We start from the raw sequence: 57,671 nt of genomic DNA, 5'->3' as shown, positions 1-57,671 counted from the left end.
TCTTCTTGCATAACCTGCAGATGGAAAACCGCCGCATGCAGTCGAACCAGGCCGATTCGCCGATGGCGGGCGTGATCAGCCGCGACGCCGGCATGCTCAAGGTCTGCCGCAATATCGAGAAGGTGGCCCCGACCTCGGCCTCGGTGATGGTCCTGGGCGAATCGGGCACCGGCAAGGAAGTGCTGGCGCGCGCGCTGCACGCGCTGTCGCCGCGCGCCAAGGAGCGCTTCGTGGCGATCAACTGCGCCGCGATTCCCGAGAACCTGCTCGAGAGCGAATTGTTCGGCTACGAGAAAGGCGCCTTCACCGGCGCGGCCAAGCAGACCAAGGGCAAGGTAGAACTGGCCAACGGCGGCACCTTCTTCCTGGATGAAGTAGGCGACCTGCCGATGGCGTTGCAGGCCAAGCTGCTGCGCTTTTTGCAGGAGCGCGTGATCGAACGCATCGGCGGCCACGAGGAAATCCCGGTCGACGTGCGCATCGTGTGCGCGACCCACCAGAGGCTCAAGGAGCTGTGCAGTACCGGGCGCTTCCGCGAAGATTTGTATTACCGCTTGTCGGAAATCGTGGTCACGATCCCGCCGCTGCGCGCGCGCCAGGGCGATGCGGCCCTGCTGGCCCACCACTTCAAGAACAAGTTCTGCGCCCAGGAGTCGCGCCCGACCATGCATTTCGCGCCCGACGCGATCGCCGCCATCGAAGCCTACGCGTGGCCGGGCAATGTGCGCGAGATGGAAAACTGCGTCAAGCGCGCCGTGATCATGGCTGACGGCCCGACCATCGTGGCCGACGACCTGGGCCTGCCCGACGACGGCACCCAGGTCGAGCAACCGCTCAATTTGCGCCAGGTGCGCGACGAGGCCGAACATGCGGCCATCGTGCGCGTGCTGGCGCGGGTGGACGGCAATATCGTCAAGGCCTCCGAGATGCTGGGCGTGAGCCGCCCGACCCTGTATGACCTGATGAGCCGGCACGGCATCAAGAGCAGCGCATGAGCCGTGGCGCGCGGCTGGCGCTGGCCGCGCTGGCGGCCTGCGTCGTGCTGGCCGGCTGCGGCATCGTCGCGGCGCTGTTCGCGCTCGAACGCGCGGGCGTGATGCCGCGCGCGCTGGCGCCGTACATCGACAAGCGCAGCAGCGGCCACAACGCGGTCATCACCGGCGCCGGCCGGCTCGCCAGCGACGCCTTGCTGAAGCTGGATCGCGGCGCGCCGGCCACGGTACGTCTCGATGGCCTGCGGCTCGGCGCCCAGCCGCAGGCCGCGGGCGTGCCCGGACCCGAGGTCGGCCTGGTGCGCGACGTCGCCGCGCTGCGCTCCGCCATGGCCAAGGCCGTGCCGGGCGCCACGATCACGCTGGCGCCGGGAACCTACCGCATCGCGAACCGCTCGCTGGAAGCGGGCCGGCCCGGCGCCGCAGGGGCGCCGGTCGTGGTGCGCGCCGCGCAACCGGGGACGGTGAAATTGATCTCCCACGTGACGATCGCGATCCGGGTCGGCGCCCCGCACTGGCGCTTCGAGAACCTGGCGATCGACGGCGCCTGCCGGCGCCACGACGATTGCGAGCACGCGTTCCAGGTCACGGGCGCGGCCAGCCACTTTGCCGCCGTCAACAACGCGGTCCAGGGCTTCAATGCCCATTTCAAGATCAATGGCGCAGGCGGGCGCTTTCCCGACCATGGCCTGATCGAGGCGAATACCCTGTCCAACCCGACGCCGCGCGCGACGCGCCGGCCGGTCACGCCGATCGACCTGGTCGCGGCCAGCGACTGGACCGTGCGCGGCAACCTCATTCGCGACTTCGTCAAGCTGCACGGGAACCGCGTCAGCTACGGGGCCTTCGCCAAGGGCGGCGGCAGCGGCAATGTCTTCGAGCGCAACCTGGTGTGGTGCGAGCAGGCGCTGGCCGGCCAGCCGGGCCAGCGCGTCGGCCTGTCGCTCGGCGGGGGCGGCACGGGCGGGCGCTTCTGCCGCGACGGACGCTGCGTGACCGAGCAGGAACGCGGCGTGCTGCGCGCCAACCTGATCGTCGGCTGTTCCGACGTCGGCATCTACCTCAACAGCGCTTCCGATTCCAGGATCGAGGACAACACCCTGGTCGACACGGCCGGCATCGACGTCCGTTACGCCACCAGCAGCGCGCGGCTGGACGGCAACCTGGTCGACGGCCCGATCCGCAGCCGCGACGGCAGCCTTCTGCACCTGGCGGACAACCGCGATGCCGGGCTATGGCGCTCGTACCTGGGCTGGCATCCGGTGCGCGCGCTGTTCGCAGCCCCGGGCGAAGGCGACTTTCGCTGGAAAGACGGGGCGCCGGGACGCATGCAGCCGCGCCGCGATGGCGTCGACCTGTGCGGCGCCGCACGCGCCACGGTGGGCGTGTACGGGGCCTTCGACGATTTCGGAGCCTGCCGGCGCCGCTAAAGACTTACCAGGAACGCAGCCACTCGCCGGTCCAGCGCGCGACCTGGTCGCGCCAGGCGCGGCGCGAGAAGGTATGGTCGGCGCCGTCGATCCGGCGCCGCGTCACGCGTGGCGGAGCCAGCACGCCGCGCCAGGCACGGTCGGCATCGGCCAGGTCGCAGAATTCGCGCGCGGTCAGGTCGGCGCCGGCGATCACCAGCAGCACGTGGCCCCTGAAATCCTGCAGGCCGGCGCGCATCCGCTCGGGCAGCGAAACCGTGGTGGGAACGCCTGCGGCGGCAGGCGCGGGCTTGCCCCTGGCCTTGCGCAGCAGCGCCAGCAGCGAAGCCAGCGAGCGGCGCCAGTCGAGGCCTCCGCCCAGCAGCTGCCTCCAGAAGGCGGGATCCTTCAGGCGCGCGCGGTAGTAGTGGCGCAGGGTGGTGCGCGCCAGGCCGTCCTCGGTGCGCACCCAGGGATTGAGCAGGACCAGGCCGGCCACGCGCGCATCGCGCGCGGCATACATGCCGATCGCCGAGGCGGCGTCGCACAGGCCCCAGAGCACCACTTCGCGCAGCCCGGGGACGGCCGCCATGAAGGCGTCGATGGCGGCGCGCAGGTCGTCCTCGACGTCGTCGAAGGAACGCACGGCGCCTTCGCTGTCGCCCATGCCGCGGTAGTCGAAGCGCAGCACCGGCACGCCTCCCTGCGCCAGGTCGCGCGCCAGCAGCGTGAACTGGCGGTGACTGCCGGCGCGGTATTGCGGCCCCCCGACCACCACCAGCACCCCGCGGGTGCAGGCTGCCGCCTGGCCGGGCAGGCTCAGGATGCCATACAGGCGTTCGCCGCCGCAGCCGAACGTGAGCGCGCGCTCGTCGAGGCCGTCGTTCATGTCGGTGCCGGCTTCCATATGCCTGGTCTCCACGCCTTCAATGCCCATGCAGTCTGGCCTCCAGCGCGGCCGTGCCGGTCTCCAGCCAGGCCGCGTTTTCCGTGATCTCGGTGGTGGTCCAGAACGGTGCGCTGTGGACCGGGTGCAGGCGCAGGTCGACGCCGGCGCCGCGCCAGGCGGCGGCGGCGCGCGCGGCGCCTGGCGACGGTTCGGCGCCGGCCTGCGTGACCGCCTCGATCCAGTCGACCGGGCAGGTCGGGCGGAAGGCGTCCAGCGGATCGAGCGCGTCGAGCGCGCGCGCCAGGCGGGGATCGAGGTCGTAGCCGGCGATCTCGAGCGGTTCGCCGGCCAGCAGCGCCGCACGCAAGTCCGCCGTGCCGCCGCCGGCCTCGCCGTCGGCCAGCAGGGCCCCGGCCAGGCGCAGGCGCAGGAACTGGGTCAGGTAGGTGGAGCCTTTCAGCACCGGCTGCCACAGCAGCATGCCGGCCACCGGGTGCGTGGCGACGCGCGCGTAGTCCAGCGCCAGCAGCGCGCCCAGGCGCAGGCCCCACAGCCGCAGCGGCGCGCCGGTCCGTTCCTGGAGCCAGGCCGCGGCCAGCGCCAGGTCGTCCCGCCACCGCTCCCAACGCGCATCGCCGAAGTCGCCGCTGCTGTCGCCGCAGCCGGCCAGGTCGATCTGCAGCACGGCGTGGCCCGTCGCGGCGAAGGCGCGCGCCTGCAGCGCCGCCATGCGGCGCGCGCGGTTCATCTCTTCGGCGAAGGGATGCACGTACAGCAGCGCGCTGCGCGCGGGTCCGGCGGGAGGGTGATAGAGGCAGAAACGCCGTCCGCCGTCCGCCTCCAGGAAGAAGGGTTCGGCCGGCGCGGCGGCGGCGCCGTTCATGCGCCGCGCTTGGCTTCCACGAAGGCCGCCAGGCTGCCCAGGGTGGAGAAGGTGCTGGCGCTGATGTCGTCGTCGTCGATCGCGATGTCGAAATGCTCCTCGAGGGCGGCGATCAGGCTGATCACGGCCATCGAATCGAGTTCCGGCAGCGCGCCCAGCAGGGGCGAATCGGCGGTCAGGTCGCGTCCGGCGTCGCCCAGGCTGAGGGTGTCGGTCAGGATGGTCTTGATTTGCTCGAGGTACATGCGGATTCCATTCACGGGGGCGCCGCGCCTGTGCGGGGCGCGCTTAAGGGTTCGGGCGCAGCAGCGCCAGCCGGTTCTTGATCGGCGCCGCCAGCCGGTGCACTTCGCCGGCCAGTTCGTGGCGCGTCAGGCGCAGCAGCAGGTACCAGACCGCGGCCAGCAGCGGCGCCATCACGAGCAAGCGCAGCATCGGCGCCAGCGACGACGGCAGCAGCCACGCCAGCAGCATACCAGCACCGACGCTGCCGGCGGCCACCAGGGCGCTCGGCGCCAGCGCGCGCAGCAGGCTCAGCAGATGCAGGCCGAAATAGCGATTCTGCTGCAGCGCACGCAGAGGCAGGCTCGCCATCGTCGCCAGGCATAGCGCCCAGGCAAAGCCGGCCAGGGAGCCATCGTACATCAGGACGCCAAACAGGATCCGCGCTAGCAGCGTGGCAAGCACCGGCAGCGCGCTCAGGTAGGGACGGCCGATCGCGGCCATCGCGACCGAATTATAGTTGAACGTCATGATCGCCGCCGCCGCCAGCGTCAGCGGCAGGATGGCCGGCACCGACTCGAGCCAGGTCGGACCATACAGGGCCAGCACGACGTCGTGGCCGAGCACCGCGGTCAGGCCCAGCGCGGTCCAGCCGATCCCGGTGAGCAGCAGCGTGGCGCGCGTGATGACCGGCGCCAGCGACTCGCCGCGATGGTGGATCTGGGACATGTAGGAAACAGCGCCATAGTTCACGGTGGAGCCGGCCACGTGGATGAAGATCTGGACTGTGGAATTGGCGCGGCTGAGCAGGCCAACCTGGCTCGCCGAGCCGAGCTTGCCCAGCAGGATGTCGGGGATCGCATTGTTGAGCGTAATCGCCATATTCGACAGCAGCGATCCGGCGCCGAAGTGGGCCACGCCGCGCCAGTGCGAAAAGGACGGTAGCCAGGGCACGTTGCTCTTACGCATCGGCATCAGGGCCAGCATGCAGGCCAGGATGTTAACCAGATTTGCCCAGGCCAGGCTCATGCTGCCGAATCCGAGATTGGCCAGCACCAGGCAGCTGATGCAGAAGCTGATGGTGCCGGCGGCGTTCACCATCGCCTGCTTTTCGGCCGCGAATTCGCGCGACAGCAGGGCATTGGTGACCGCGCCAAACGGGATGAAGACGAAGCCGAGCGCCAGCACCTGCATCACCGGCACGATCTCGGGTTCGGCGAACCAGGCGCCGAGCGCATCGCTGGCGAGATACAGGCACAGTGCGATCAGCCAGGACGAGGTGAAGACCACGCCGCTGGCCGAGCGCAATTTGTCGGGCGTGAGGTTCGGTTCGCGCTGCAGGTATCCCGAGACGCCGAAATCGCGGAACACGCCGGCGAAGTTGACGAATACCGCCGTCATCGAATAGACGCCGATCTCGCTCGGGCTCAGGATACGCGCCAGCAGCACGCTGACCAGGAACTTGAGCATGGTTGCGCCGGACGACGAAAAGAAATTGATGATCAGCGAACGTCGCAGATTTACCATGGCCATTGGAATGTGGGCGGCGGCGCCTCGTTTATGGAGCAGGCGAACGACGCGGTCGCATGTGCGCCGCACTGATTGCTGTAATGCACAATATTATATGCGCCATCGTCACGTAAACATGTGCGCACAATACATTTCTGACAATGTCGCGTGCGTGTTCAGCGCCGCGGGACGATCGCCCATTGCGGCGTCTTGCTGTAGTCCGGCTTCTCGGCGCGCGCGTCGAAGCGTTCCCAGGCTTCGGTGGCGTTCGGGATGCCCGACGTTGCCGCGACGGCGAGCGCCGGCTGCATATTCGCCGGATAGCCCATTGGCGAGCCGCCATAGCCCGCCATGCGGCCGGGCGTCCATTTGCGGCGATGGGCCGCGGTCAACCAGTCGGCCTGGGCCTGGCTGGCGCAGGGCTGGTCGATGAACCGCGTGCCGTCCGGATGGCTGGCGCGCTTGCCGTCGTCCTTGCGGTAGAAGTCGCGGTCATAGTTGGCCCGGTACAGCTCGGCGAAGCTCTCGTACAGCGGCCCGCCCTGCTTGCCGGAGGGGCGGAACTCGAGCGAATAGGCGGCGCCCTCGGTCCAGCAAAATCCCGGCGCGGTCATGCGGCCCACCGGATAGGTCGCTTTCCAGCGCAGGATCGGGGTTGCCTTGGCAAACCCGAGTTCGGCCAAGTGGCCGAAGCTCCAGGTCAGGAAGTCGTCCTGCCACGGTGCCGAGTTCTTGACCCGGAACGCGCCTTCGCCCGAACCGTCGTAGGCGCCCAGCCTGTTCGGCCTGCCGACCACGTAGGTCGCGTGGTAGAAGGTGAGGTTGTTGTCGAGCTGCCTGGTGAAATAGGCTTTCAGCGGATGCGCGTCGGGCGTGATGTAGGCGGCATGGCCAAGCGTGCGCAACGACCAGGCCTGGCCGCGTACCTGCTGCCAGCGTACCAGGCCCTGGCCCTTGCCGGAGTTGTTGGGATCGGTGCCGAGCGGATTGGTGGCAGCCCAGAACTGCAGCTCCTCGAGGTAGTAGTAGTCGCCGGTGAGCAGATAGGGCAGGTAGGCCAGGGAAGGCTGGTGCGAGGTATCGTTGGTGTACGGCGTCTTGCACAGGCCCTTGCCGGCGCAGCGCGGCACCGGCAGCGGTCCCTTGTGCGCCAGGTTCATGTGGGTCGAGATCGCGCGGTTGGCAGGCAGGTCGGTGCGCACCGGATAGCCGGTGCGCTCGTCGCGCAGGTGCACCGACCAGCTGCCGGACCCTTCCGCCGCCGCCATCATCGCGTCGCGCGCGCGCACGTCGGTCGACAGCAGGTAGTGCACCGACCAGGATGGCAGCGGACCGATGTCGCCGCGGCCGCCCGAGGTCGGCATGTAGGCCATGACGGGACCGATGCGCATCGGGCCGGTATTGCCGGGATTCAGCCGTCCGGCCAGGCTGGCCAGCGCGCGCTCGTCCGGCTTGATGGTCTGGTCATAGTTGGGCACGGCCCCGGTAGCGATCAGGTAGGCGCCATCGGGGCGCACATGGATGGCCGGCGCGCGCGCCTCGTTCCACCAGGCCAGCTGGCGCCAGCGCGCATGGCGGTAATGGGTGAGTCCGGCCTGCTGGTAGACCTTGCGCCCGCCGACCTCGACGTCGACGTCGTATTCGACGTTGCGCGCGCCGGCCTGGAAGGTCTTGGTATTCTCGACCACGACTTCGACCCTGGCCTGCTTTTCCAGGCCCGGATACCAGCGCACCGCGAAACTGGCGGCCAGCAGCGGATGGGCGGCGCCGCCCGCCGACTTGAGAGGAACTGCGCCGCGCCATTCCCTGGCCACGGCGCCATCCAGCCAGGCGCCGGCGTTCGTGCGTCCGGATGCGCCCTTGGCCGCGGCCAGCGCATCGGCAAGGGTGGCGCGGTAAGCCACGCCGTCGGTCCTGATGTCGATGCTGGCGCTCAGGCCATCGGCGAGCAGGCGCTCGATGCCGGCGCCGCCGGCGGGCTTCGCCGTAGCGGCCTTGACCAGCTCCAGGCTGGCCGTGCCGCGCGCTTCCAGCTTCGGCAGGATGCCGGAGACGATGGCGTGGCGAACCGAACCGTCCGGGTGGGTGGCCTTGACGTCGACCTGCAGCGGCAGCACCTTGCCGTCTGCCAGGCGCGCGGCCAGTCCATCGTTCTTGCCGAAGGCGCCGGGGGCGAATACCTGGCCGAAGGTGAATGGCACCCCGGCCTGGTCGGCGCCCAGGTTCTGGATGCGCACGCCGGTGATGGCGGCGGCCGCGGCGGCCGGGGCGGCCAGCACGGCCAGGCAGGCCAGCGCGAGGGCCGGGCGGAATGCGAAAGCGGACAGGGTACCTGGCATGGCGAATCCGGGAAGCGGGAGGCCGTTCAGCCGGTCGTGGTCGACTGTGCGAGCATGACGCCGGGAGCGTTGCCGCTGCCGATCATGCGGATCGCTTCACGCGAGGTCGCCTCGTACTGGCCGTTAATGAAGCGCATCGAACCGATGAAGTGGTAAAACGCGGTCTCGGCGGTCGCGCAGTCGGGAGTGCCGTATTTCGGGAATGGCAGCGAGCGCGTTCCCGGGGCATTTGCCACCAGATAGTTCGACGTCACCTGCTCGGTGCCCCAGCGGGTCCAGCCTTCGCCCAGCTTGGAGGTCATGCGGCGCGAGAAATCGGTCATGCTGTCGCGCATGGTTTGCGAGCGCGGGAATCCGGTGAATCCGGAGCAGCCGCGCACGTAACGGGCGTCCTGCGGCAGGCCGACATTGGCCATCTCGCATTCGGCGATGGTCTGGATATGGGCGTCCGGCTTGAGGAAGGCCAGCGCGCGCTCGCGCACCCCGGGCAACTGGCGGATCGGGGTGTCGGGCATCTCCCCCAGCACGAAGCCGGCGCCGCTGCGCACCGCCTCGAGCACTTCGGGAATCGGCTGCGTCGTCACGGTATCGGCATCGAGCTGGATGACGTAATGCTCGCACACCAGGCCGGCGATGGCGTACAGGCGTTCCCAGGTGCCGCCGCGCGGGATGTCGGGATGGGTGAATTCGTCGGCGTGCCGCAGCTCGATATGCGGCACGTGCTGCCGCAGCAGGGCCCGGTCCTGGTCGCTGATCGAGGGGTCGCACACGACCACGATCCGCTCCGGGTTCAGGAAATGGACGAAAGACTTGACCGCCACCAGGTAGGCCTGGACGTCGCGTGTGTGCACCATCGACAGCAGCACGAAGGGCAGGTTGCCGCGTTCGACCGCAGGGGTCGACAGGATCTGCTGGATCACCTTCTGGTGCCGTGCGCGGAAATGGTCGCGCTTGAGGCGAGCGACCACCCTGTTAAATAAAGACATCCGTACTGCTCCTGTATCGGCATTCAAGCGGACTGGCGGGACCAGCCCTGGACGGGTAAAGCGGCCGAGCACGCATGCGGCTCTTGCCTTCCTTGCAATGACGCGCAATTATTATATGCTGCAACACCCCCACGCACGCGTTCCATGCTGCATTTTTGTCATCAGACATCAATTGTTGTCATTTTCGGAAGGAGCGCGAGGTGGCCAAACCAGCATGGAGTACGAGTGAGCAGTCTTCCCCTGACATTTTTCCTACCCGATCCACAGCAAGTGGCGCAGTTCCAGGATGCCGACCCAGACCGCGACTGGGCACTGTTCAATACCGGCGTGCACGTCTGGGTCGGCCAGACTTGTCTGCGCCTCAAGCGGGCAGGGCATCCGGTGCAGCTGGCGGCGACGGCGCCGCGCGCGGGCATCGTCGTCGCCCATGCCGACCATGTGCCGCTCTTGCTGCGCCAGCGCCGCTGGCTGTCTCCGCTGACGATCGTGGCGGCGCGCGCCGACCGGCCGCGGCAGCCATATGCGGATGTCGAGGTGGTGCAGAATGCCGCTTCGGCGACGGCCTCCAACGCCTTCCATGTCCAGCACTGGCCACAGCCGGGGCTGGTTGCGCGCGATCCGGGCCGCGGCGACGCAGTGCGCACAGTGGCCTTCAAGGGGACGGTGGGGGAGATGACGCCCGAATTCGCCACCCCCGAGTGGGCCGACGGGCTGCGCGCGCAGGGCATCGAATGGCAATGCGACGCGGTGGCCTGGGGAGGCAATGGCGCCGCCTACCAGACCAGCTGGAACGATTATGGTGCGATCGACGTGATCGTCGCCATGCGCAGGGACTTGTCGCACTTGCATGAAAAAAAGCCGGCTAGCAAGCTGATCAATGCGTGGCTGGCCGGGGTGCCGGCCATCCTCGGGCCGGAACAGGCCTATCGCGAACTGCGCCGCTCCGAGCTCGACTACATCGAGGTCGCCTCGGCCGGCGAAGCGGCGGCGGCGCTGGCGCGCCTCGCGTCAAACCCGGCGCTGTATCGCGCCATGGCCGAGAATGGGCGCCGGCGCGGCGAAGAGGTGCGGGCCGACGCCTGCACTGCGGCGTGGGCGCACTTGCTGTTCGAGACCATTCCGGCGCGTTACCCGCCTTCCCTGGCACGGCTGGGCTGGCGCAGCCTGCGGTGCCGGGCTAGCGCATGGCGCTCGCAGGCGGCGGCGCGGTAAGGCGCGGCATGCCGAAGGCGGGGCAGCGCAGGTCCGGGTACAGCGCCAAAAAAGGCGCTGTACCCGTTAGCTGTTGATGACTCCGAATGCGATACGCAGCAATTGCTCGACAGAATTGATTCGCCCGCCATCGAGCGCCCATTGCCAGCCCAGGTAATTGGGCAACCAGCGTGACGCCACGCCATGGAAGCGCGCCAGCCATTCCTTGAAACGCCGGTGGTAGGCGTTCACGTTCTGCACATGGATGGCGCCTTTGACGCCTTTGCGGACTCGTTCGCCTGCGCTGAGATTGACAGCCTGGTGCGCAATGCCATGGGCGCGGGCGAAGGCGGGATAGGCGGCGTTGGCGTCGGTGACCAGCAGCGCCTGGGGATTGAGTTTCGGCAGCAGGTGCCTGACCAGCTGGGCCACTTTCAAGGCGCCGCGGCCGGTGACGGCGTCGATGGTCTGGCCGCTGCGGTCGCGCGCCACCAGGATGCAGTCGAGGCGACGTGAAATGCCACGCAGGGCGGCCCTGCCGCCGCGCTTGCGCGGCTGTCGGTCGAGCTTGCGTGACCCCTTTTGCGATTCGAGCAGGAATGTTTCGTCGGCCTCGACGATGCCGACCAGGCGCTCGGCCCGGTCGTCCTTGACCCGGTCGAGAAAGCGATGACGCCAGCGAAACGTGGTGTTGGGGTGCACGCCGACCCGCTTGGCAGCAGACCGGACCGTCTGCGAATCGAGCACCGTGTCCAGGTAATCGAGCCACTTGCCCTTTTGCCTGAGCCGCGCCAGCGGCGTACCCGTCAGGTCGTTGAGGTGCGGCCGCACGCGCAGCAGCGATAGCGTTGCAAGTCGTTGGCCTGGCCGTGCCGGTGACAACGCTCGCAGGCGCAATCCGGGCAGCGCCGCCCCTTTGACCGGATCTCGTCGATGAGGGCGACCACCCGGTCGAGCCCGGCTGCTGGATGCAGGGCGGCGAGCACCTGTTGACGCTGCGGCTGGTTCAGCAGCGCCAGCTGGGCGAACAGCTTCTCAAACTTCGGCGCTTTCATCATGCGCTCCCGATCGATGGCGACGGGAGTTGGACCGCGGGTCAGCTCAGCAGTTCAATGCTCATCCACATCTAACGAGTACAGCGCCCAAAAAAAAACCGGGCGTCGCGAGACGCCCGGTCGTGCTTCAGGTTGGCTGCCGATCAGCGCGGGACGATGCCCCACTGCGGACCGTTGCCGTAGTTCTGCTTGTCGTTGCGGCCGGTGAAGACGGTCCAGGCCTGCGCCGCATTCGCGATACCGGAGTTGGCGGCCACCGCCAGCGCCGGCTGCATATTGGCCGGGTAGCCAAGAGGAGAACCCGAGAAGCCGGTCATGCGGCCAGGATTCCAGTGCTCCTTGGCGGCAGCGCGGATCCAGTCGCTCTGGGCCTGGCTGGCACACGGCTGGTCGATGTATTTCAGCCCTTGCGGGTGCTTCAGCTTCTTGCTTTCGTTCAGGATGCTGTCACCGCCAAAGTTAAACTGGTGCATGGTCGCCAGGTCGCTGAAGATCGGTTCCTTGGCGCTGGGACGGAACTCCATGAAATAGGCCGAGGCCTGGATCCAGCAGAATCCCGGCGTGGTCATGCGGCCCACCGGATACTTTGCCTTCCACTGCATGATCGGCTGGGCCTTGTCGAAGCCCAGTTCGGCCAGGTAGCCGAAGCTCCAGGTGAGGAAGTCGTCCTGCCAGGGCGCCGAGGCATTCACCTTGAACGCGCCGGAGCCGCTGCCGTCGTACACGCCGAGCTGGTTCGGATTGCCCGTCACGTAGGTGGCGTGGTAGAAGTCCAGATTGTTGTCGACCTGCTTGACGAAGTAATCCTTCAGCGTATGGCTGTCCGGCGTGATGTAGGCCGCATGGCCCAGCGTGCGCAGCGACCATGCCTGGCCGCGCACCTGCTGCCAGCGCACCAGGCCCTTGCCGTTGCCCGAATTGCCCGCGTCGGTGCCCAGCGGATTCGAGGCGGCCCAGAACTGAAGTTCTTCCAGGTAGTAGTAATCACCCGTCAGCAGGTAGGGCAGGTAGGCCATCGACGGCTGGTGAGCGGTGTCTGACGTGTAGGGCGTGCCGCACAGGCTGTTGTTGTTCTGGGCGCAGCGCGGCACCGGCAGCGGCCCCTTGTGCGCCAGGTTCATGTGGGTCGACAGGTTCTTGTAGGCGGTGTTGTCGACGCGCAGCGGGAAGCCGGTCTTTTCGTCGCGCATGTGGATCGACCAGGTGCCAGAGCCGTCGGCAGCCGCCATCATGGCGTTGCGGGCGCGCATGTCCTTCGACAGCAGGTAGGATACGGTCCAGACCGGGAGCGGGCCGATGTCGCCGCGGCCGCCGGTGGTGGCCATGTAGGCGACCACCGGGCCGATCGTCATCGGGCCGGTATTGGTGGCGGTGATCTGCTTGCCCATGGAGGCCAGCGAGCCCTCGTTGATCTCAATGCTCTGGTCGTAGTTCGAGATCGCCTTCGACGCGATCAGGTAGGCCGTATTCGGACGCACGTGGATGCTCGGCGTACGGGCACCGTCCCACCAGGCGCTCTGGTGCCAGCGCGAGTGGTGGTAATGCGTCATCTGGCTCTTGGAGAAGATCGAGCGGCCGCCGACATTGACGTTCACGTCGTAGCGCTGGTTGCGCGCCCCGGCCTTGAAGGTCTTGGTGTTCTCGACGATGACGTCGACCCGCGCCTGCTTCGACAGGCCGGCATACCAGCGCACGGCGAAGCTGGCGGTCAGCAGCGGATGCTCGATGCCGGCGGCGTCCTTCAGCGGGGTGCTGACGATCCATTCGTTGACGACCGGGCCCGACAGCCATTGGACCGGCTTCGGTGAAGCCAGCGCGTCCGCCAGCGAGGCGGTGTACTGCACGCCTTCGTAGGTCAGGACGACGTCGCTGGTCAGGCCGCTGGTAGCCAGATCCTGCGGGGTGAGCGTGCTCTTTTCGGACGCGGAGGTCTTCACCAGCTCGATCTTCGCAATCTGGCCGACTGCCAGGTTCGGCAGGATGCCGGACACGACGACGTGGCGCACCGAGCCGTCGGCATGGGTAGCCTTGACATCGGCCTGGAGGCGGATCAGGGTGCCGTCCGGGAGGCGCGCCGCCAGGCCTTCGGTGGCGGCCATCTGGCCTTGCGCGACGATCTGGCCGAAGGTGAACGGCACATTGGCCTGGGCCAGGCCCTGGTTCTCGATCTCGAAGTCGGTCACCGTGGGGCCGGCCACGATCGCGGCCGGGTTGTTCGCGGGCAGCGGGGTGAGCACGGTCGGGGTGGTCGGCCGCGGCACAAAGCCGGTGGTGGTCTTGGCCAGCGAGGTGCCGTCCATGCTGCCGCTCACTGCGGCGGAAGCGACATCGTCCCCACCGCCACCACCGCAGGCGCTCAGGAGGGCGGCGCTCAGTACGGTAGCGAGGATGGACACGCGGTGCTGGACGGGGTGCGGGAAGCTGCCACGTACCGCGCGGCTCGGGGTCATCTGTTCGGTAGTCATGATGTCGGGAAAGGTTCGGGAAGAAAATAATTTCTGTGTGGAACAGAACTTTACCCTGGCCAACATTTTCCGTGGGCCAATTTTCGATGGTTTTTGCCGATTTTCTGTGCAAAAACAACGAAGATGGCGCGGTTGAAATTATTTTCTACAATAAAGTCAAGAACATTTTTTCATCAATCGTGCCCTACAAACAAGTTAGTTGTACGTAAGATACTGATCCCAGCTGGAAAAGGCTGATTCCCCCAAACCATCGGAAAACGCCGCAATGGATTTTTCGTATTTATCGATTTTTCTCATCTGTTCCTGGATGGCATCTGCTGCTGGCTTGCACCACACACAAAGCGAGGTTGTCATCCGATAAATCTTTATATGCTAGGATGACAACATCAGTAGCTGACGACATCGCTCGTGGTGCCGTGCGGCCATTGACCGTTACCAAAGGACATCGTGCCAGCCCTTTTGCTGCGCCTGTGGGCGCGCCAGGCTTCGTGGAAATTGATGCAATGCTAAGCACAACCAATCATGTAACGGCCCGGTTGCCGGCGGGGCGCCCTCCGATCCTGATCGTCATCGTCGATACCGAAGAAGAGTTCGCCTGGGACAAGCCTTTCGACCGCGCCAATACCGGCACCACCTCGGTCGCCGCCCAGCCCCTGATGCACGAACGCGTGTTCGACCGTTTCGGCATCGTGCCGTCCTATATGGTCGACTGGCCAGTCGCCACCGAGGCGGGCGCCGCAGCCACCTTGCGCCGCCTGATGCGCGAGGGCCGTTGCGAGATCGGCACCCAGCTCCATCCCTGGGTCTCGCCGCCGTACGAAGAACAGGTAACCCGCTTCAATTCGTATGCCGGCAACCTGCCGCGCGAACTGGAGCTGGCCAAGCTGCGCATGCTGACCACGGCCATCGGCGACGCCTTCGACCGCGCGCCCACCGCCTTCAAGGCCGGGCGCTATGGCCTGGGTCCGCATAGCGCCGAGGCGGTGGCGGCCCTGGGCTACGAGATCGACGCCAGCGTCGTGCCCTATACTCGCTTCGAGGACGTCGGCGCGCCCGATTTTCGCGCCTTCGACGAACACCCTTACTGGTTCGAGGCGGGAGGCCGGCGCCTGCTCGAGCTGCCGGTGACCACCGGCTACGCCGGCTGGCTGCGCGGCATGGGACCACGGTTGTTCGAACTGGCCCGGTCGCCACTGGGACGCGCGCTGCGCATGGGTGGCGTGCTGGCGCGCAGCGGCGCGCTGGAACGCATCCGTCTCAGCCCCGAGGTTGCCACCGGCGCCGAGATGCGGCGCCTGACCCGCGCCCTGCGCGCCAACGGCTGCGAGGTATTCTCGCTGACCTATCACAGCCCTTCGCTGGTGCCGGGCCATACGCCCTACGTGCGCGACGCGGCCGACCGCGAACGGCTGGTGGCCGCCATCCACGACTACTGCGCCTGGTTCCGCGACGAGATCGGCGGCCAGTTCATGAGCATGTCGGCGCTGCCGGCGGCACTCGGTGCGCCATCGGCGGACGGACAGGCCACGGACGAACTGCAGCTCAGCCAGGGTTGAGGCCCATCCCGGCGCGACCGCGCCGGCGGCGTCAGCGCCCGTGCAGCCGCCCGATCCAGGGCCAGCGGTAGGCGTTCAGGTGGTACATGACCCGGACCTCGTCGGTCCAGCGCAAATGCCATTCCATCACCCGGCCGTAGAACTCGATGCGCGCGAAGCGTCCCGCTTCGATGATCGCGCGCGTGGCTTCCTCGCGCATCAGCAGCGCCGGCGACAGGACCTTGCCGAAGCTCTCGTCGTACGCGGTCTTGAGCACGACGATGCAGTCGCCGCCTTCGATACACAGGTCCATCGCCGCCAGCCGGTCGCCGATGAAGTAGCGGTACACGCAAGCCGCGTCCATGGCGGCGAAGGATTCCAGCAGCGTGCGGTAGAAGCGGCCCTGGGCGTTGTCGCCGGCCACCGCGGTGCCGTCCCTGGCCTTCCAGCCGGCGCCCTCCAGCCGGCCATAGTCCTGCACCGCGGCCGCCATCTCGTGCGCCGCCCGGCTGGCCTGCAGGCGGGTCGCCACGCCATCGTCCTGCAGGCGCTTGCGCTGCTTGCGCAGGTTGGTGCGCAGATTCTTGCCGCGTCCTTCCCAGTAGGCCTCGAAGCTGGCCGGCAAGGTGACGCGGGCGGTGTCGATATAGTCCATGGTGCGCGTGACGCCGCCGTCGGCCGGGCGCTCCATCAGCATCGGGTCGCACTGGGTCAGTCCGAGCATCAGGGCGGGGCCGGGCAGGGCCCGCAACAGGGCCGGCAGGCTCGCGCTGCGCGGTCGCGCGTCGCGCTGCAGCCACAGCCCGACCGGTGCCTGCGAGGGCTGGAAGGTGTTCCAGGCGCCCAGGCGCGACGGCGTCAGGACCGCCATGACGTCGGTCTGGCCGTCCACCTCGCGCCAGGCCAGCTGCTGGTCGCCGTTGCCGAATACCGCCAGCGTGGCGGCCGCGAACTCGGGCGCCAGCAGCGGCGAGCCGGCGCTGGCGCGGTGCAGGCTGCGCCAGCGCTCCTGGAGCTCGGGCTGCGCCAGGAACTCTGCCGCCGGGACCACGCGCCAGTTCATGCCGGCGCCGCCATCGATGCCGCCAGTGCGGCGCGCACGCTGGCCGCCAGCCAGGTGCGCTCGGATGGCGACAGTTCCTGGTGTACGGGCAGGCCGAACAGGCGCCGGCCCAGCGCCACGCTGTTGGCGCAGGTGGCGGCGTCGACCCCCGGCCACAGGCTGGCGCCGAAGCGCACCATCGGGACGCCGGCCGCGCGCAGGCGTTCATGCAGCGCGGCCGGGCGCTCGGCCAGCAGCGGGAAGACCCAGGGGCAGGCGCCTTGCGGCAGCGCCGCGAACAGCGGCTGCCAGCCGGGCGCGCCTTCCAGTGCGCGTTCCAGTTCGAGGTAGTGGCGGCGCCGTCGCTCGACGATGCGGGCGCGGTCGGCGCCGCGCAGGACGCGGCGCGAGAACCACGACGAGCGGCGGTCGACCCAGTGAGAGTCGAAGGAGAAACTGCTGTCGGACGAGGAAGGAGCCAGCGCCGGCGCCGCCGTGGCGACCGTGGCGCCGGCCGCGCGCGCCTTGATCCGGCTCCACAGGACGGTCTTGAGGTGCAGCGGCAGCGCGGCGGCCAGGCGCAGCGCCGGCAGGCGGCCCTGGCCGAAGCTGGCCTCGAGCGCGCCGAGTGCAGCCTTGGCTTCGAAGCCGGCGCCGGCGCCGGCCAGCCGGTCCGGCAGCCGATGCCGGTGCGAGACCAGGCACCCGCCTTCGAAGATCGGGAAGAATTTCATGCTGCTGCCGATCGCATAGTCGCCGCTGGCGCCGACCGCCACGCCTTCGTGCTCGCCGAAGAAGCAGTGCGCGCAATCCTCGACCAGCCCGGCGTGGTGGGCGTCGCACAGCGCGCGTAGGGCGCGCAGGTCCTGGGGAAAGCCGAAGAAGTGGGTGGCCATCACGGCCCTCACGCCGGGCGCCATCTTGCGCCGCACGTCGTCCAGGTCGACCGTGGTGTCGGGGTGGACCCGGTAGAACACGACTTCGGCGCCGCACCAGTGCACCGGCGGGATCATCGACGGGCTGTGGTAGGCCGGCACCAGCACCGTGTCGCCAGGGCCCACGCCGAGCGCGCGCAGCGCCATGCCGATCGCGATCCGGCCGCTCGTCACCAGCTGCACCGCGGGGGCGTCGTCAAGCGCCGGCAGACCGGCCCGGCGGCTGCCGAAGGCGCCCAGCGAAAGCACCGGCACGGAAGGGATGGCGCGGCGTGGCAAGGTGCTGTTGTTTATTCTCGGCATGATTTAAATATAACATGGGGACGCACCGATCCCGTGCACCGCGCGCCCTTGCCGACGATGTCGACATTGCATGCAGGCGGCTTGCGGTCCGGCCCGAACTGGTAAGATGGCGGATGCGCCGCGCCCTTCGCCCGTGTGGCGGCCACCGAGACCCTGAACGCGATGAACCACCTGATCCACGACAGCATTTTCGACAGCGCGGCGCGCACTCCCGACGCCCCGGCGCTGGCCTATGGCGCCGAGCGCTGCACCTATGCCGCGCTGGCGGCCAGCGTGAGGGCCGCCGCGGCCCTGTTCCTGGCGCGCGGCCTGCGGCCCGGCGAACGTGTGGCGGTATACATGGAAAAGCGCATCGAGAACGTGGTCGCCATGTTCGGCGCTGCCGCTGCCGGTTGCGTCTTCGTGCCGGTCAATCCGCTGCTGAAACCGGAACAGGTGGCCTACATCCTGGCCGACTGCAACGTACGCCTGCTGGTGACGACCCCCGAGCGCCAGGCCCAGCTGGCAGGCAGCCTGGCCGGCTGCCCCGGCCTGCGCGCGCTGCTGCTGACCGAAGGCCAGGCGCTGGCGCCGGACGCTCCCGGCGCGCTGCAGGTGCTGCACTGGCGCGACATGGACATCCATGCCGCCGGCGCCCCGGCGCCGCATCGCCGTATCGACACCGACATGGCGGCCATCCTGTACACCTCGGGCAGCACCGGCGCGCCGAAGGGCGTGGTGTTGTCGCACCGGAACATGGTCGCCGGCGCGGCCAGCGTGGCCGGCTATCTCGGCATGCGCGCGGACGACCGGCTGCTGGCGGTGCTGCCGCTGAGCTTCGACTATGGCTTGAGCCAGCTGACCACCGCCTTCCTGCGCGGAGCCAGCGTGGTCCTCATGAATTACCTGTTCCCGAAGGACATCGTGGCCGCCGTGCGCGCCGAACGCATCACCGGCCTGGCCGCGGTGCCGCCGCTGTGGATCGCGCTGTCGCGCCTGGAGTGGCCGGCCGACTGCACGCTGCGCTTCATCACCAATTCCGGCGGCGCCATGCCGGTGGTGACGGTCAGGGCGTTGCAGCAAGCGCTGCCGCGCGCCGAGGTCTTCCTGATGTATGGCCTGACCGAGGCGTTCCGCTCGACCTGGCTGCCGCCGGCCGAACTGGCGCGCCGTCCGGACTCGATCGGGCGCGCGATCCCGAACGCCGAGGTGCTGGTGGTGCGTCCCGACGGCAGCCCGTGCGAGGCCGACGAGCCGGGCGAACTGGTGCATCGCGGCGCCCTGGTGGCGCTGGGCTACTGGAACGATGCGGCGCGCACCGCCCAGCGTTTCCGCCCGGCGCCGGGCCAGGATCCGGCCCTGCCGCTGCCCGAACTGGCCGTATGGTCGGGCGACACCGTGCGCCGCGACGCCGACGGCTATCTGTATTTCATCGGCCGCAGCGACGAGATGATCAAGGTTTCGGGGTACCGCATCAGCCCGACCGAGATCGAGAGCGTCCTGCATGCGAGCGGCCTGGTGAGCGAGGTGGCGGCGTTCGGCATCGCGGATGAGACGCTGGGCCAGGCCATTGTCGCCGTGGCGGTGGCTGACCTTGGCGCGGTCGACCGCGCGGCCCTGCTGGCCGAATGCCGGCGCCGGCTGCCGGCCTACATGATCCCGGCCCACATCGTCCTGCGCGACGAGGCGCTGCCGCGCAACCCGAACGGCAAGATCGACCGCAACCTGCTGCGCACGACCTTCCAGCCCGGCCGCTAAGGGCCGGCTTCATCGCTTTCCAGGCATACCCCATGACCGGCACCAAGCCCCAGCACGCTCCCCAGATTCATTTCCCGGTGGTCGACGACGTCCTGCAAGTCGGCGGCATCCCGCTCACCCGGCTGGCCGAGCGCGTCGGCCGCACGCCGTTCTTCGCGCTCGACCGCGCCGTCTGCAGCGCGCAGGTCGCGGGCCTGCGCGCGATCCTGCCGCCGCAGGTGGCGCTGCACTATTCGATCAAGGCCAATCCGATGCCGGCCCTGGTGCAGCACATGGCCGGCCTGGTCGATGGCCTCGACGTCGCCTCCAGCGGAGAGTTGAAGACCGCGCTCGACACCGGCAAGGACCCGGCCCACATCAGCTTCGCCGGCCCGGCGAAGACGGATGCCGAACTGCGCCAGGCGATCGCCGCCGGCGTGTGCCTGAACATCGAGTCCGAGCACGAACTGGCGCGCGCCGCGCGCATCGGCGACGCACTCGGCATCACGCCGCGCGTGGCGCTGCGCATCAACCCGGCCTTCGAACTGAAATCGTCGGGGATGAAGATGGGCGGCGGCGCCAAGCCGTTCGGCATCGACGAGGAACTGGCGCCTGCCGTGCTGCGCCAGGTGGCCAGCCTGGGCCTGGATTTCCAGGGTTTCCACATCTTCAGCGGCTCGCAGAGCCTGCGCCTGGACGCCATCGTCGAGGCCCAGTCGCGCAGTATCGAACTGGCCATGCGGCTGGCAGGCGACAGCCCGCTGGCGCTGCGCCAGCTGAACATCGGCGGCGGCCTCGGCATCCCTTACTTTCCGGGCGAGGTGCGCCTCGATCCGGCGCCGATGGGAGAACACCTGGCCGCATGGCTGCCGCGCCTGGCCGCGGCGCTGCCGCAGGCGCGGCTGGCGCTGGAACTGGGACGCTACCTGGTCGGTGAAGCCGGCGTGTACGTGGCGCGCGTGATCGACCGCAAGGTCTCGCGCGGCGAGGTATTCCTGGCGCTGGACGGCGGCATGCATCACCACCTGGCGGCTTCCGGCAACCTGGGCCAGGTGATCCGCAAGAATTATCCGGTGGCGGTCGGCAACCGCATGAACGCCGGCGGCGACGCGCCGGACAGCGGCCCGGCGTCGGCCACCGGCCCGCTGTGCACCCCGCTCGACATCCTGGCCGAGCGCATGCCGCTGGCCCACGCCCGCGTCGGCGACCTGGTGGTGGTGTTCCAGTCCGGCGCCTATGGCGCCAGCGCCAGCCCGGCGATGTTCCTGGGGCATCCGCCGGCGCTGGAAGTGCTGGTCTGAGGTTCAGCGCGCAAGGTTACGGCGCAGCGCCGGCCTTGCCCGCCTGCGTCCCATCCTGCGCCGCCGGCGGCGGCCGGCCCAGGAAGCGCTGCGCCAGACGGTCCAGCAGCGGATGGCGCAGCGGAGGGATGTCGTCCTTCTGGGGCGCGCGGATCAGCACCTTGTCGAGCGTGATCAGGATCGCGATCACGTAGTAGATCAGGTCATAGTAGGCCAGGGTCAGGAAGGCGCCGGCAGTCAGGTAGCCGATCATGCTGACGTGGCACATGCGGGCCAGCATCAGGGCCCAGCCCAGGTCTTCCTTGTCGCGGCAGAAGCGGATCACGCGCGCGCCGGTGCGCCAGGCGACCAGGAACATGAGCAGGAAGATGACCAGGCCGATGTAGCCCTGTTCGCCCAGGATCTGGAAGTAGATGCTGTGGGCGTCGTAGTAGCGGTCCGGTTCCGGCGCATACAGCATGAACATATAGGGCGAGAACACATTGGGGCCGCCGCCCAGCAAGAATTCGTCGGCGATGTTGATCGCGAACATCCAGGAATTGATGCGGCCCGTGGCCGATGCGTCTTCCTGGTAGGTCTGGATGGTTTGCATCCGTCCCATCCATTGTTCGGGCATCGCCAGCAGCACAAGCGGCACGATCAGCACGAGCACGAGGCCGAGCTTGGCCTTGTAGGGCGACTTGAGCCACAGGAAGAATCCCATCATGAAGGCGCCCAGCATGGCGCCGCGCGAGTACGAGCCGATGGCGCCCAGCACGGTCAGGGCGGCGATGGCGATCGCGCCCCGCTTGAGCCACTTGGTGTCTGCCCGGGTGATCAGATAGACCAGCAGCGGCGTGGCCGTCACCAGCGCCAGCGCCAGCGTGTTGTTGTCGCTGATGAAGCTCTTGCGCGGACCGAACATCCCCTCGCCGCCGCCGCTGAAGATGACGAACAGGCCGCTCTTGAAGCCCCAGAAACCAAGCGACATCGCCACCACGAATGCCAGGGCCTGAACATCCTTGCGGGTACGCACCGTCATGATGGTGACGATCACCATCAGGATGATCTTGCTGAAGCGGTCCCAGTCGCTCCAGGCCGCCTTGGGCATCTGGGCGAAGACGGTGCAGAGCGTCGTCCATGCAAAAAAGATCAGCAGCATCCAGACCGCGGGCGAGGACGGCAGCTTCCTCTGTTCGCGCGACAACACGAAGGCGACCAGGGTCACGACGCACAAGATCATCGCGAACGGGAAAGTCTGCGCAAAGCCGTAGGTGAGGCGGTGGGGATTCATCAGGCTGACCACGCAATAGGCCAGGGCGCCCACCACCGGACGCTTGAAGATGAACGGGATGATCGCCACCAGGGCGAGCAGCAGGATCAGGTCACGCACGTTTGAGCAGCCTTTCGAATAGCGCCACCGCGCGGCGCGCGTTGGCGCCCCAGGTCAGTTGCTGTTCCTCGATGGCGGCGCGCGCGTTGGCCGCCACCTTGTTACGCAGCGCGACGTCGTCGCACAGGCGCTTGACCGCGCCGGCCAGGCCGCCCGGGACCGTGGGGTCGAACAGCACGGCGTCGTGGTCGGGGGTGAGGATTTCGCGGATGTTCGGCTGGTCCGGGCCGACGATGGCCTTGCCCAGCACCAGGTATTCGAACAGCTTGAGCGGCGAGGCATACTTGACCACGGCCGGCTGCAGCGCGATGTCGAAGGCGGCCACATGGCGCGCCACGTCGTCGCGTCCGACGATGCCGGTGAACTTGACCCGGTGCTCGATGCCGAGCGCGCGCGCCTGCCGTTCGAGGTCGGCGCGCGCCGGGCCGTCGCCCACGACCAGCAGGTGGCGGCGCGATTCCGGCGGGTCCTGGGCGATCAGGTCGATCACCTTGTCCAGGCCATGCCAGTCGCGCACGAAACCGGTGAAGCCGAGCACCAGGTATTCCTCCAGGCCGAGGGCGCGCTTGGCGGCCATCGCGTCGGGGGCGCCGGCGAAGCGCTCCGGGTCGATTCCGTTCGGGATCACCTCGATGCGCTCGGGCGGCACGCCATAGGACTGGACGATGTCACCCAGCACGCGCGTCACCGGCAGCACCATGTCGGCATTGCGCCAGGCATAGGCCTGCGACCAGCGCGCCAGCTTCGTCAGGGCCAGGCCATCGTAACGCGCGCGCTCTTCCAGGATCGGCGCGTTCACTTCGAGCAGCATCGGCAGCCCGAACTTGCGCGCCACCCACACCCCGGACGGCAGGAACAGGTTGTAGCGCTCGTACAGCACGTCCGGACGATGCTGCCGGACCGCCTTCGCCAGGCGCCGGTAGGCGACCAGCGAATAGGCCAGTTCCATCACTTCGTAGAAGGTTTTCGGCAGGTGGCGCTTGAGCCAGGCGACCGGGCCCGCATCCGAGCCGAACGACTCGGTCTCGGCGCTGGGCGGCGCCACGATCACGACCTCGTGTCCCTGCGCGCGCAGGGCGCGGATCATTTCCTCGATGTGGACGTACTGGCCGTCCTTGGAACGGGTGCGGTGGTGGTAAAGGATTTTCACGCGGCTTTTCTCGCCATGATGGATTGGAACAGGTCGATCTGGCCCTGGGTGGTGGGTTGCCAGCCGAAGTTCTCGGCATAGCGGCGGGTGGCGGTGTGCTCGGGATAGTCGGCGCGCAGCTGGCCGAGCGCGCGCACCAGGCCGTCCGGCGTCCGTTCGGGCATCAGCACGCCGGCTTCCGGGGCGGCGACGACTTCCGGCGTGCCCCATACGTTGCTGGCCACCACCGGGGTGCCGCAGGCCATGGCCTCGAGCAGTACGTTGGCCCAGCCTTCGCGGCTGGACGCCAGCACCAGTGCGTCGGCGGCATTATAGTAGTTCTTCAGTTCGGTCTGCGGCACGGCGCCCAGCAGCGTCACGCGGTCCTGGACGCCAAGCTCGCGCGCCAGCTGTTCCAGGTTCTTCCGTTCCGGGCCGATGCCGGCGATCAGGAGGTCGACGTCCGGCAGCCGGGGCAGGGCGCGGATGATCAGGTCGTGCGCCTTGCGCGGGTCGAGCAGGCCGACCGAGAGCAGCGTGAACCGGCCCGGCACCAGGCCCACGGCGGCGCGCGCGGCGGTGCGGTCGATTGGCTGGAAGCGTTCGAGGTCGACGCCATTGCGCAGCGGCGTGATGTTGTCCGGCGCCACCCCCAGCTGCACCATTTCATCCTTCAGCGCCTTGCACACGGTGATGATGCCGTCGGCCTCGCGCGCCGCCTCCAGGATCAGCCGGCGCGGACGTTCGAATCGCGGGATCAGGTTGATGTCGGTGCCGCGTGCCGTGACCACGACCGGCTTGTTGAAATACTTGCCGAGCATGACGGCGGCGACCCCGTCCGGATAGAAATAGTGGGCGTCGATGGCGTCGAAGTCGTAGCCCTCGTCGAGGATGCGGCCGATGTCCTTGCGCGCCGCGCGCGCCAGCGTCCAGGGCGTGTAGTTCATGCCCACCTTCGGGACCACCAGGTAGCGTGGATGGGAGACCTGCAGGCCGTTGCGGGTCTCGCGGCGCGGCACCTTGGCCAGGGTGCCGTAGTGGCCGAAGCGCTCGCCCTTGAGCGGGAACCACGGAACCGGCGCGACCACGCGCGACGTGACCTTGCCGCTGGCGACCAGGTAGCGCAGCCGGGTCTCCACGAAAATGCCGTGGTTGGGCTGTTCGGCGTTCGGGTACAGGGTACTGAAAGTAAGTAGCTTCATGGTGTGCTGGTCACGGGTCGGGCACCGGGGCGGGCCTGGGGCCTGGAATCATTTTCTAAAAATGCAATATCGTGATTATGCGAAATTTTTTTCCAGACGGCAGCACGATTGACGTAAAAGACGTAAACTTTTGACAACCATGATACTATAATTCAAGTGCTAGTCTGCATTTGTTTAACGTGTGGCAAGTTTCTCAATTTCTGTGGAAAAATAGCCCTAGTTCGCCGTGCGGTCCGCCCGGTTCTTCCTTCTCTGTTACCTCCTCTTCCAAGATAAACTATGAAGATTACTATCATCGGCACCGGTTATGTCGGCCTGGTTTCGGGCGCCTGCTTCGCCGACGTCGGCAATACGGTATTGTGCCTGGACGTCAATGACGAAAAAATTTCCATGCTCAAGAATGGCGTCATCCCGATCCATGAGCCGGGCCTGGACACCATGGTCGAGCGCAATGCCGCCGCCGGCCGCCTGCTGTTCTCCACCAGTTACGACGAAGCCATCGCGCACGCGGAATGCGTGTTCCTGGCGGTCGGCACCCCGCCTGACGAAGACGGCAGCGCCGACCTGACCCACATCCTGGCCGCGGCCCGCTCGATCGGCCAGCGGATCGAGCAGCCGGTGGTGGTGGTCGACAAGTCGACCGTCCCGGTCGGCACCGCCGACAAGGTGCGCGCCGCCATCCAGGGCGAGCTCGACAAGCGCGGCAGCAAGGTCGCCTTCTCGGTGGTCAGCAATCCCGAATTCCTGAAGGAAGGCGCGGCGATCGAGGACTTCATGCGTCCGGACCGCATCGTGGTCGGCAGCGATGATGCCAACGCCACCCGCCTGATGCGCCAGCTGTACGCGCCATTCAGCCGCAACCATGAAAAACTGGTCGAGATGGACGTGCGGAGCGCCGAGCTGACCAAGTACGCGGCCAACGCCATGCTGGCCACCCGCATCAGCTTCATGAACGAGCTGGCCAACCTGGCCGAGCTGCTCGGCGCCGATATCGAATCGGTGCGCCACGGCATGGGCCTGGATCCGCGCATCGGCTCCCAGTTCCTGTACGCCGGCATGGGCTATGGCGGTTCCTGCTTCCCGAAGGACGTCAAGGCCCTGGTCAAGACCGGCGCTGCCCACGAGCAGACCCTGCATATCCTGGAAGCGACCGAGCGCGTCAACGACAACCAGAAGAATGTCCTGTTCAAGAAACTGTGCCGTTTCTACGGCGGCGTGGAGCAACTGAAGGACAAGACGATCGCCCTGTGGGGCCTGTCGTTCAAGCCGAACACCGATGACATGCGCGAGGCCCCGAGCCTGATCCTGCTGAAGGAACTGTTCGCCGCCGGCTGCCGCGTGCGCGCCTACGATCCGGTGGCCAGCAGTGAAGCGCTGCGCGTGCTGGAACGCGATCATGGCGCCGTGCACGTCGAAGAGATGCTGACCATCTGCAGCTCGGCCACCGCGGCGGTCGACAATGCCGATGTGCTGGTCCTGGTCACCGAATGGAAGGAATTCCGCGCGCCGGACTTCCGCCACCTGGCCCAGACCCTGCGCGGCAAGGCCATCTTCGACGGCCGCAACATCTATGACCCGGCCGAAGTGGCCGCCGCGGGCCTGAGCTACGAAGGCATCGGCCGCATCAGCCGGAAAGCCGCCTGATGATCACTGGTACCCAGCGCATCCTGGTCACGGGCGCCGCCGGCTTCGTCGGCAGCTTCGTGGCCGCGCGCCTGGCGGCGATGGGCCACCAGGTGGTCGGTTGCGACAACTTCAACGACTACTACGATCCGCGCCTGAAGCACGACCGGGTGGCTGCCCTGCTGGCCCCGGCCGGCGTCGCCTGCCATACGGTCGAACTGTCGGACGCGGCCCAGGTGACGGCGTTGTTCGAGCGCGAGCGGCCGGCCCTGGTAGTGCACCTGGCGGCCCAGGCCGGGGTGCGCTATTCGCTCGAGAACCCGGCCGCCTATGTGCAGTCGAACCTGGTCGCTTTCGGCAACATCCTCGAAGCCTGCCGCCACGGCAGGATCGAACATCTGCTGTACGCCAGCAGCAGCAGCGTGTACGGCGCCAACGCCAAGGTGCCGTTCAGCGAGGGCGACCAGGTCGACGCGCCGGTCTCGCTGTACGCCGCTACCAAGAAGTCGAACGAACTGATGGCGCACTCGTACAGCCACCTGTTCCAGCTGCCCGCCACCGGCCTGCGCTTCTTCACGATCTACGGTCCATGGGGCCGGCCCGACATGGCCTATTTCAGTTTCGCCGAGAAGATGGCGTGCGGCGCCACCATCCCGGTGTTCGCCGAAGGCCTGCTGACGCGCGACTTCACCTACATCGACGACATCGTCGAAGGCGTGGTGCGGCTGCTGTTCAAGCCGACGCCTGCCACCGCCACCGCGGCGGCGCACACCGTGTTCAACATCGGCAATCACAATCCGGTACGGGTGCTGGACTTCATCCAGACCCTGGAAGGCGCGATGGGCATCGAGGCGCGCAAGGAATTCCTGCCGATGCAGCCGGGCGACGTGCCGGCCACCCATGCCTCGATCGACAAGCTCAAGGCCTGGGTCGGCTTCGCGCCGACCACCCCGCTTGCCACCGGCCTGGCCAGGTTCTGGGAGTGGTATCGCGACTGGGCTCTCAAGCGTGGGTAGGACGGACGATGCAATGACCGACATGCCGCAAATCCTGCTGTTCCAGACCACCGACCCGGTAGCGGTCAAGAGGCGTCTGCTACGGTTTCGTGCAGCCTTCTTGAAGCTGGGGCCGCATTGCCGCTTTGCCGCGATCTCGTACATGCCGGGGGCGCAGAGCGGGGTGCGGCGTGTGGTGCTGGACGGCATCGAGATCGAACATCATGTGTACGGCCCGGATGCGATGGAGTCCCTTGGATATCCGCTCAAGGGCGCGGCGCGGCCGTTCAAGCTCATTCCCGGCAATTGTGACCTGCCGCCGCTGCTGTTCCGGCGCCAGCAGCCGCAGTACGAACAGTACTGGGTGGTCGAGGATGACGTCGAGTATTCGGGCGAGATCCATTCCCTGTTCGCGGGCCTGGAACGGCGGACCGGGGATCTACTGGCGGCCCATCTGGCCCGCGGTTACGCGGCCTGGACATATGCTTCCATGCTGCGCGCGTCCGATCCCGCCGTTACCCCGGCCAACAGCTGGCTGGTGTTCCTCACCTTCTACCGTATCAGCGGCGCCGCGCTCGACATGATCGACCGCTATTATCGAGCGGGCTGGTGTGCACACAGCGAGAATGCCTGGGCCACGATCCTCAAGCATGGCGGCATGACGGTGGTCGACTTCGGGGGCGCCGGCGAATTCGTGGCCGAAGCAGACCGCAACAAGCGCTACCACGGCCTGGCCAATGACGGTTTCGAGAAAAGCGGCAGCTTCGGCACCATGAACATCCGACTACGCGCCGGACGCCAGAAGGACATGCTGTGGCATCCGATCAAGCCACCCAAGGCCTGGCTGCGCCAGACGTACAAGCGTTATGTCTCGATCGCCAAATGGTATCTGGCCAAATTTGCACGCGTGATCGGACGCTCGTCCGGGCCAGCGCATTGACCGTGCGAGCCGCCTCTGCCGCCTGCCAGCTGAAGGCGGCGGTAGATGCCTGTCAGTACCCGTAGTGTGTACCTGAACAAGGAAATAAATACAACAACAGGCTGCCATTCTTGCTGATATTATTGTATTTTTAATACAACAATGGCTGCCGCAAATGAAACTTGAACAGGATGTAGCACGTCGAATTTCGATGTTGCGATTTATCTTGATCGCGGTGGTCGTCTTCCTGCACATCGCTGAACCAGGGCCGATCGCAACGCTGGATTTTTCCAGCCACTTCGAGGTCGTCCGTGCATTTACGCAGGGTCAGATCGGGCGCATTTGCGTTCCAGTCCTGACGATGATTTCGGCGTATCTGCTGTTCTCGGCAAACCTCGATCAGGCGCCCGCCAAGCTCTACAAGAAAAAAGCGCGGACGCTGCTCATCCCCTTCCTTATTTTTAATGTCTGCTACGTCGCGATTCTCGCTTGTCTCGAGTACGTGACGGGACTTGTCGCCGTGACGTCGATTCTGAACGCCGAGCCGATGCGGGTCGTAAACATGCTTTTTGCAGTCGACAAGAAGCCGTTGAACGTCCCCTTGCACTTCCTGCGTGAGCTGTTCGTGCTCGTACTCCTGGCGCCGCTCTTCGGGCTGCTGCTGCGCCGCGCGCCGCTGTTCGGCCTGGTACTGGTGAGCGGCTTCTTCCTGCTCAATCTCGATCGCCAGCTGATTCTTCGCAACTCGATGGCAGTAACGTTCTATATCGGCGGGATGGCGGCGATTGGCCGTTGGGATGTCAAACGTTATGACCGATTCGCCGTGCACTGCTGCGTGGCGCTGCTGCTGCTTTGCGCAGCGCTGATCTATTTCAGGGTCGAGAATCGCACGGCAATCTATCTCGCCGCACCGCTGCTTGTGTGGCCAATGGCCTCGCTATTGCAGGACACCGGATTCGGGAACTGGGCAGCATCGAAGAGCAAGTTCAGTTTCTTTATCTTCCTGGGCCATATGCCGCTCATCGAACTCGTTCGCCGCATGTATCTGCAGGTCGACGACGTCGTGCCCAAAGCCGTATTCATCTATGGCGGGCCGGTCCTGATCATCGCGCTGCTCATCCAGATCTACAAGATGCTGGCCTACCTGATGCCGCGAGGTTTTTCTGTCGCCATAGGCGGGCGCGCAAGCGAGCGCCCGGGCCCGCCCGCGCCGAGGGCCGATACGCTGGCGCATCCGACCGCTCCTCCAGGCTGAGCGTCGGCCCGAGCGTGAAGCGCGTCCGGCGTCGCAGGAGGCCTGGCTAGGCGTTGGCGCTGACGCGCAGGAAGGTCTCGAACATCAGCACCGACCACAGCGCGGCGCTGTGGTCGCTGGTTCCTGCGATATGTTGTTCCACCATCTCGCGCAGGCAGTGCTCGTTGAAGATGCCGGTATCGAGCAGCAGCGGCGACAGCGCCGCCGCGCGCAGCTTGTCGCGCAGCGGTCCGCGCAGCCAGGCCGCCAGCGGAATCGAGAAGCCCTTCTTGGAGCGATACAGCACGTCGTGCGACAGGAACGGCTCGAGCGACTTCTTGAAGATGTATTTGCCTTCGCCGCCGCCCAGCTTGATATCGGGCGGCAGGGTCGAGGCCCATTCGACGAAGGTATGGTCCAGCAGCGGCACCCGCACCTCGAGCGAGTGCGCCATGCTGGCGCGGTCGACCTTGGTCAGGATGTCGCCCGGCAGCCAGGTCTTGAAGTCGAGGTACTGGATCAGCGACAGCGGATCGTCGGTCGGCGCGGCGGCCGCATGGCGCCGGAATACCTCGATCGCGCTGTAGCCCTGCAGCTCGCGCTTGAATGAATCCGAGAACAGCTGCGAACGCACCCGGTCCGGCATCTTCGAGACGCCATGGAAGTAACCCTCCACGGTGTCGCGCGCCAGCGCCTCGAAGGTGGTCTTGGCGCGGAACATGCGCGGCGCCCAGTCGGCCTTCGGATACAGCCGGCCCAGCGTGCCGAACACGGGCTTGCGCAGGCCGGCGGGCACCTTGTCGCGCACGCGCTGCTCGGCCATCGCGAAGCGGTAGCGCCGGTAGCCGGCGAAACTCTCGTCGCCGCCGTCGCCCGACAGCGACACCGTGACGTGCTTGCGCGCCAGCTGGCATACGCGGTAGGTCGGGATCGCCGAACTGTCGGCGAAGGGTTCGTCGTACAGCCGGCCCAGGGTGTCGATCAGGCCGTAGTCGTCCTTGTCCACGATCTGGGCGTGGTGGGTGGTGCGGTAGCGCGTGGCGACTTCGTTGGCATACTTCGATTCGTCGTATTCGGGGTCGTCAAAGCCGATCGAGCAGGTGACTACCGAATCGGGATTCTGCTGCGCCATCATCGCCACCACCGCGCTCGAATCGACGCCGCCCGACAGGAAGGCGCCCAGCGGCACGTCGGCCACCATCTGGCTCTGCACGCATTCCTGCAGGCGCGCCGTCAGTTCCTGCTCGATTTCCTGCATCGGGCGCTGCGGCGCGCGCTGGAACGGGATGTCCCAATACTGCTCGGGTTTCACCTCGCTGTCGCCTACGCGCATGTCGCCTGCACGCAGCGTGATGCGGTGGCCCGGCGCCAGCTTGAAGGCGCCGTGGAAGATCGTGTGCGGTTCCGGCACGTAGCCGAAGGCGAAGTAATCCTCGACCGCGCGCGGGTTGAGCTTGCGCGACAGTTCGGGGTGGGTCATGATCGATTTCAGCTCGGAGCCGAACACGAACAGGCCGTTCGGCAGCAGCGCGTAGAACATCGGCTTGACGCCCAGGTGGTCGCGCGCCAGGAACAGCGTCTGTTTTTTCCGGTCCCAGATGGCGAAGGCGAACATGCCGCGCAGGCGCTGCAGGCAGTCCTGGCCCCAGGCCTGGTAGGCGTGCAGCAGCACCTCGGTGTCCGACTTGGTGCGGAAGGCGAAGCCGAGCGCGACCAGCTCGTCGCGCAGCTCGCGGTAGTTATAGATCTCGCCGTTGAACACCATCACCACGTCGCCGGCGGCGTTGCGGATCGGTTGCTGGCCGCTGGTCAGGTCGATCACCGACAGCCGGCGGTGGCCCATGCCGAGCGCCGTTTCCAGATACAGCTCGCCTTCGTCCGGGCCGCGGTGGTGCTGGCTCTCGTTCATGCGGCCCAGCGCCGCGCGGTCGATCTCGCGAGTTCCCTGGGTATCAAAAATGCCGACGATTCCGCACATGCTCGTTCACTTCCTGCGTTGTTTAGGTATTCAAGGGTTGATGCAGCCGGGCCGGCGCCTTGCGCGCGAGCAGGCCGTCGTACAGCGCCATATAGGCGCGCAGCATGGCGTCCATGCTGTATTTTTCTTCGATGCGCGCACGCGCGGCGGCGCCATGGCGTGCCATCAGCGCCGGGTCCTGCACGTAGCGCGCCAACGCCGTGGCCAAGGCGTCTACCTCGACCGGCACCAGCAGGCCGTGCACGCCGTCGGCAACCACTTCCGGAATGCCACCGACGTTCGAGCATACCGACGGCAAGCCGCAAGCCATCGCCTCCAGCAGCGAGACCGGCGTGCCCTCGGCCAGCGAGGGCAGGGCGAACACGTCGAAGCCGTGCAGCAGATCGGCCACGTCGGCGCGCGCGCCGGGCAGCCAGACCGCGTCCTGCAGGCGGGCCTCTGCCACCTGCTCGCGGATCGCGCCCAGTAGCGGGCCGTCGCCGACGATGGTGAGTTTCAGGCGCGCGCGCAGGGCGGGCAGGCGTTCTCGCAGCAGGGCGAAGGCAGCCATGAGGCTGCGGTGGTTCTTGACGTCCTGCACCCGCGCCACGGCGCCGATCACGATATCGTCCGGACCCCAGGGCGCGGCAGTGAGCGCATCCGCACGCGGCTTGAAACGCCCGGTATCGACGCCGTTCTTGATCGGGTGGTTCTTCGTGGCCGGGATCCGGACCACGTCGGCCAGCCAGCGCTGCAGGTCATCGGACACCGGGATATAGCGGTCGATGAAGGGGGCCAGGCGGCGGCGCAGGAAGTTGTGTTTCTTGTTCAGGCCATGCGGGTCGGATGCATCGCGGCCATGCTCGGCATGGATCCGCACCGGCACCCCGGCCAGCGCCGCGGTGAAGCAGAACTCCATCGCCGCCAGATTGTAGGTGTGCAGGATGGCCGGGCGCAGGCGCCGCATCAGCTTCCAGAAGTCGACGTGCACTTGCGCGCCGTTCCCGGGCGGCTTGTTCAGGGCGAACAGCTCGACCCCGGGCTGGGTGATGCGCTGGGCGAACTCCGAATAACGCGTCAGGCAGACCACCGCATGCCGGTATTTTTCTGGCGGCAGGCGGTTGATGCAGTCGACCAGCAGCGTCTCCAGCCCGCCCACGTCGAGCGAGTAGACCAGGTGCACGACCAGGGGGCGCTGGGCATTCAGGACCGACAGCTCGCTATGCATGGTCGTGACCGTCAATGGGTGCGCGCATGGTCCAGCGCGCGCTCGACCGCCTGGCCCTGGCCCGCCAGGAAGGCGCGCAGGGCGGCGCGCGCGGCTTCCGGATTGTCGCGCACCGGCGCCGACAACAGCACCACGGCGCCGTCGTCGCCATGGAAGCGCAGCTTGGCCTGGGCCTGCAGCAGCTTGCCGACGTAGTTGTTGGCCGTCAGGTGGCCGTCGATCGACATCCACTGCCACACCAGGATCTGGCCGGTCGGGCCGTTCAGGCGCGTCTCGCGCAGCGTCAGCGGCTGGCCGCCCAGGGTCTCGCTGCGCATTGCGCCGCCGACGGCATGCCAGGCGTCGTCCGAAGTGGCCAGGGTGTTGACGGAGCTGATCAGGGCCTTGCCGTTGCGCTGGTTGCGGTAGTACATGATGTCGAGCGCGACCGGCGGCATGCTTTCGCTGTTGCGGAAGGTGGCGCGGTAGGTCGCGTCCGGGTTGACCCAGCGCGGGGTCCAGCTGGCGAACGGCGCCACCTGCGGCCAGCCCACCGCCACCGTGGACAGCTGGACCGGTTGCGGATTGAGGTTGGCGGCGTCGTTGTAGCGCGCGAAGCCGGGCCACAGGGCGGCCAGCGCGACCACGGCGGCGCACATCGCCGCCATGCGGGCCGTCGATGCGGGCGCCGGGTTGCCCGGGATGGCGGCCAGCGTGGCCATCGGTGTGGCCGCATCGGCAGGCGCAGGCTCGTCGTCGTCGCGCCAGAAGCTGCCGATCCAGAACATCAGCAGCATCACCAGGCCGAAGAACACCCACCCATAGATCAGGTGGTCGACGCCGGTGGCCAGCTCCATGCCGGACAGGTGGCCGATCATCACGATCATGTAGGCGCGCAGGCCGTTGGCGACGATCGGCACCACGATCGACACCGCCACGAACAGCAGGCGTTTGGTGGTGGAGCGGTAGGTCAGGTAGGCGTACAGGCAACCCAGGGTGAACGAGGAAATCAGGTAGCGCACGCCGCTACAGGCTTCGACCACCGACCAGGAACCGGTGGGCAGCTCGAAGCGGGTGCCGTTGCGCAGCACCGGAATGCCGGTGGCCTGCACCGCCCACACGGTGAAGTCGGCGGTGAGGTTGATCAGCGGACCGACGAAGACTTCGCCGAAGGGCACGGCCAGCAGCAGGAAAAGAAGGGGAAAAGCCAGTGCGCCCGCCAGGCGCGGGCCCAGCATGGCCAGCGCGATCACCGGGAACATCGACACGAAGGCGTACTGCATCACCACCTGCACCTCGCCCATGCGCGCCAGCAGCCAGCCTGCGCCCAGCACCGCCAGCAGCAGCAGGGCCGGGGCCCAGGGCCGTGCCGGCACCGCGTTGAACACCGCGCGCCGGCGCCAGATCAGCCACAGGCTGATCGGCAGGATGGCGTAGCCGTGGGCGAAGGTCTCGGAACTGTTCCAGATCGCCACCAGCGACTGGGAGGTGCCGAGGTAGAGGAAGAACGGCGCCAGCAGCGCGAACGCGGTCAGCATCGCGCTCGAGGGGGCCAGCGGCGTCGTGGCGGCGCCCGGTGCGGCGGCGGCCAGGTCATTGGGTGGGTTCACGAGCATTCCAGTCGCTCCTCGATGCAGGCCAGGTTGCTCGGCCAGCTGTAATGATGTTCGACCCGCGCGCGTGCGGCGCGGCCCATGTCCTGGTTGTCGCGGGCCAGGAGCCCGTTCAGCGTGTCGATCCAGGCCGGGGCGCCGTCGGCCACCGCCAGCTCCTGGTCCGGCACCGCGTCGATGCCTTCCAGCGCCTGCGGCGACACCACGGTCGGCGTGCCCATGGCCATCGCCTCGAGCACCTTGTTCTGGATGCCGCGCGCGATGCGCAGCGGCGCCACCGCCAGCGTGGCGTGGCGGATGTAGGGACGCACGTCGGGCACGGTGCCGGTCACGGTCACGCCGGGCAGCTGGCCCAGGGCCTGGACCTGCGGGTTCGGGCGCGAGCCGACGATGTAGAAGCGCAGCGCCGGGTCTTGCGCGGCGAGGGCCGGGAACACTTCGTCGGCAAACCACTGCACCGCGTCGACATTCGGCCAGTAGTCCATCGCGCCGGTGAACACCAGCGCGCGCTCGCCTGGCGCGAACGGGCTGCCGAAGTCGTGGTCGGGCGAAAAATACTCGGTGTCGACGCCGTTGCTGAAGTGGCCGATGCGCGCCACGCTCTCGGGCGCCAGCTGGCGGAACAGGTCGGCCTCGGGTGCGGACACGAACAGCGAAGCGTCGTACTGGCTGGCCACCTGGCGCTCGTAGCGCAGCAGCTGGCGCGCCTCGTGGCGGTACAGCCAGCTCATGGGCCAGGACTTCTTGTCGGCGTATTGTCGCCACTTGTCCGAGTCGACGTCGCAGAAGTCGATCACGCGGCGCGCATCGCGATGGTGGTCGACGTATTGCGCCATCGGCGAGGAAAACACCATCACGCGCTTGATCTTGTGCGCCGCCACGGTCTGCTCGACCCAGCGCGCCATGTTCGCATCCTGGTAGTAGTCCAGCGACAGCGAGCGGTTCTTCACCAGCGCGCCCAGGCTGCGCACGCGCGCCAGCAGGGGATTCAGGGCCGCGAAATGGCTGCTCGCGCACATCGCCTCGACCTTGGGCACGTGCTGCCAGTCGTCGGCGTCGTCCACGAAGGTGGCCAGGTGCACCCGGTAGTCGCGCGCCAGGTGCTTGAGCAGGTTGTACGAGCGGATCTTGTCGCCCTTGTTGGGCGGGTAGGGGATGCGATGGATCAGCAACAGCAGGTCTTGCACGGCATTACCCCAGGTTGCGCACGATGTAGGGACCGAGGAAGTTCGCCACCGGCAGCGGCAGCTTCTTCCACATCTTGATGAACAGCTGGTATTTCGGATTCAGCGGGTTGTTGTCCGGCAGCTGGGTCGATGCGTACAGCTTGTATTCATAAGGCAGCGGCTCGGCCACGAAGCCCCAGTTCTTCTTGAAGTCGTAGGCGCCGGTACCGAGCTTGCTGCGGCCGAAATCGAAGATGCGGCAGCCGCGCGCGGCGGCGGCCTGCATCAGGTTCCAGTACATGAAGTCGTTGCCGGCCACGCTGCGCGCCAGGTCGGTGCCGCCGCCGTAATAGGGCACGACTTCGTCGCGCCAGTAGAACGATAGCACCGAGCCGACCAGGCGCTCGTCTTCGGTGAGGATGGTGCGCACCTCGCACTCGTCGCCGAAGGTCTGCTGCAGCAGGGCGAAGTATTTTTTCGGGAATACCGGTGTACCCAGGCGCAGCACGCTGGTGGCGTAGGCCTCGAACATGCGGTCGACGTTGTCCTCGACCACGCCTTTCAGGTTGAGCTTGATCCCCTTGCGCACCATGGCGCGCTGCTTGCGCGGGATGGCGTTCAGATTGGTCTCGTCGTCGCCCGTGATCTCCTTGCGGAAGGTGACGTACAGTTCCTTGGTATGCCAGGAGGCGTCGCCCGGATGGGCGCGGTGCATGCCGCGGTATTCCAGGTGGCCCACGCCGAGCTTTTTCGCGAGCTGGTCGGCCGCCTCGTCGAGCAGCAGGCGCGCGCCGTCGTTGACCGCGGCCACGCCGCCGTACACGCAGAACGGCATTGCGCCCAGCGAGTGGCCGAACAGGCGGCTCTTGATCTCGGCCAGCGGCAGCACGCCCTGGATCTGGCCGTCCTGCTCCACGAAGTAGAACCAGGTCTTGATGCCGAACGACTGCTCGATGACCTTCTGCCAGCCCGACAGGTGGAAGAAGGTGGCGTTGGGGCAGGCGCGCACGAAAGCGTCCCAGCGGGCGCAATCCTGCGGCTGCATCAGGCGCAGGGTCTGGGCGTCGACGGCGGCTGGGGGCATGGCGCGCTTGGCCTGCGCCGCTTCGATGATCGAGTTCATGGCTTGTCCAGGAAGATGCGGTCCATGCGGTCCCACTTGAAGTCGCGCGCCAGCTGTTCCAGGCGGCGCTCCATGCGGTCGATATTGACGTAGTGGCGGAAGCGCGCCTTGGCGCCCAGGCCTTCGGGACGCGGCTGGCCGGGATCGACTTCCCACGGGTGGAAGTAGAACAGGGCCGGTTCGCCGTCCTCGCGGTTGACCTTTTCCATCATCCAGCGCGACAGCGCGTAGGGCAGCAGGCGGAAGTAGCCGCCGCCGCCGGCCGGCAGGTTGCGGCCCGCCATCTTGACCGTGGTGATCGGCACTTCGAGCAGCCCGTCCGGGCCGTTCGGGTAGAAGGCGAAGCGCGGCGCGTCCGGCATGCCGTAGTGGTCGTGGGCGATCGGGTAGATGCTCGAGCTGTACTGGTAGCCGGCTTCGTGCAGCGCGTCCAGCGCCCACAGGTTGGCGTGGCCGATCGAGAAGCTCGGGGCGCGGTAACCCACCACCGCCTGGCCCCCGATGTCTTCCAGCAGCGCCTTGGATGAGCGGATATCGTTGTCGAATTCGGCGCGGCTCTGGTCCGAGGCGCGCAGGTGGCCATAGCCGTGGCTGGCCAGTTCGTGGCCGGCATCGACGATGCGGCGCACCATGGCGGGATAGCGCTCGGCGATCCAGCCCAGGGTGAAGAAGGTCGCGCGCACGCCATGGCGCTCGTACAGCGCCAGGATGCGTTCCATATTGGCCTCGACCCGGCATTCGCGGGTCGGCCAGCTGGCGCGGTCGATGTAGGGGGCGAAGGCCGAGACCTGGAAGTAATCCTCGACGTCGCAGGTCATCGCATTGCGGATCTTCTCGCCCGGCGCGGGACGCGGGCGGGCGGCGGGAGCGGTCATTTTCATGCCAAGTCCATTCCTGAAAGGTTATTCCTGGTCCAGCTGGCGCGCCGAGCCGGGTGGGGTGGCGGCGATCTTCTTGAGGATCGACAGCACCGACACGATCGATTTCTCGAGACGCATCATGCGTTCGTCGAGCTGCTCGACGCTGGCGCCGCGCCGTTCGCCATGCTGCAGGTCATGCTGGCCGGGGGCAGCGCGCATGGATGCCGGTTCCGGCTCGCCCAGTCCCTCCGGCGCCTGGAATTCGTCCGAGATGTCGCGCACCACTTCCTCGATGTGGGCGCCGGTGAAGCCGCGCAGCTCTTCCAGGTAGCCCATCAGGAGCACGCGGTCCATCAGCGTATTGGTCTTGCGCGGGATGCCGCCGCTGTAGGCGTAGATCGCGGCGTGGGCGGCGTCGTCGAACGACGGGTCGCCCTTCCAGCCGACCGTGGCCAGGCGGTGCTCGACGTAGGCACGGGTCTCTTGCGCGTCCATCGGCCCCAGGTGGTAGCTGGCGATCACGCGCTGGCGCAGCTGCTGCATGGTGGGGCTGTGCAGGGTGGCGCGGAATTCAGGCTGGCCGAGCAGGAAGGTCTGCAGCAGCGAGCGGTCGTCGGTCTGGAAGTTGGACAGCATGCGCAACTCCTCGACCGTGCGCGCATTCAGGTTCTGGGCCTCGTCGATCACGAGCAGGGCGCGCTTGCCCTGGCGGTCGACCGATCGCAAGAATTGTTCGAGGCGATTAAGCAGCTCGGCCTTGCTGGCGCCCTCGTAGGGCAGGCCGAAGGCGGAGACCACCATGCGCAGCGTGTCTTCGGGGTCGAGGCTGGTGTTGACGATGTGGGCCGCTACGATCTGGTCGAGCGGGATGTGGCCCAGCAGGTTGCGCACCAGCGTGGTCTTGCCGGCGCCGACTTCGCCCGTGATGACGATGAAGCCCTCGCCCTGCGACAGTCCGTAGTCGAGATAGGCCATGGCGCGCTTGTGGCCCTTGGAACCGAAGAAGAAATGCGGGTCCGGGCGGAGCTGGAAGGGCTTGGCCGACAGGCCGTAATAGGATTCGTACATCGTGGTTCCGTCGATTTACATTGCGGTCAAAACGCCATGTGCAGCGTGGCAGTAAGGGCGTTCTCGGTGAATTCGCCGGCACTGATCCTGTTGCCCAGGTCGCCATTGCGGCGGCGCAGGTCGATCGATGCGCGCGCATCCCCGAAGCTGCGGGTCAGGCCGACGCGGAAAATGCGCTGGTAGTTGCGATAGTCGCTGGTGCGCGACTCGCTGTCGTCGACGTCGTAGGCGACGGTCAGGTTGGAACGCGAGTTCAGCCGATAAGTATAGTTCGCCTCGAACCCCGTCTGGCGCACGTTGTCGCTGTAGCGGCCCTGCTGGCTTCCCAGCAGCGGACTGTCGCTCTGCTGGTCGGAGATCGCGTTGCGATCGCTGACGTGGGCCGACAGCATCGCGCTGCTGCGGCCAGAGCGGTACATCATCGAGGCGCGCAGCAGCTTCTGCCGCATGAAGCGGTTGCTCAGGTAGTTGATGCTGTCCGATAGCGACGGCGGCAAGTTGTTCTGCGTCATATAGGCTTCCACGACGCGCGCGCGTTCGACGGGATCGGGATAGGCCGTGGCGAACATGCTGTCGAGCAGGCCGGCGGTGTCGAAGGTCGCGGGCAGCAGGAATTGCTGGCGCGAGGTCGTGATCGCGTCGCTGTAGCTCAGGTTCCAGCTGGTCTTGCGCGTGCGGTGCGTCGCCAGCAGGCTGCCGGTGTTGCCGTAGAAATGGCGGCCGGCGGTCGCCTGCAGCATGGTGCGCGCGGACGGGGTCCAGCGAAAGCCCAGCGACCAGTTGGCGCCCTGCTCCCCACCGCCCAGGCCCTCGTATTCGTAGCGGTCGTAGCCGGCGTTGCCCAGCAGCGACAGGCGCCCACTGATCATGTAGCTCAGGTTGGCCATGAGGTTCTGGCGCGAGGAGTCGCCGTAGCGGCCGCCGTTGAGGTCCTGGTCGGTGTAGTTGAGCCCCCAGCCGATGGTGCGGAAGGCCGGGCCGCTGGCCAGCGTGGCCTGGATGGTGTCGCCGCCGGTGCGCCGGAAGCCGATCTGGTCGCCGCCGCCGACCGAGTCGCGCGTATAGCGTAATTGGCCGGACGCGATGTTGCCGAAGCGGTGGACCAGGAACGGGCTGATGCTCCAGGACTCGATATCGGTGCGGTTGTTGCGCGAGTAGGCGTCGTTGGTCACCCGCGGACCGAAGGCCGAGATGCTCTGCTGGCCACGCGAGGCGGTGGCGTCGATGAAGAACAGGTCTTGCGCCAGCTCGCCTCGCAGGTTGCCGCGGTAGCTGCGCTGGACGCTGTTCACGCCGGGATTGTCGGCGCCGAGTTCGCCATTGCGACCGCGCTTGTCGCTGTCGTGCAGGTAGGCGAAGGCGTGCAGCTGGGCCGAGGCGTTGACCGTCAGGCGCCGGGTTCGGTTGCTGACGCGGAGCCCGGGCGACACCTGGGTGATCAGGTCGCTGTGCGCGAGCGCGTCCTCGGTCAGGTTGACGTTGTCCGTCCAGATCTCGCTGAGCGTCAGCGTCGGCGTCACCCGCCAGTCCGCCTGGGCGGGGTTGGCGGCGAGCAGGAGCAGCGCAGCCGCGGCCAATGGCGCGCGGGCGAACGGCAGATTAGCCGTAATGATAGTCATACGTTTCTTCGATGCCGGGGATGTCCCTGGTCTTGTTATAGATGAGATTGACGTTGCTCATGCCTTCCAGCTGGTGCAGCGATTCCTTGACCGCGTACTGGGTCGTGGTCTGGGCTTCCACCACCACCACGATCTGGCCCATGTGGCTGGCCAGCACGCGCGCTTCGCTGGTGAGCATCAGCGGCGGCGAATCGAAGATGATGATGCGGTCGGGGTAGCGGTTCGCCAGCTCGTTCAGCATGGCCGTCATCGTCGAACTGGCCAGCAGTTCGGTGGCGCGCGGCGTGGCGGTGCCGGCCGGCAGGATGGCCAGCGTATCGACGTTGGTGCGCAGCATGACGTCCGCCAGGTCGAGCTCCGTGTCCACCAGGATGTCCATCAGGCCACGCTGGGTCGGCAGGCCGAGGGTGCGCAGCACCGATGGGCGCGCCACGTCGGCGTCGACGAGCAGCACGGTATGGTCGAGCTCCATGGCGATGCTCATCGCCAGGTTGATCGCGCAGTAGGTCTTGCCTTCGCCCGGCAGCGAGCTGGTCACCATGATCAGGTTGGTCGGATTGTCCTTCGGGCCGCGCTCGGCGAAGGCGCGCTTGAGCAGCGGACGCTTGATGATACGGAATTCTTCCAGCAGGTTGGTGCGGCCGCCAGCGGCGGTGACCATGCCCAGTTCGCGCATCCGGTTCAGGTCGAGTTCGACGCGCCGCGTGCGGGCTGGCGCTGCGTCCGGGGCGGCGCCCGGCAGCGCTTGCGCGGCCTGCGCCGCAGGCACTTCCACCAGGACGGCGGCGGGAGCCGCATCCGCGGCGGTCCCGGCCGGCGAATGGTCCGGGTTGACGGCAGGGGCGGCGTTCTGGCGCTGCTTGTCGATGCGGCTGGCCGCTTTTTCGATAATACTCACATTGACTCCTTGTAGGCCAGCCGGCCTTACATCGTAGGGCGGATCAGGATGGCGGCGACGCCGGCGGCATAGGCGCAGAACAGTACGAGCACCGAGGCGGCAAGCATGATCAGGCGGCGCTTGCGCAGCACGGTCTGTTCGGACGTCCAGTTCATGCTAACCGAACCGAGGATCGGCAGGCCGGTGACTTCGCGCAGCGCGGCCGGACTCAGGAAGGTCGGGCGCAGCTGGCTCAGCAGCAGGGCGCTGGCCAAGCCGGCGGCAAGAGCGCCGAGGAAGACCAACGTGACCAGCTGGAGGCGGTTGGGGCCGGCAGGGATGGCGGGAGCGGTCGGCGGATCGATCACGCGGAACGTCAGCATGTCGGTCACCGACGACACTTCGCCCGACAACTTGGCCGACTCGCGCCGCTCGACCAGCCGCTGGTAGTTGGCGCGGTTGACTTCATAGTCGCGGTTGAGCTGGGCCAGCTGGGCTTCGACTTCCGGCACCTGCTCGCTCTGGCCGCGCAGGCGCGCCACGCGGGCGCTGAATTCGGCTACGCGCGCCTGCAGCGCGGCCACGCGCGCCTCGGCTTCGGACAGTTGCACATTCAGCTGCTGCAGCATCGGACTGTAGTTGGCGCCCGGATCGCTGCTCGGCGCCGGGTTCTTGGCCAGCTCGGCGCGGCGCTCCATCAACTGCTCGAGCAGGCGGCGGTTGGCGACGATGTCGGGATGCTGTTCGGTGTACTGCGTGCGCAATCCGTCCAGGTTCTTGTTCACGCTGGCGATTCGCTCGTCCAGCGCCGGGTCTTGCACGACCGGGACGCTGCGGCTGCCGCCGCCGCTGTTGTCGCCCGATATCTTGCGGCGGATCGCGTTGCGTGCCTGCTCGGCCTCGGCCAGGTCGAGCTGCGCCTGGTTCAGGGCTTCGCTGGACGACATCATGCGCGCGCCATAGTCGGCGCCTTCGCGCGGCAGCATGCCGATGTTCTTGATCTTGAATTCCTTGAGCGAATTCTCGGCCGCGGCCAGGCGCTCTTCGTAGCTGCGGATCTGCTCGTCGATGAACTGGACAGCTTTCTCGGAATCCTGCCTCTTGCCGGCAAAGCTGCCTTCGACAAAGATGGTCAGGAAGGCCTGCACCACATCCTTCGCCTGTTGCGCGCTGGTGCCGGTATAGCTGATCGTGTAGATGTCGTCACGACCGGTGCCGACCATCTTGATCTTGGAGATCAGGTCGTCGACCACCTTGTCGAATTCCTTGCCGCTGCTGGAATTGACATCGAGGTCGAGGTCGCGCACCACCCGTTCCACGTTGGGGCGGCTGAGCAGCGTGCGACGCATGAACTGGACTTGCTGGTTCAGGTTCGGCAGGGTGGTCATGCCCGACATCAGCGGCTTGAGTATGGTCTGCGTGTCGACATAGACGCGCGCCTTTGCCTCGTACTGGTCGGGCAGCTTGTAGACCACTCCCCAGCCAACCAGTGCGACGACCCAGGTGATCGCGACTGCGTGCCAGCGGTACTTGCCGATGGCTTTTAATAAGTGAAGAATCTGGGATGTAATTTCAGCCATCGTGTCGATCTCGTTGGTCAGGGCCTGGCGTGCAGGGTCAGCAAAAAACAATAAGCATGATCGCTTGTACCCTAAGCAATTGCAATTAAGGGTAAGGGAATCCAGCGATTCTCGGTCACCGATGCCATCGGTTTGCAACACTATTTCATTTGGAGAGAACGATGCAAAATGGTGCATCGCAACGCTACTGTTGCATTATCGCAAACATTTGAAGAATGCGCTTGTTGTATTTCGCGTAACGATCTGATGATCCGGGAAGTGCCGCCCAGTTCTTGACTGCGCGCCGAGTAACCTCAAATAGTTGCTGAAATTCAAAGAACCTTATTGTAATGTTTAAAAAAGGAAAGGGGCCGTACGATTGCCTCACACCTGTTACAACTACCTGAAGATTGTGATGTTCTGATGACGCGACGTTTGTTTGGAAGATACATGACCGCTGCTGCGCTGCTGTGCCTGACGGGGGGATTGGCGCGGGCGGCGACCTTGCCGCAGACGGTTGCGGCGGTGAAGCCTTCGATCGTGGGCGTCGGCACCCAGCTGCAAACGCGCAGCCCGGCGATCGTGTTCAGTGGTACGGGCTTCGTGGTCGGCGACGGCCTGAGCGTGATTACCAATGCCCACGTCGTGCCCGACAAGCTCGATGCCGCCCGCATGGAGCAGCTTGGCGTGGTCTTGCCGGATGGCGCCGGCGTGCGTTTCCGTACGGCGCAGCTGGTCGCCCTGGACCGGGAACACGACCTGGCGCACCTGCGCCTGGAAGGCGCGCCGCTCCCGGCCCTGCGCCTGGGGAATGCAGACGCGGCGGCGGAGGGCCAGGCCCTGGCCTTTACCGGCTTCCCGCTCGGGATGGTGCTGGGCCTGCACCCGGCCACCCACCGCGCCCTGCTGGCGGCGATCACTCCGGTGATGCAGCCTTCGCTCAGCGCGCGCCGGCTCGACGCGCGCGCGGCGGCCCGGCTGCAGCGCAGCCCGTTCAGTATCTACCAGCTCGACGGCACCGCCTATCCCGGCAACAGCGGTTCGCCACTGTACGATCCGGAGACCGGCATGGTGCTGGGCGTGATCAATATGGTATTCGTGAAGGGCCTGAAGGAGTCCGCGATCTCGGCCCCGAGCGGGATCACGTATGCCATCCCGGTGCGGCACGTGCAGGAGCTGCTGGATCGCTAGGGCGATCCGATGGCGATGCACCTACTTGCGGCAAGATAAAAGATTTCAATTGTGCACGGCTTGCCGACGCAGCCGTCTGCGCTACAATAGCGCGGGCCATGATGGCGAAATAACAATTTTTGATTCACGCCAAACACTAGTCCATGGGACAGGTAAGGCGCGAGGGGATGAACGCGATGATGACGAAAACCATGAAGAATCTGTTGGCAGCCGGCGCCGCCGCTTGCATGCTGCTGTTGGGCGGCTGTTCCACCCCGGTGCCTCCCAGCACCGCCGCGCTGGCGACGGTCAACCCGGACTACCTGATCGGGCCTGGCGATGCCGTCAACATCATTGTCTGGCGTAATCCGGAAGTGTCGATGTCGGTGCCGGTCCGTCCGGACGGCAAGATCACGACCCCGCTGGTCGAGGACCTCCCTGCCGCCGGCAAGACCTCGACCCAGCTGGCGCGCGACATCGAACAGGCCCTCGCCCAGTTCATCCAGCAGCCCGTGGTCACTGTGGTCGTGACCAATTTTGTCGGCAACTTCAACGAGCAGATCCGCGTGATCGGCCAGGCCGCCCGTCCGCAGGCATTGCCGTATCGCCGCGAAATGTCGCTGATGGATGTGTTGATCGCGGTCGGCGGCGTGACTGAATTCGCCTCGGGTAACAAGGCCAGCATCGTGCGCAACGTCGAAGGCAAGCAGGAAAAGATCAATGTCCGCCTTGACGACCTGATCAACGAAGGCGATATCTCGGCGAACGTCATGATGCGTCCCGGCGATATCCTCGTGATTCCGGAAAGCTTCTTCTAAGCATTACCCTGCAAGACCGGCTTTGCAGCCGGTCTCTTCCGCCGGCAATCGCCGGTGCGGCCAAGAGGCCTGTCCCTTCCTGTTCCCGGTGTCCGGCTGCCACGCGGCCGTGATCCGTCCACGCATTTCTTGTCCGTGCGCGCCGCAGAGCCTGCGTAAACTGCTATCGTCGCGGTATTGTAGCTGCGCTATCAATGTCAAAAGGGCAAATACTTTTCGTTAATACAATTGATAAATTGTAATTTCCGATGCTATGATGATCAGGAATGCCGCCGGTGCATGACGCGCCGGTCTTGCCTGGAGAATGACCATGATCGAGACATTAGGGCCGACCTATCTCGCCGCGCCGAGCGGCGATGACGGGGGCGCCTCCGACGAACCGAGCATCATCGACGTCGCCATCAACGAGCGCGTATTCGGTATCCGCGCGGCCGACGTCGATTCTCAGCGCAATTCCGCCAGTATGCTCATCAGCAAGATGTATTCCTGGCGCGGCTATAGCGGCAACCACCAGGTCCATAGCGACCCCAATCGGATCACGCTGACGGCTTCCGACCGCGGCCAGGTGTTCGGCACGCTGAGCCTGGGCCTGGATTCCGAGATAGGCTTGCTGGCCGACCAGGTGTTCAAGGATTGCATCGACGTGCGCCGCAGCGCCGGGCGGGTGTGCGAGATCACCAAGCTGGCGGTCGACCCGGCGGTCAAGTCCAAGGCGGTGCTGGCCTCGCTATTCCACGTGGCCCTGATCTATGCGCGCGACCTGAACGGCTGCCGCGACATCTTCATCGAAGTCAATCCGCGCCATCGCCGTTTCTACGAAGCCATGCTGGGCTTCCAGACCGTGTGCGAATCGCGCCCCAATCCGCGGGTGCAGGCGCCGGCGGTCCTGCTGCGCGTCGACACCGCCTTCGGCACCGACCAGGTGGAGAAATGGGGCGGCATGCAGGACAAGGCGGTGGGCGAGCGCTCGCTGTTCCCGTGGTTCTTCTCGCCGCGTGAAGAGGCGGGCATCGTCAATCGCCTGCGCCAGCTGGGCTGAGCCGCACGATCCGCGCTTGCCTGCGGTTCATTAACAACCTATATTTTCCGCTTCACTTCAATCAACGAGGACGCTCCATGACGACCGGCAAGACCAGGGATGAAATCGCCGAAGCCTATTCATCCGAACCGTGGTGGTACGACCTGCGCGGCTTTTTCATTCTCACCTTCGCCTACAACAGCACCATCGGCACCCAGATGCGCTTCTTCGGGCCCAACTTCGGACCGGACCACCTGGAAGTGGCGTGCGGCACCGGCACCCTGCTCGAGATGGTCCTGAACTGGCGCCGCCGCCGCAAGCTGCCGCCGGTGAAAGTGACCGGCATCGACTATGCACCGTCGATGCTGGCCGGCGCCCGCCACCGTTTCCGCAACAATCCGCTGGTCGAGTTGCAGCATGCCGATGCGGCCCAGCTGCCGTTCGCCGACAACCGCTTCGATACCGCCAATATCGCCAACTCGATCCACTGCTTCCCGACGGTCGACGGCGCCCTGCGCGACATCCTGCGCGTGCTCAAGCCCGGCGGGACCCTGGCCGCCAACGTGCTGCTGTATCCGTCCGGCTTCGCGCCGCTGCGCTGGGCGGCGCAGAAGATCAACGACTGGGGCATCCGCAAAGGCATCCTGTACAGCCCGTTCCATATCGAAGAGCTGCGCGCCAAGATGTTGGCGGCAGGCTGGGAAATCGCCAGTGAATTTACGTCTGGAAATACCTGGAATGTGGTGGTGCGGAAACCTTTGTAGTAATGTGTTACGAAGGCTTGTAGGAATGTGCCGACAAGGTTACGGGCGAGCTGTCGGCATTCTTTACAGTGTTAGAATTTCTATAACGAAATAGTGGCCTAAGTGATTGATTTATAAGGAGGGTGATTGGCTGGCACGATGGTTGCTTAGATAGAGGTTGTTAGTACGAACCCTACAACCAGGAGATCCAAGATGAAAGCAGTTTCGAAGACCATTATCGCTTGCGCAATCGCTGCAACCTCGATGTTTGGCGCCGCCGCCCACGCTGATAACTTCAACCCGTTCACCGTAGAATACGACGGCCGCTCGTTCACCGCCGACAAGATCACCGGTAACTACAACGAGATCGCCACCTTCAACACCGACGGCACCTTCAACGTGTCGCTGGTGTGGAATGCTGGCCAGTTCGTCACCAACGGCGGCACCACCCCGGTCAACCGCACCGGCCTGAACAACGACTATGGTCTGTATGCCCTGTACACCGCGTCGGGCACCTTCGCCGTCGAAGATGGCAAGAACGTGTTCCGCTTCGACGAAGGCAGCGGCCGCCTGGGAATGTACCTGGACGCCAACCTGGACTCGACCTTCACCATGCCAACCAACGGCGCCAACGCCGTTACCGTTGGTTTGGCGGACGACGACCTGCTGCTGGCCGAAGGCGATCCACTGTCGGGCTTCGGCGTGCTCGACCCAACCCTGCCGACCTGCGGTCCTAGCGGCATCAACTGCGGCAGCTTCGGCGCCAGCTCGAGCTTCGCCCTGGCCGGTTTCGGTACCCAGTTCTTCACCTCGCCAAACCCGTTCTACGACCTGTCGTTCCAGTCGGGCCAGCTGAACAACTTCGACCCTGTCGGCACCCAGGAAATCAACGGTTCGCTGGACGTGGTCTTCAGCAACGTGGCCGAAGTGCCTGAGCCTGCATCGGTCGGCCTGCTGGGCCTGGGCATGCTGGGCCTGTACGCCGCCCGCCGCCGCAACAAGAAAGCCGCCTAATCACGCACGGGCCTGCCTCGCAGGCCCAGCGTTGCAAGGTAAAAAGCCACTGCCGGAGCAATCCGGCAGTGGCTTTTTGACGTCGGGCGTTCATGAGGCCGGCACGGCGCCGGCGTGCTTCAGCGTCCGGCCGCCGCCATGCGCGCGAACTGGCGCCGCCCGATCGCCAGCATCAGCTGCTGGATCGGATGGCGGTTGCCGCCCGGGCGCCAGGTGCGTTTGAGCTTGTTGCGGTAGGCATCGAACTGCATGCCCCAGGGCGCGGCCAGCACGTCGCCGCGTTTTAACAGGATCTTGAGCGCCTCGGTGGCGCAGACGCCGGCGCACAGCTGGCAGGCCATGAAAGTCGACGGGCCGCGCTGCTCGGCCAGGTTGACCGATTCCGGCACCACCAGGTAGGGCCGGTGCAGGCCGGCCGGCGCCAGGCCGACCACGAAGCGGATCGCTTTCTCTTGCTCCGGCAGGTCGCCCCAGCCGAAATACTCCTCGAAGGTCATCTTGCCCGGCAAGAAGTTGAGCAGGGCCGCGCCCATGCCCAGCGGCGCCCCGGTGGTGGCCGGGATGCCAAGCCGGGCGCAGGCAGCGAAGGTCTGCTGGCGCGCGTCGAAGGCGAAGAAGTCGAGGGCGTCGACGTACAGGTCGACCCCGTCCAGGAAGGCGTCCAGGTTGTCCTTGTGGACGCCGTCGGGGAAGATGGCGATCTCGATCTCGGGGTTGATGTCGCGCGCCATGCGCGCCAGCACCTCGGCCTTGGGCTGGCCCACGGTCGACATCATGGCGCCGACTTGGCGGTTGAAGTTGGCGATGTCGAAGCTGTCGAAATCGGCGATGTGGAAGCGTGTGATGCCCAGGCGCGCCAGGGTCAGCAGGTGGACACCGCCGACGCCGCCGCCCCCGGCGATGGCGACGCGCTTGCCTCGCAGCTGTTGTTGTTCGGCCGGCGTCACCCAGCCGATATTGCGCGAGAAGGCCTGTTCGTAGTTGAACGGTGTATTCATTGATGGTTCAGGAAAGAAGTGGGGAACAAGAGCGCCGGCCTCATGCCGGATGCGATTCGTCCATGCGCAGCAGGCGATTGATGATGCCACGCTCTTCGCGTGGCGAAAAGAAATATGGATAGAACGAGCGCTCTTCGGTCTCGCCCTCGGCGGCGTAGCTGCCGCCGAAATGCGCGATCTGTTCGGTGACGAAGACCAGGTTCACGCGCAGCAGGTAGGCCGGCGCATCGACCCGCGGATTGATCTTGAGTTCGCCTTCCTTGCGAAAGCCCAGCATGCGCTCGTAGAAGCGGCGATGGCGTGGATTGACCTCGATCACGATGTCGGTGCAGCCGTGTATGTCGCGCGCGTAGATCACGGCCAGGTGGAATACATTGGCCAGCGCCGTCTTGGAGCGCACCGAGGGATCGAAGGCGAACTTGGTGAACTCGCACAACTTGGCGCCGCGCTGGCGGTGGGCGTCGAGTTCTTCCTTGAAGATTTCGTCGGCCATCAGCCCGACCTCGGAATCGATGCCGATGCTGAGCGTGCCGACCACGTCGCCCTTGTCGGTGGCGGTCAGGGTGATGCGGTTGGGGTCGCTGCTGGGCTGGTGATCTCCGGAGTAGCCGCGCCAGGCATACATCCTGTTGATCAGCATACTGGCCGTGTTACGACCATCCGAAGTATCGGTAAGCCGGATTCCGTACGAATCGTCGTCCACGATAAACGTCCTCATTTAGGAGAACGTTATCTTATCGCGACATTAATAAATCCAGCGTTCGATAGGATGAGGCTGAAAGGCTTTGACGACGTGAGGGCGGTGCGCCGCGGGCCGGGCCAGGCCCCGCGGCGAAGGTCCCCGCTTACAGGGTTTTGAGCAGCGCGCGCGCCTCGTCGGCGTGGGCGAACGGCGTGCTCGACCCCAGCAGCTTGTCGAGCTCGCGGCGTGCGCCGGCCTTGTCGCCGCTCTTGTGCAGGGCCTGGGCCAGGTGGTAGCGGATCTCCATCGAGTTCGGCGCCTGGCTGCTGGCCTTCTGCAGCAGCGGCAGGCCGCGCGCGGTGTCGCCCTGCTCCACCAGCACCCAGCCCAGGGTGTCCATCACGCCCGGGCTATCGCTGGCCAGCTTGTAGGCCTTCTCGGCGGTCGCCAGCGCGCGCGGATCCTTCACCTGCTGGTAGGCCCAGGCCAGGTTGTTCAGCACCAGCGGATGCTCGGGGGCGCGCTTCTGCGCGTTCTCGAGCCTGGTGATGCCCCCCTTGTAATCCTTGGATGCCAGGTTGAGCTCGGCCACCAGCAGCGAGACGCGCACGTCGTCCGGCTGGGCCGCAAGCCAGGCCTGGCCGCGCGCCAGCGCTTCCTTGCTCTTGCCGCCAGCCTGCAGGGCCTGCATCACCTTGACCGTCAGTTCCGACGAGCGCGCCAGAGACAGGCCTTTTTCATAGGCTTGCTCGGCCTGGGCAAATTTTTGCTGCGACATCAGCACGTCGCCTTCGACGACATGGCCGACCGGCGCCTTGGGCGCGGCCTTCTGCAACGCGCGCGCCGCCGCCAGAGCCTCGTCCGGACGCTTGCCGCGCATTGCCAGCTCGACCTGCATCAGGCGCGCCGGCACGAAGTCGGGCTGGAGATCGACCGCACGCTTGAGGTGGTTGGCGGCTGCCGATTCGTTCTTCAGTGCCAATTGCACTTGCGCCAGGCGTAGCTGGGCGCCGGGCGCCTTCGGCAGCACGTTGACCAGCTTGCTGTAGGTGTCGAGCGCGCCGTTCAGGTCCTTGTTCGCGGCCTGCGACTGGCCGAGCAGTTCGAGCACACCGGCATCGGTCGGATGCGTGGTCTGGAGCTTGCGCGCCAGCGCCAGGGCCTTGGGCGCCTGCTCGGTGGCCAGGTAGTGCGCGCCGAGCTTGAGGGAAGGCGCAGTGGCGCCCGGGTTGGCGGCGCTGGCTTTCTCGAACCAGCTCGTGGCTTCGGCCGTGTTCTTCTGCAGCATGGCCAGCTCGCCCAGCGCCGTCATGGCGTCCACGCTGTCCTTGTTCTTGTCCAGGAAGGCGGTCAAGCGCGCCTTGGCGGCGTCCAGCTTCTTCTCCTGCACGTCCAGGCGCGCCAGGTTGGTCACCGCCGGCAGGAAGCTCGGCTGCAGCGATGAGGCCTTCTCGAAGGCGGTGCGCGCTTCCGCGGTCTTGCCCTGGACCATATAGACGGCGCCCTTGAGCTGCTGCACTTGTGCGCTGTCAGGCTGCTGTTTTTCAAGCGCATTGACGGCTGCCAGCGCCTTGTCGTAGCGCTTCATGCCCATCTCGGTTTGCACCAAAGCCATGGTAGCCTGGAACGATTTCGGGTCGAGCGTGGCGGCCATTTCCAGGTCGCTCAGCGCGCGCGCCTGGTCGCCCTGGGCCAGGCGCGACAGGCCCAGCGAGGTGCGCACGGCGGCCGCCTGCGGCGCCAGGGTGGCGGCCTGCTGCAGGTAGTCGCTGGCCTTGTCGAAGTCGCGCACCTGCATATACGATTCGCCGGCCAGGGCCAGCAGCTGCGCATCCTGCGGCGCCGCCTTCAGGGCCGGCGCCAGGGTAGCGGCGGCGTCGGCCGGCTGGGAATTCTTGAGCTGGGCCTGGGCCAGCAGCTTGCGCGCATAGACGTTGTTCGGATTGGCTTCCAGGTATTTGCGCAGGTGTTGCTCGGCCTGCTGGATGCCGCCCAGCTGCAGCTCGGACGCGCCGGCCAGCAGGATGCTCGGATAATGGTCGGGCGCGACCTTGAGGACCTTCGCCAGCGCATCCTTCGCCGCCGAGTGCTTGCCTTGCGAGAATTCATACAGGGCGCGGGTGTACACCACCAGCAGGCTGCCCGGCGAATTCTTTTCCGCCGCCTCGACTTCCTTCTTCGCCGCGTCGAACTTGCCGCGCGCGATCTCGATATAGGCTTTCTCGATGTGAGCGCTGCGGTGATCCGGCTTGAGCGCCAGCGCCTTGTCGTAGGCGCCCAGGGCTTCGTCCTGCTTGTTCATCGAACGCAGCATCGCGCCCTGCATGATGAAGACTTCGGGATTCTTCGGATCCTTGGCCACCGCCTGGTCGACGTAGAGGAGGGCGGCATCGCGCTCACCGCGAACGGCGGACAGGCGCGCCAGGCCCATCAGGGCGTCGCCGGAATTGGCGTTCGCGGCAAGGGCCGCCTCGTAGGCCTGCTTGGCCTCGTCGGGCTTGCCGCTGCCCAGCAGCGCATCGCCGCGCAGCGACAGTAGCGCGGCCGACCTGGCCTTCTCGGGCGTGATCAGCTCCAGCACCTCCTTGAACTTGCCCTGCTGGGCCAGGGTCCGGCCCAGCAGCGGCAGCACCCGCTCGTCGGCGATGCCGAGCGAACGCGCGCGGCCCAGTTCCTTCTCGGCCGAAACATTGTCGCCGGTGGACTGCTGCAGGCTGCCCAGCGCCAGGCGCGCCTCGCCGTCTTCCGGGCTGTTCGCCACGGCGTTCTTGAGCTGGATCAGGGCAGCCTTGATATCACCTTTTTGCTGGTACTCGGACGCCTCCGCCAGCAGGGTTTCGGTCGATTGGGTCCGGTTGCAGCCGGCCAGGCCGACGGTCAGGAGGGCGCCGGTCAGGATGGCGGCGGTGAGTTTGAGCTTGGTGGGATGGCGCGGCATGTGGAATTCCTCAGGCAGTGGAGACGGTCGTTTCGCTGGGTAAGCGAAATTCTCAACAACAAATCATACCTGAAGGAACCGCGCAAGCAGTGTACAAACGGACACAGCTGTTACAAAACTTATCCGATGCGTGCGGCATGAATGTTGAAAAAATTGCTACACGGGAAAACTATCCCTTGCCACCGCCTTCCAGGCCCGGATCGCGGCGCAGCCGGCCCAGCAGGGCTTCCACGTTCTCGCTCACCGGCAGGCCATGGCGCCGCAACAGCTGCACGTGCAGTACCAGGTTTTCCAGCACCAGCTTGGCCGACACGGCCAGCAAGGTCAGCGTGCGGTCTTCCTCGCTGAAGCTCTCCATCGCCGCCGCCATCTCGCACAGGTGGTTGGCGACGATGGCGCGCATCTCGTCCTCGGGGAATGGCAGGTCGGCGAAGTCGATCGGGTCTTCCCGTTCGACTTCGCGCATCAGGGCGGCGAGCTGGTCGGGCTGGATGGTCATGCGAGCTCCTGTGGGGATCTTGCTGGCATTGTAGGTTCGTCCATGCGAACAGGCCTGCCACGGTGTGCTTTGGCAGGTACGCAATCGATCTACCCAGAGGAGAGCGATGCCAGTCGGCCGAAGGCTGGCATGCCAGCCCGGTTCATTCCTCGATCGGCAGGTGCATTGACACGGTCGCTCGCAGCCGATCGGCAAAACTGTAGAGATCGTCGATTTCTTCAAGCGAAAAACGTTCTTCCGCCTTGTCCGGACCGAATATGCCAACCGCCAGCTTCTGGGTGTTATTGAAGCGCAAGCGGCAGACGGGTTTGCGGTTATTGTCGTCGAGCAGAATGGCGCAATAACTCAGGTTGTCGCGCATAACGATGCGGCGCGGGCTGACGACGTCGCGCAGAATCGAGCGAACGATATGCAGGCCCTCGATCTCCTCGGCACTGGTTTCGACTTCGGCGTCATCTGCAGGATGGGGAATGATCGGTGCTGAATGCTCGGATGCCGTTGGCACCTCCGCAGCCATCGCGCCTTTCAGTCGTACGTTGATGCGCTCGCTTAATAGCTGTTCAAAAGCACGTTTTGTGATCTGCGTGAACTGGTCCTTGAGTGTCGGCGTGAAGCGCCGCCCGCCGAGCAGATCGGTAGACAGCAAACGCACGAATTCCTCAGGAGGATTAGCCACCCACTCGTTCAGGCGTTCCTGAATGGCCCGCGTATATTTGAGATCGCTTGCGGTGTTGAGAATGGTGTCGATATCAAAGCTCGATTTCGCGAACTTTTTCAGCTCCTCAACGTCACGCTCTTTGAAATCGAGGATGTCGAATTCAAAGAATGGCGTGTTATCCATCTTGTTCGGTTGCTCGAGATCGGTAAAGAATCGGTACTTCAGGCCGTTCGTCAGAACGCCAAAACGGGACTCGGTGACATGGAAATAACGGAATAACTGGCTTGCATGATTAATATGCAGATCACCACCGCATCGTTTGCACTCGAAAAGCATGATGGGATTTCCGTCGCGCAGAATCGCATAGTCAACCTTCTCGCCTTTTTTTGTCCCGACGTCCGCGATCAGTTCTGGAGTGACTTCGGTTGGATCGAAAACGTTGTAGCCCAGGATCTGAATGAACGGCATTACCATGGCATTCTTGGTAGCCTCTTCTGTCTGAATCAGGTCTTTGGTAACACGAATACGAGTAGCCAGTGCGTTGAGCTGGTCGATCAGATCCACGGTAATGCTCCTTCAAGCTGGGTTGAACAGGTAAAAGATGCAGCAAATCAATGAAAGTAACATTTCCATATTGCACATTTTTTAATGCTGTATCAACCTTTAAATGAAGCGCTGGCGTGGTGGCGTGTTTTCGCCACAGCAGTAATCTGAATTGAGCCGGATCCAGATGGATACCGGTCGGCATGAACAGGGAAATAAGGGGCGGCCGGCGCGCCCCATTACCTTACATATTGCGCCGATACTGCCCGCCGACCTCGAACAGCGCAGTCGTGATCTGGCCCAGCGAGCACACGCGCACCGCGTCCATCAGGCGCGCGAACACGTTCTCGTTGTCGATCGCGGCCTGGCGCAGGGCGGCCAGCGCGGCGGGCGCCGCATCGGAGTTACGGCCGTGGAAGTCGTCCAGGCGCTGCAGCTGCGATTGTTTTTCGTCGTCGGTCGAGCGCGCCAGTTCGATCGTCGCCGGCGCGCCCGCGCCATTCGGGTTGCGGAAGGTATTGACGCCGATGATCGGCAGGCTGCCGTCGTGCTTCTTGTGCTCGTACAGCATCGACTCTTCCTGGATCTTGCCGCGCTGGTAGCCGGTCTCCATCGCGCCCAGCACGCCGCCGCGCTCGGCGATGCGCTCGAACTCCTGCAGCACCTGTTCTTCGACCAGGTCGGTCAGCTCGTCCATGATGAAGGCGCCCTGGTTCGGGTTCTCGTTCTTGGCCAGGCCCCATTCGCGGTTGATGATCAGCTGGATCGCCAGTGCCCTGCGCACCGATTCGTCGGTCGGCGTGGTGATCGCCTCGTCGTAGGCATTCGTGTGCAGCGAATTGCAGTTGTCGTAGATCGCGATCAGCGCCTGCAGCGTGGTGCGGATGTCGTTGAAGTCGATCTCTTGTGCGTGCAGCGAGCGGCCCGAGGTCTGGATATGGTATTTGAGCTTCTGGCTGCGGTCGTTGGCGCCGTACTTGTCGCGCATGGCCACCGCCCACAGGCGGCGCGCCACGCGGCCCAGCACCGTGTATTCCGGGTCCATGCCGTTCGAGAAGAAGAACGACAGGTTCGGCGCGAAGTCGTCGATGTGCATGCCGCGCGCCAGGTAGGCTTCCACAAACGTGAAGCCGTTCGACAAGGTGAACGCCAGCTGCGAGATCGGATTCGCGCCGGCTTCGGCGATGTGGTAGCCCGAGATCGACACCGAGTAGAAGTTGCGCACGCCGTGCGTCACGAAATATTCCTGGATGTCTCCCATCACCTTGAGCGAGAACTCGGTCGAGAAGATGCAGGTGTTCTGGCCCTGGTCTTCTTTCAGGATGTCGGCCTGCACGGTGCCGCGCACGGCGGTGAGCACCCAGGCGCGGATTTCCTCGGTCTCTGCGCCGGTCGGCTGGCGCCCGTTCTTTTCGACGAACTTCTCCATCTGCTGGTCGATGGCGGTGTTCATGAACATCGCCAGGATGGTCGGGGCCGGGCCGTTGATGGTCATCGAGACCGAGGTAGATGGGCTGCACAGGTCGAAGCCGTCGTACAGCACCTTCATGTCGTCCAGGGTCGCGATCGACACGCCCGAGTTGCCGACCTTGCCGTAGATGTCGGGACGCAGGGCCGGGTCGGCGCCGTACAGGGTCACCGAATCGAAGGCGGTCGACAGGCGTTTCGCATCCATGCCGGTCGACACGAGCTTGAAGCGTTTGTTCGTGCGGAAGGCGTCGCCTTCGCCGGCGAACATGCGGGTCGGATCCTCGCCCTCGCGCTTGAAGGGGAATACTCCCGCAGTGTAGGGGAAGGAACCCGGCACGTTTTCCAGCATCAGGAAGCGCAGGATCTCGCCATGGTCCTCGAAGCGCGGCAACGCCACCTTGCGCACCGGATTGCCGGACAAGGTGGTCGAGATCAGGCGCGTGCGGATTTCCTTGTCGCGGATTTTCACCACGTGTTCTTCGCCGGCGTAGGTCGCCTGCAGCTGCGGCCAGGAGGCGACCAGCGCCTTGGCTTCGCCGTCCATGGCGTTGTCGCGTTCCGCGATCACGTCGTCAAAGTCGGCATCCTTGCCCGCCGCAATCAGCATGCGCTGCGCTTCCTGCAGCTGCTGGCGCTCGCGCGCCAGTGTCACCTGCTTGCCGACGCGGCGGTGGTAGCCGCGCACGGTGTCGGCGATCTCGGCCAGGTAGCGGCTGCGCGCGGGCGGCACGATCACGTTCTTGCCGCTCGAGTAGCGCTGGGCCGGCGCCTGCAGCTTGCCGGTTTCGACCTTCAGGCCCAGCGCCGCCAGTTTCGGCAGCAGGCCGTGGTAGAGGGCGGTTACGCCGTCGTCGTTGAAGCGCGAGGCCTGGGTGCCGTAGACCGGCATCTGGTCCGGGCTCATCGACCACAGTTCGCGGTTGCGCTGGTATTGCTTGGCCACGTCGCGCAGGGCGTCGAGCGCGCCCTTGCGGTCGAATTTGTTGATCGCGATGAGATCGGCGAAATCGAGCATGTCGATCTTCTCGAGCTGCGAGGCGGCGCCGAATTCCGGGGTCATCACGTACATCGAGGTGTCGACGTGCGGCACGATGGCGGCGTCGCCCTGGCCGATGCCCGAGGTCTCGACGATCACGAGGTCGAAGCCGGCCACCTTGCAGGCGGCGATCACGTCGGGCAGGGCCTGCGAGATCTCGGAGCCCGCTTCGCGCGTGGCCAGCGAGCGCATGAACACGCGCTGCTGCCCGTTCCACGGATTGATCGCATTCATGCGGATGCGGTCGCCCAGCAGGGCGCCGCCCGATTTGCGGCGCGAGGGGTCGATCGAGATCACGGCGATGTTCAGGCGGTCGCCCTGGTCGAGGCGGATGCGGCGGATCAGTTCATCGGTCAGCGACGATTTGCCGGCGCCGCCGGTGCCGGTGATGCCCAGGGTCGGCACGCGCAGCGTGTCGGCCGTGTCCAGGATCTCCTTGCGCAGCGCGGGGTCGACCCGATCGTTTTCCAGCGCCGTGATCAGCTGGGCCAGCGGGCGGTGGCGCGCCGCGATCTCGCCTTCGCGCAGGGCCGCGAGCGAGGTCGGGGCATACGGCGACAGGTCGACGTCGCAGGCTTCGAGCATCGAGCGGATCATGCCGACCAGGCCCATGCGCTGGCCGTCTTCCGGGCTGAAGATGCGCGTGACGCCATACGCGTGCAGGTCTTCGATCTCGCTCGGGACGATCACCCCGCCGCCGCCGCCGAACACCTTGATGTGCGCTCCGCCGCGCTGGCGCAGCAGGTCGATCATGTACTTGAAGTATTCGACGTGGCCGCCCTGGTAGCTCGAGATGGCGATGCCCTGCGCGTCCTCGGCCAGCGCCGCGGTGACCACCTCGTCGACCGAGCGGTTGTGGCCGAGGTGGATCACCTCGGCGCCGTTCGACTGCAGGATGCGCCGCATGATGTTGATCGAGGCGTCGTGGCCGTCGAACAGCGAGGCGGCGGTGACGAAACGGACCTTGTTGGCCAGGCGCGGCTGTTCGGGCAGGTCGAGCTTCGCTGCGGGAGTGATGTCGTTCATGAGGGGAGGGTCCTTGTGATCGGTGAGGACGGGATGCTGGTAAGTTATATGACGTTAACGTTAACGTCAAGCTCGCGGCGAAGTAATACGGCCACCTTCGATCCATTTCACATTGCGTATCCCTGGGGCAACATTAAGTTCCATTGCGCAATCAGCTTGCTATACTCGGTGCATAAGGGGCGTAAGGGGCACCTCGCGCCGGAATTCATGCACGAGAAGAGACACGACAGATGCTGAAAAAAGTGGATTCTTCACAGCTCAGGGTGGGCATGTTCATCCATGATCTGGATTGCGGCTGGATGGAGCATCCATTCGTACGCAATCAGTTCCTGATCACCAACGAGGCCGAGATCCGCAAGATCGTCGAGGCGCGCATCCGCGGCGTCGTGATCGATTGCCGCCGCGGCCTGGACGTCGATGCGCCGACCGTCGACGAAAGCACGGCCGCCACCGAGGCCGAGGTGACGGCGCTGGCCTCGGCGCCCACCGCGCACGGACGCACGCGGGTGCCGCTGGCCGAAGAGTTGCAGCGCGCCGTCCATGTGCGGCGCCAGGCCGAGGGCCTGGTGCGCGCCGTGATGCAGGACGCGCGCCTGGGCAAGGCCGTCGAGCTGGACCAGGTGAGCCCGGTGGTGCAGAGCATTACCGAATCGATCCTGCGCAACTCGGGCGCCTTGCCCAGCCTCCTGCAGCTCAAGAACAAGGACGACTACACCTTCCTGCACTCGGTCAGCGTGTGTGCGCTGCTGGTCGCCTTCTGCCG

44 protein-coding genes and 1 pseudogene (2 of these 45 only partly in view) are annotated in these 57,671 nt (G+C 66.0%); 16 read left to right on the top strand and 29 right to left on the bottom strand.

The window, feature by feature from the left end:
* Positions 1–995, top strand: partial view of a PEP-CTERM-box response regulator transcription factor gene (gene prsR, locus FVD38_RS13240; protein WP_147935233.1) — the 3' portion only. 370 nt of this gene lie to the left of the window's left edge; 995 of the gene's 1,365 nt are visible here — the last part of the coding sequence; its start codon lies off the left edge, out of view; its stop codon occupies positions 993–995.
* Positions 992–2,422: a NosD domain-containing protein gene (locus FVD38_RS13235; protein WP_147935232.1), complete on the top strand. Its 1,431-nt coding sequence runs from the start codon at positions 992–994 to the stop codon at positions 2,420–2,422. The genes prsR and FVD38_RS13235 overlap by 4 nt, the downstream gene beginning before the upstream one ends.
* Before the next feature lie 4 nt (positions 2,423–2,426).
* Here FVD38_RS13235 and FVD38_RS13230 read toward each other — a convergent pair whose 3' ends face one another.
* The 6 genes from FVD38_RS13230 to FVD38_RS13205 form a co-directional block, all read right to left on the bottom strand.
* A complete protein-coding gene (locus tag FVD38_RS13230; RefSeq protein ID WP_147935231.1) occupies positions 2,427–3,338 on the bottom strand; it encodes a hydrolase 1, exosortase A system-associated in 912 nt (303 codons plus the stop codon).
* Positions 3,328–4,173, bottom strand: coding sequence for a hydrolase 2, exosortase A system-associated (locus tag FVD38_RS13225; RefSeq protein WP_147935230.1), 846 nt, complete (start codon positions 4,171–4,173; stop codon positions 3,328–3,330). Before FVD38_RS13225 ends, FVD38_RS13230 begins: the two co-directional genes overlap by 11 nt.
* Positions 4,170–4,418, bottom strand: a complete 249-nt coding sequence (locus tag FVD38_RS13220) for an acyl carrier protein (protein WP_147935229.1) — start codon at positions 4,416–4,418, stop codon at positions 4,170–4,172. Before FVD38_RS13220 ends, FVD38_RS13225 begins: the two co-directional genes overlap by 4 nt.
* A 43-nt stretch (positions 4,419–4,461) precedes the next feature.
* Positions 4,462–5,922, bottom strand: a complete 1,461-nt coding sequence (locus FVD38_RS13215) for an oligosaccharide flippase family protein (protein ID WP_187271575.1) — start codon at positions 5,920–5,922, stop codon at positions 4,462–4,464.
* A gap of 158 nt (positions 5,923–6,080) precedes the next feature.
* On the bottom strand, positions 6,081–8,243 hold the full coding sequence (locus FVD38_RS13210; RefSeq protein WP_147935227.1) for an RIFT barrel domain-containing protein: 2,163 nt from the start codon (positions 8,241–8,243) through the stop codon (positions 6,081–6,083).
* 26 nt (positions 8,244–8,269) lie between these two features.
* On the bottom strand, positions 8,270–9,229 hold the full coding sequence (locus FVD38_RS13205) for a glycosyltransferase family protein (protein ID WP_147935226.1): 960 nt from the start codon (positions 9,227–9,229) through the stop codon (positions 8,270–8,272).
* Positions 9,230–9,454: 225 nt separating this feature from the next.
* Between FVD38_RS13205 and FVD38_RS13200 the strand changes: the two genes are divergently transcribed.
* Entirely contained in the window at positions 9,455–10,441 is a 987-nt protein-coding gene (locus FVD38_RS13200) for a glycosyltransferase family protein (RefSeq protein WP_147935225.1), read from the top strand.
* 66 nt (positions 10,442–10,507) lie between these two features.
* On the opposite strand, the pseudogene FVD38_RS13195 reads toward FVD38_RS13200, so the two are convergent.
* Together FVD38_RS13195 and FVD38_RS13190 are read right to left on the bottom strand one after the other, a co-directional pair.
* Positions 10,508–11,475, bottom strand: a pseudogene (locus tag FVD38_RS13195) (IS1595 family transposase).
* A 143-nt stretch (positions 11,476–11,618) separates the two neighbouring features.
* Positions 11,619–13,940, bottom strand: a complete 2,322-nt coding sequence (locus tag FVD38_RS13190; protein WP_147935224.1) for a hypothetical protein — start codon at positions 13,938–13,940, stop codon at positions 11,619–11,621.
* Between the two features lie 503 nt (positions 13,941–14,443).
* On the opposite strand from FVD38_RS13190, the gene FVD38_RS13185 reads away from it, so the two are divergent.
* On the top strand, positions 14,444–15,496 hold the full coding sequence (locus FVD38_RS13185; RefSeq protein WP_147935223.1) for a polysaccharide deacetylase family protein: 1,053 nt from the start codon (positions 14,444–14,446) through the stop codon (positions 15,494–15,496).
* A 31-nt stretch (positions 15,497–15,527) separates the two neighbouring features.
* On the opposite strand, the gene FVD38_RS13180 is transcribed toward FVD38_RS13185, so the two are convergent.
* Positions 15,528–16,538: a GNAT family N-acetyltransferase gene (locus tag FVD38_RS13180; RefSeq protein ID WP_147935222.1), complete on the bottom strand. Its 1,011-nt coding sequence runs from the start codon at positions 16,536–16,538 to the stop codon at positions 15,528–15,530.
* Complete coding sequence (locus tag FVD38_RS13175) at positions 16,535–17,755, bottom strand: aminotransferase class I/II-fold pyridoxal phosphate-dependent enzyme (RefSeq protein WP_147935221.1); 1,221 nt, start codon at positions 17,753–17,755, stop codon at positions 16,535–16,537. The genes FVD38_RS13180 and FVD38_RS13175 overlap by 4 nt, the downstream gene beginning before the upstream one ends.
* Positions 17,756–17,917: 162 nt before the next feature.
* Between FVD38_RS13175 and FVD38_RS13170 the strand changes: the two genes are divergently transcribed.
* Positions 17,918–19,492: an acyl-CoA ligase (AMP-forming), exosortase A system-associated gene (locus FVD38_RS13170; RefSeq protein ID WP_147935220.1), complete on the top strand. Its 1,575-nt coding sequence runs from the start codon at positions 17,918–17,920 to the stop codon at positions 19,490–19,492.
* 32 nt (positions 19,493–19,524) lie between these two features.
* Positions 19,525–20,772 carry a pyridoxal-dependent decarboxylase, exosortase A system-associated gene (locus FVD38_RS13165; protein WP_147935219.1) on the top strand — a complete coding sequence of 416 codons (1,248 nt, stop codon included), beginning with the start codon at positions 19,525–19,527 and terminating at the stop codon, positions 20,770–20,772.
* A 16-nt stretch (positions 20,773–20,788) separates the two neighbouring features.
* On the opposite strand, the gene FVD38_RS13160 is transcribed toward FVD38_RS13165, so the two are convergent.
* The 3 genes from FVD38_RS13160 to FVD38_RS13150 are packed head-to-tail and all read right to left on the bottom strand — an operon-like array spanning position 20,789 to position 24,475.
* Complete coding sequence (locus FVD38_RS13160) at positions 20,789–22,144, bottom strand: putative O-glycosylation ligase, exosortase A system-associated (RefSeq protein ID WP_147935218.1); 1,356 nt, start codon at positions 22,142–22,144, stop codon at positions 20,789–20,791.
* On the bottom strand, positions 22,137–23,294 hold the full coding sequence (locus FVD38_RS13155; RefSeq protein ID WP_147935217.1) for a glycosyltransferase family 4 protein: 1,158 nt from the start codon (positions 23,292–23,294) through the stop codon (positions 22,137–22,139). The genes FVD38_RS13160 and FVD38_RS13155 overlap by 8 nt, the downstream gene beginning before the upstream one ends.
* Positions 23,291–24,475, bottom strand: coding sequence for a glycosyltransferase family 4 protein (locus FVD38_RS13150; RefSeq protein WP_147935216.1), 1,185 nt, complete (start codon positions 24,473–24,475; stop codon positions 23,291–23,293). Before FVD38_RS13150 ends, FVD38_RS13155 begins: the two co-directional genes overlap by 4 nt.
* Positions 24,476–24,754: 279 nt before the next feature.
* Between FVD38_RS13150 and FVD38_RS13145 the strand changes: the two genes are divergently transcribed.
* The 4 genes from FVD38_RS13145 to FVD38_RS13130 all read left to right on the top strand — a co-directional run bounded on the left by FVD38_RS13145 (position 24,755) and on the right by FVD38_RS13130 (position 29,267).
* The gene (locus tag FVD38_RS13145) at positions 24,755–26,119 is read left to right on the top strand and encodes a UDP-glucose dehydrogenase family protein (protein ID WP_147935215.1); all 1,365 of its coding nucleotides are present in this window, start codon (positions 24,755–24,757) and stop codon (positions 26,117–26,119) included.
* Positions 26,119–27,114, top strand: coding sequence for an NAD-dependent epimerase/dehydratase family protein (locus tag FVD38_RS13140; protein WP_147935214.1), 996 nt, complete (start codon positions 26,119–26,121; stop codon positions 27,112–27,114). The genes FVD38_RS13145 and FVD38_RS13140 overlap by 1 nt, the downstream gene beginning before the upstream one ends.
* 13 nt (positions 27,115–27,127) lie before the next feature.
* Positions 27,128–28,033: a hypothetical protein gene (locus FVD38_RS13135; RefSeq protein WP_147935213.1), complete on the top strand. Its 906-nt coding sequence runs from the start codon at positions 27,128–27,130 to the stop codon at positions 28,031–28,033.
* 154 nt (positions 28,034–28,187) lie between these two features.
* Positions 28,188–29,267, top strand: coding sequence for an acyltransferase family protein (locus FVD38_RS13130; protein WP_147935212.1), 1,080 nt, complete (start codon positions 28,188–28,190; stop codon positions 29,265–29,267).
* Positions 29,268–29,313: 46 nt separating this feature from the next.
* Here the strand turns inward: FVD38_RS13130 and FVD38_RS13125 are convergent, their stop codons facing one another.
* Genes FVD38_RS13125 through FVD38_RS13080 form a run of 10 tightly spaced genes read right to left on the bottom strand, consistent with a single transcriptional unit; the run spans position 29,314 to position 42,316 of the window.
* Positions 29,314–31,224: an XrtA/PEP-CTERM system amidotransferase gene (locus tag FVD38_RS13125; protein ID WP_147935211.1), complete on the bottom strand. Its 1,911-nt coding sequence runs from the start codon at positions 31,222–31,224 to the stop codon at positions 29,314–29,316.
* Positions 31,225–31,246: 22 nt separating this feature from the next.
* A complete protein-coding gene (locus FVD38_RS13120; protein WP_147935210.1) occupies positions 31,247–32,431 on the bottom strand; it encodes a TIGR03088 family PEP-CTERM/XrtA system glycosyltransferase in 1,185 nt (394 codons plus the stop codon).
* Between the two features lie 11 nt (positions 32,432–32,442).
* Positions 32,443–34,026 (bottom strand): exosortase A, encoded by a 1,584-nt coding sequence (gene xrtA, locus FVD38_RS13115; RefSeq protein ID WP_147935209.1) that lies wholly within the window; start codon positions 34,024–34,026, stop codon positions 32,443–32,445.
* On the bottom strand, positions 34,017–35,210 hold the full coding sequence (locus FVD38_RS13110; RefSeq protein WP_147935208.1) for a TIGR03087 family PEP-CTERM/XrtA system glycosyltransferase: 1,194 nt from the start codon (positions 35,208–35,210) through the stop codon (positions 34,017–34,019). The genes xrtA and FVD38_RS13110 overlap by 10 nt, the downstream gene beginning before the upstream one ends.
* Positions 35,211–35,214: 4 nt before the next feature.
* On the bottom strand, positions 35,215–36,312 hold the full coding sequence (locus FVD38_RS13105) for a FemAB family XrtA/PEP-CTERM system-associated protein (protein ID WP_147935207.1): 1,098 nt from the start codon (positions 36,310–36,312) through the stop codon (positions 35,215–35,217).
* The gene (locus FVD38_RS13100; protein WP_147935206.1) at positions 36,309–37,193 is read right to left on the bottom strand and encodes an XrtA system polysaccharide deacetylase; all 885 of its coding nucleotides are present in this window, start codon (positions 37,191–37,193) and stop codon (positions 36,309–36,311) included. The genes FVD38_RS13105 and FVD38_RS13100 overlap by 4 nt, the downstream gene beginning before the upstream one ends.
* Before the next feature lie 21 nt (positions 37,194–37,214).
* Positions 37,215–38,240: an XrtA/PEP-CTERM system-associated ATPase gene (locus FVD38_RS13095; RefSeq protein WP_147935205.1), complete on the bottom strand. Its 1,026-nt coding sequence runs from the start codon at positions 38,238–38,240 to the stop codon at positions 37,215–37,217.
* Positions 38,241–38,266: 26 nt separating this feature from the next.
* The gene (locus tag FVD38_RS13090) at positions 38,267–39,859 is read right to left on the bottom strand and encodes a TIGR03016 family PEP-CTERM system-associated outer membrane protein (protein WP_147935204.1); all 1,593 of its coding nucleotides are present in this window, start codon (positions 39,857–39,859) and stop codon (positions 38,267–38,269) included.
* Positions 39,840–40,757, bottom strand: a complete 918-nt coding sequence (locus FVD38_RS13085) for an XrtA-associated tyrosine autokinase (RefSeq protein WP_147935203.1) — start codon at positions 40,755–40,757, stop codon at positions 39,840–39,842. The genes FVD38_RS13090 and FVD38_RS13085 overlap by 20 nt, the downstream gene beginning before the upstream one ends.
* Before the next feature lie 26 nt (positions 40,758–40,783).
* Positions 40,784–42,316 carry an XrtA system polysaccharide chain length determinant gene (locus tag FVD38_RS13080; RefSeq protein WP_147935202.1) on the bottom strand — a complete coding sequence of 511 codons (1,533 nt, stop codon included), beginning with the start codon at positions 42,314–42,316 and terminating at the stop codon, positions 40,784–40,786.
* A gap of 429 nt (positions 42,317–42,745) precedes the next feature.
* Here FVD38_RS13080 and FVD38_RS13075 point away from each other — a divergent pair, with 429 nt between their 5' ends.
* The 5 genes from FVD38_RS13075 to pepA all read left to right on the top strand — a co-directional run bounded on the left by FVD38_RS13075 (position 42,746) and on the right by pepA (position 47,058).
* Positions 42,746–43,486, top strand: a complete 741-nt coding sequence (locus FVD38_RS13075; protein ID WP_229493640.1) for a S1 family peptidase — start codon at positions 42,746–42,748, stop codon at positions 43,484–43,486.
* Positions 43,487–43,677: 191 nt separating this feature from the next.
* Positions 43,678–44,283: an XrtA/PEP-CTERM system exopolysaccharide export protein gene (locus FVD38_RS13070; protein WP_229493638.1), complete on the top strand. Its 606-nt coding sequence runs from the start codon at positions 43,678–43,680 to the stop codon at positions 44,281–44,283.
* Between the two features lie 310 nt (positions 44,284–44,593).
* Positions 44,594–45,322 (top strand): GNAT family N-acetyltransferase, encoded by a 729-nt coding sequence (locus FVD38_RS13065; RefSeq protein ID WP_147935199.1) that lies wholly within the window; start codon positions 44,594–44,596, stop codon positions 45,320–45,322.
* Positions 45,323–45,399: 77 nt separating this feature from the next.
* On the top strand, positions 45,400–46,065 hold the full coding sequence (locus FVD38_RS13060; RefSeq protein ID WP_147935198.1) for a class I SAM-dependent methyltransferase: 666 nt from the start codon (positions 45,400–45,402) through the stop codon (positions 46,063–46,065).
* 192 nt (positions 46,066–46,257) lie between these two features.
* Entirely contained in the window at positions 46,258–47,058 is an 801-nt protein-coding gene (pepA, locus tag FVD38_RS13055) for a flocculation-associated PEP-CTERM protein PepA (RefSeq protein WP_147935197.1), read from the top strand.
* 119 nt (positions 47,059–47,177) lie between these two features.
* Here the strand turns inward: pepA and FVD38_RS13050 are convergent, their stop codons facing one another.
* From FVD38_RS13050 to icmF, 6 genes are all read right to left on the bottom strand, one after another.
* Complete coding sequence (locus tag FVD38_RS13050; RefSeq protein ID WP_147935196.1) at positions 47,178–48,056, bottom strand: ThiF family adenylyltransferase; 879 nt, start codon at positions 48,054–48,056, stop codon at positions 47,178–47,180.
* 40 nt (positions 48,057–48,096) lie between these two features.
* Positions 48,097–48,696 (bottom strand): GNAT family N-acetyltransferase, encoded by a 600-nt coding sequence (locus tag FVD38_RS13045; protein ID WP_229493636.1) that lies wholly within the window; start codon positions 48,694–48,696, stop codon positions 48,097–48,099.
* Positions 48,697–48,901: 205 nt separating this feature from the next.
* Positions 48,902–51,676, bottom strand: coding sequence for an XrtA/PEP-CTERM system TPR-repeat protein PrsT (prsT, locus tag FVD38_RS13040; RefSeq protein WP_147935194.1), 2,775 nt, complete (start codon positions 51,674–51,676; stop codon positions 48,902–48,904).
* Between the two features lie 169 nt (positions 51,677–51,845).
* Complete coding sequence (locus tag FVD38_RS13035) at positions 51,846–52,175, bottom strand: hypothetical protein (protein WP_147935193.1); 330 nt, start codon at positions 52,173–52,175, stop codon at positions 51,846–51,848.
* A 142-nt stretch (positions 52,176–52,317) separates the two neighbouring features.
* A complete protein-coding gene (locus FVD38_RS13030) occupies positions 52,318–53,397 on the bottom strand; it encodes a type I restriction endonuclease (RefSeq protein ID WP_147935192.1) in 1,080 nt (359 codons plus the stop codon).
* A 223-nt stretch (positions 53,398–53,620) separates the two neighbouring features.
* Positions 53,621–56,908: a fused isobutyryl-CoA mutase/GTPase IcmF gene (icmF, locus tag FVD38_RS13025; RefSeq protein WP_147935191.1), complete on the bottom strand. Its 3,288-nt coding sequence runs from the start codon at positions 56,906–56,908 to the stop codon at positions 53,621–53,623.
* A gap of 230 nt (positions 56,909–57,138) precedes the next feature.
* Here icmF and FVD38_RS13020 point away from each other — a divergent pair, with 230 nt between their 5' ends.
* Positions 57,139–57,671: the start of an HD-GYP domain-containing protein gene (locus tag FVD38_RS13020; protein WP_147935190.1), read on the top strand. 697 nt of this gene lie beyond the right edge of the window; 533 of the gene's 1,230 nt are visible here — the first part of the coding sequence; its start codon is at positions 57,139–57,141; the stop codon falls past the right edge of the window.

Origin of the sequence: Massilia arenae, assembly GCF_008014745.1 — a bacterium.
Lineage (GTDB): Bacteria > Pseudomonadota > Gammaproteobacteria > Burkholderiales > Burkholderiaceae_D > Telluria > Telluria arenae.
This window is presented reverse-complemented; position numbering and strand designations above follow the sequence as displayed.

Excerpts from the sequence above, each read along its gene's own strand:
- FVD38_RS13170 (WP_147935220.1), top strand. The coding sequence starts at position 17,918 with ATGAACCACCTGATCCACGACAGCATTTTCGACAGCGCGGCGCGCACT.
- FVD38_RS13080 (WP_147935202.1), bottom strand. The coding sequence starts at position 42,316 with ATGGCTGAAATTACATCCCAGATTCTTCACTTATTAAAAGCCATCGGC.
- FVD38_RS13060 (WP_147935198.1), top strand. The coding sequence starts at position 45,400 with ATGACGACCGGCAAGACCAGGGATGAAATCGCCGAAGCCTATTCATCC.
- FVD38_RS13035 (WP_147935193.1), bottom strand. The coding sequence starts at position 52,175 with ATGACCATCCAGCCCGACCAGCTCGCCGCCCTGATGCGCGAAGTCGAA.
- FVD38_RS13045 (WP_229493636.1), bottom strand. The coding sequence starts at position 48,696 with ATGCTGATCAACAGGATGTATGCCTGGCGCGGCTACTCCGGAGATCAC.
- xrtA (WP_147935209.1), bottom strand. The coding sequence starts at position 34,026 with ATGCTCGTGAACCCACCCAATGACCTGGCCGCCGCCGCACCGGGCGCC.
- FVD38_RS13100 (WP_147935206.1), bottom strand. The coding sequence starts at position 37,193 with ATGAAAATGACCGCTCCCGCCGCCCGCCCGCGTCCCGCGCCGGGCGAG.
- FVD38_RS13180 (WP_147935222.1), bottom strand. The coding sequence starts at position 16,538 with ATGAACTGGCGCGTGGTCCCGGCGGCAGAGTTCCTGGCGCAGCCCGAG.
- FVD38_RS13050 (WP_147935196.1), bottom strand. The coding sequence starts at position 48,056 with ATGAATACACCGTTCAACTACGAACAGGCCTTCTCGCGCAATATCGGC.
- FVD38_RS13125 (WP_147935211.1), bottom strand. The coding sequence starts at position 31,224 with ATGTGCGGAATCGTCGGCATTTTTGATACCCAGGGAACTCGCGAGATC.
- FVD38_RS13135 (WP_147935213.1), top strand. The coding sequence starts at position 27,128 with ATGACCGACATGCCGCAAATCCTGCTGTTCCAGACCACCGACCCGGTA.
- icmF (WP_147935191.1), bottom strand. The coding sequence starts at position 56,908 with ATGAACGACATCACTCCCGCAGCGAAGCTCGACCTGCCCGAACAGCCG.
- FVD38_RS13225 (WP_147935230.1), bottom strand. The coding sequence starts at position 4,173 with ATGAACGGCGCCGCCGCCGCGCCGGCCGAACCCTTCTTCCTGGAGGCG.
- FVD38_RS13090 (WP_147935204.1), bottom strand. The coding sequence starts at position 39,859 with ATGACTATCATTACGGCTAATCTGCCGTTCGCCCGCGCGCCATTGGCC.
- prsT (WP_147935194.1), bottom strand. The coding sequence starts at position 51,676 with ATGCCGCGCCATCCCACCAAGCTCAAACTCACCGCCGCCATCCTGACC.
- FVD38_RS13175 (WP_147935221.1), bottom strand. The coding sequence starts at position 17,755 with ATGCCGAGAATAAACAACAGCACCTTGCCACGCCGCGCCATCCCTTCC.
- FVD38_RS13150 (WP_147935216.1), bottom strand. The coding sequence starts at position 24,475 with ATGAAGCTACTTACTTTCAGTACCCTGTACCCGAACGCCGAACAGCCC.
- FVD38_RS13145 (WP_147935215.1), top strand. The coding sequence starts at position 24,755 with ATGAAGATTACTATCATCGGCACCGGTTATGTCGGCCTGGTTTCGGGC.
- FVD38_RS13210 (WP_147935227.1), bottom strand. The coding sequence starts at position 8,243 with ATGCCAGGTACCCTGTCCGCTTTCGCATTCCGCCCGGCCCTCGCGCTG.
- FVD38_RS13070 (WP_229493638.1), top strand. The coding sequence starts at position 43,678 with ATGAAGAATCTGTTGGCAGCCGGCGCCGCCGCTTGCATGCTGCTGTTG.
- FVD38_RS13065 (WP_147935199.1), top strand. The coding sequence starts at position 44,594 with ATGATCGAGACATTAGGGCCGACCTATCTCGCCGCGCCGAGCGGCGAT.
- FVD38_RS13130 (WP_147935212.1), top strand. The coding sequence starts at position 28,188 with ATGAAACTTGAACAGGATGTAGCACGTCGAATTTCGATGTTGCGATTT.
- FVD38_RS13105 (WP_147935207.1), bottom strand. The coding sequence starts at position 36,312 with ATGAACTCGATCATCGAAGCGGCGCAGGCCAAGCGCGCCATGCCCCCA.
- FVD38_RS13140 (WP_147935214.1), top strand. The coding sequence starts at position 26,119 with ATGATCACTGGTACCCAGCGCATCCTGGTCACGGGCGCCGCCGGCTTC.
- FVD38_RS13120 (WP_147935210.1), bottom strand. The coding sequence starts at position 32,431 with ATGCATAGCGAGCTGTCGGTCCTGAATGCCCAGCGCCCCCTGGTCGTG.
- pepA (WP_147935197.1), top strand. The coding sequence starts at position 46,258 with ATGAAAGCAGTTTCGAAGACCATTATCGCTTGCGCAATCGCTGCAACC.
- FVD38_RS13095 (WP_147935205.1), bottom strand. The coding sequence starts at position 38,240 with ATGTACGAATCCTATTACGGCCTGTCGGCCAAGCCCTTCCAGCTCCGC.
- FVD38_RS13230 (WP_147935231.1), bottom strand. The coding sequence starts at position 3,338 with ATGGGCATTGAAGGCGTGGAGACCAGGCATATGGAAGCCGGCACCGAC.
- FVD38_RS13185 (WP_147935223.1), top strand. The coding sequence starts at position 14,444 with ATGCTAAGCACAACCAATCATGTAACGGCCCGGTTGCCGGCGGGGCGC.
- FVD38_RS13220 (WP_147935229.1), bottom strand. The coding sequence starts at position 4,418 with ATGTACCTCGAGCAAATCAAGACCATCCTGACCGACACCCTCAGCCTG.
- FVD38_RS13205 (WP_147935226.1), bottom strand. The coding sequence starts at position 9,229 with ATGTCTTTATTTAACAGGGTGGTCGCTCGCCTCAAGCGCGACCATTTC.
- FVD38_RS13165 (WP_147935219.1), top strand. The coding sequence starts at position 19,525 with ATGACCGGCACCAAGCCCCAGCACGCTCCCCAGATTCATTTCCCGGTG.
- FVD38_RS13075 (WP_229493640.1), top strand. The coding sequence starts at position 42,746 with ATGACCGCTGCTGCGCTGCTGTGCCTGACGGGGGGATTGGCGCGGGCG.
- FVD38_RS13190 (WP_147935224.1), bottom strand. The coding sequence starts at position 13,940 with ATGACTACCGAACAGATGACCCCGAGCCGCGCGGTACGTGGCAGCTTC.
- FVD38_RS13215 (WP_187271575.1), bottom strand. The coding sequence starts at position 5,922 with ATGGTAAATCTGCGACGTTCGCTGATCATCAATTTCTTTTCGTCGTCC.
- FVD38_RS13235 (WP_147935232.1), top strand. The coding sequence starts at position 992 with ATGAGCCGTGGCGCGCGGCTGGCGCTGGCCGCGCTGGCGGCCTGCGTC.